We start from the raw sequence: 55813 nt of genomic DNA, 5'->3' as shown, positions 1-55813 counted from the left end.
CTGCGCGCCTGACGGAGGAAAGAAATAGGCTGGGCCTGAGCCAAGAGGCGTTTGGCGCTATCGCGGGAGTGTCAAAGATGTCCCAACTCAACTATGAGAAGGGCGTCAGAAAGCCTGATGCGGGTTACCTCATGGCTGTCGCCGAGCAGGGAGTGGACGTCGCCTACCTGCTGACAGGTCAACGTTTGTTTGACCCGAACGCCATCCAGCACGAGCGCCCCGAACCCACCCTCGCGGCCCGCCTGCAACAGGAGCGCCAGCGCCTGAACCTCAGCGAAGCCGAACTCGCCCGCAAGGCCGGCCAAGCCAAACAGGTCCTGCAGCAATTCGAGTCCGGCGCCCTCGTCCCCGACGCCACGGCGCTGCAGCAATTGCACCTTGCCGGCGTCGATATCGGCTACGTGCTGCTGTCCCTGCGCTCCCATGCGCCCGACGCCGATGTGCAGGCACTGCTGGCGCATTACGGCAAGGCGACGGACGCCGGGCGCGCGCTGGTGCGAGGGGTGGCGGAGCTGGCCGGGCGGGGGTGAGGCTCACCCTCCACAGGGTTCAGTGTCTTGTCGCCCGGCCCAGCGACGTGCGCGGCTTGCCGTGCAGAAGGCGCCGCAGGACATAGGGCAGGCGCCAGGCGGGCCGCAGCGATGGGCCTGTGCGCTCCACAAAGAGCAAAACGGCAGCAACAGCCATGGCCGGCAGGTGCCAGGCCGCGGGAAAGGCGAAGGGCGCCAGCATCCACGGCCAGCATGCCGTGGCGCATGCCACGCCGGTTCGCAGTCCGTGCTGCAGGCTGTCCCGGTTGGCCGTGGGGCCGCTGGCGGCCACGGGGTACAGCCTGTGGCAGGCATTGTGGGCGCGCGTTCCTGCGGGCGATGAACTCCACAGGACCGCCACGGCAATGCAGGCAAGAATGAGCGCGGGATGCGCGGCTGCGTGCAAGAGGGCGGCAAGCGGCACCATGACCAGGCCGGCCGCCACCCACACCAGCGCATAGCCCGCAAGCAGCAGGCCCGCCGCCAGCAGGCGCCGGCGGGCCACGCTCGATCGCATGGCGTGGCGCACCTGCCGCAGTGCCAGCAGCGGCATCATGGCCAGAACCATGGCCAGCCATGCCACACCGAGGATGCCGAGCGTGTGCCCGTCCAGCACCAGCGGCGACAGGTCGGCCAGCGTGACCGAGGACAGCGAGCCGCACAGCGACAGGCCGGGCGTGGCAGGCGGGCTGATGGCCAGGCTGATGAAGCCTGCCCCCGACACGGCCATCAGTGCTGGCGCGGGAGCGGTCCGCAGGTCTCTCAGCAGCGCGTCCATACGCGGGCCTTAGCGGGTGGCGTCCTGTGCGACCACGCTCACGCGGTCCACGGTGATTTCGCGCCCGGGGTCGGCTTCGGGCTGTTCGATGGCCACGTTCAACTGGTCCAGACTGCCGCCTGCGTCCAGGATGGCCTGCGTGGCATCGGTGATGTCGATGGTGGCGCCCAGTCCGTTGCCTCCATGCGGTCCGTCGCTGGCCGAGGCCTTGGCCAATCCGAACAGGGCGACGGTGTCTGCATGCCGCGCTGCCGCCCCGGGCGAGCCGATGGAGACCGTCAGCACGCCGCTGGGCGCATTGCCGCGAATGCCTTCCAGGTGAAGAAAGTAGCGCTGTGGCCGCGGCAGCGCGGCGCCTGCCTGCAGCAACTCGACCTTTGCGGCACCGGGGTCCGCGATCGATACGGTGGTCAGCCGCGGCGTGCGGCCCACGATGACCCGCTCCGCATTGGAGCCCAGTACACGCGGCGCGGGCGGCGGAACCGTCGAGAATTCTGCGGGCATGTCGATCTCCTGCGGTGTGAGGCCTGCCGTGCTGGCCGTGAGCGTGGCGGCGCCCGTGCCGCTGGTCAGATTGTCATAGTCAGGGGCCAGCGCACCGCCCGGCAGGGTTTCACCCGGATCATAGGAGGCCAGCTTTCCTTCGGTGTCCGGCATGACGAAGCCGCGGCCGGCAGGGCCGTTGCTCCAGGCGGCGCTGTTGTCCTGGATGTTGCCGGGCTGGGTCAGCCAGGCGGCCCAAAGCCGGTCCACATTGCAATGGTGCACCCAGAAAATCGGGTCCAGGGCGGCATAGTCGGGGTCTGACATGAATCCATAGGGCTCCTGCAGTCCGCCGACCATGATGTGAACCAGATTGTGCGGATTGGATTCAATGGCGCCAGTGTCGCTGCCGTCATGGGAAAAGGCGGTGATGCCACCGCCGTATTCCAAGGTGCCGGGAGCGCTGGTGAAGCGGTGGTAGTCCTGGCAACCCAGCGTGATATCACGGGGAATGTCAGGCGTTGGTCCCAGGCGCTTTGACCCATTGCGCCTGGCCTTGGCCAGGAAATTGGGAGAACCATCCGGCAATTTCTCTTCCAGGAAAGCCTGGGGTATGTTGCGTGCGGCCTGATTGCTGGAATTCAGGTAGTTCCAATAGGGAAGCGCCCAGTCCGCAGGGCCGCCAAGCTCCTTGACGGTCTTCGCCACAATGGCTTCGAATGCGGCGAGATAGCCGCGATGCCAGGGAAGAAAGTACCAGGTGCCATGCTGGCATTGGTCCCACATCTCCTCGGTTTCGGATGTGGGTGGCAAAGGGTCCTTGGCCGAAAGCACGCCGGCACTGATCCAGCCGCTCTTGTTGATGCCATGAATGGCGGCAAGATATCTCCAGCTGGTCCTGTCCGTAATGGGAAGAGAGTAAAGGTGCCCCACGGCTTTGGAATACCAGATCAGCGTTTCATTCCAGACAGTTCCACCTTGATTGACATCACGACGAATTCCAGTCATTGCGTTCTCCTCCATGAAAGTTGGAGACTGGAGTGTATGAAGGCGGATTTTATTTTGCAAGGAATTGTTTTGTTTTATTGTGTCGGGTAGGGCATTTCAATTGATATTGAGATCGCATTCACATTGCGATCATCTCAATGGGATTGAATTGAGGATTTCCAGTATTGACCCATGGTAGGCATTGAGTCAGCTGACGGTGACGATTTTTTGTGTTGGAGCCGGGTTCTGGGTTCTTGCCATGGAGCTATCAAGGAAATGCATTGAGGGACGGCAGAGAGCGGTAAGCCCGGTTGCTCGTTTCGCGGCCGGTGAAATGAAAAAAGCCACCCGAAGGTGGCTTTTGTTTTCAGCCCTGGCGGCGGCGCATTCTTGCGATGCCGAACATGGCCAGAAGGGACGACAGCGCAATGATGCCCCATTCAGACAGGGTGGGAATCGCCGCAGTGCTGGCGGGTGCTGCCAGCAGTGCAAAGCCTCCCGGATCCTGGATGGATTGGTTGGCTATGCCGTCGTTGTCGCCGAGTCCGCCGTCGGTCAGCGTCAACGTGGCGCTCAGCCGGTCCGATGCCAGCACAGCACGGTTGGCAGGCAGTTGGTACCAGTGTGGTTGAGCACATGCTGCGCCTTGGCAGTTGAAACCATCAGGGCTGGGGCCGTACTTCATGTATACCGCGCCTGCAGGCACCGGTGTGCTGAAGTTCAGGGTGACGGTTGCATCGCTGCCCAGGTTGCCGCTGCTGAGATTCAGCGAGAGCAGTCCGGAGGGGAAAGTCACGCCTTGCGGAGCGGTCGCGGGTGGCGTGGTGCTGAAGCTGGCGTTGCTCACCTGCCAACCGTTGGCTGTCTGCAGTGCGACCATTGCCTTGCTGCCTCCAGCGGTGGACCAGGGGGCTTCGCAGCTGTTGGCGCTGCCGCCGTTCAAGCCCTGGCACTGCCAGGTGTATTTGCCACTGGCGCTGGAGATCGCCGTAGCCGTGCCCGCGCTGCACAGGCCCGCTGCAGGGGCCAATGCCGTGGCTTGGCCCGCCGCCGTGCCACAAGCGCCAGCGACTGGCACCTGTACATCAACGTTGTGCACGGTTCCTGTCGCGAAGCCCCCTGCAATGGGCTTGGCTGCTGCGGTGCTCTCGATGCCGGTGCCGCTGCTGTTGAGGTCCAGGCGCAGGCTGCCCGTGCCGCTGATGGCAGTGACGGGTACAGTCCATGTGATGCCGTTGTCGGCACTGGATGGCGTGCCCATCGTGCCGGTGGCGGTGCCTGTAGTGGTCAGCGCGAAATCGGTGCCATCCACTCCGTTGACCGCTTCGCTGAAGGTCACTGCGAAATTGATGCTTGTGGCGCTGGCTGATGGTGTGCCCTGCGGGGCAATCGATGCCACCGAGGGTCCACCCGGCGTGGCACTGGCGACGACGTTGCCGAGGAAGTCACCCCAGATCCAGAAAGAAGAGGCGCCGGCTGCGGCAGATATCGTCTTGGTTTCCGTATCGGTGGCGACATCAATGACATGGACTGTGCCATTCGATGTAATGGCATACAACGCCGCATCGTTTGCCGAGATACCAAGCCCTGTAATGGTAGATGCTGGACCGTTCAGTGTGATCGAGGTTTGCGTTGAGGTGTTAGCAGTGTCAACGATGTGGAGTACATTATTTCCTCCTCCGACATACAGCTTGCTGCCATTTTTGCGTACTGCGACTTTACTAGCGGCACCTTGAAGTCCAGTTATTGGTATTTGAGTAACCGAATTATCCGATAAGTTAAGCAGATAAACAATTGGGGCTGAATTGTTGGAAGCGTAAAGCTTTCCGCTGCCTGTGGGGTCATAAGCTAACCCATAACCATTAGTGGTGGTATTTGGGAACGTGGACAACGTGTTAGTTGCTGTGTCCAGTTTTTGGATTACCCCAGAATCGCACCGTACGTAAAGCGATGCGCCATCAGCGCTTAGTGCAGAGGCGATGGTCTGGCATCCGGTGCTCAGGCTGTTCGTTATCTGTTTTGTGGTGGCGTCAATGACATGCAGCTTTTGACCGGAGTAGTCACTGACATAAGCTATTGCGCCATTTAAAGAAAAAGTTATGGCTACAGAGCCTCCAGTACCATTGATTACTGTCTTCAGTGTGTTGTTTGTCGTGTCAATGACGCCTAGTTTGTTGTTTGACAGATATTGCCCGAACCACGACTCATTGTTGGCGCCTGGTCGCAATGCAAGAGTGTAGATGTTATTATTTAACGTTGCGTCCATGCTTGCTGGACTTAATGTGGTGGAAAGTTCGCCAGTCGCGGTATTGATGACCGAAATTGTTCTGCTGCCTGAATTGGGAATGTAGGCGTAATCGGCGGCGCTTACGGCACAGGCAATGAGTGAGAGCGAAGCGGCGGCGAGGACGTGCTGCAAAGAACGGCGCTGAATCATGTGTGGACACCTTTGAGGAAAACCCCTGAAAGCTTGCAATGCACGCCTTGAGGATTGGGGAGGCTGGAAAGAAGACCTGCTTAGACCGGAGGTTTGGGCCTTGGTCTCATAGTGAGACTTTTGCTACAAATTAGAACAAAAAGAAACATTCTGAATCTGAGCAAGTCTGAGCAGATCGCGTTACCAGGCGCGTCATCAGGGGGTGCTGGGGTAGGAGAGAGTCCCCCCCAGTTGTTGTGTTTTTGCTGCAGGTGCAGGGTCCTGCGGCCATTGAGTCTCCATGCTGCGGCAGTCGGGCAAAGGCTCCATCCAATTCATGCCAAACCGCAAGCGACTCAGTCCGCGTGCTTGATGGGTGCGCCGAGGCTGCAGCAGCTCGTCAGCCTGTGCTATCGGTTCCGTACATAGACTGGCTCTGGACGATCGCCCCGAACGGGAGCGGGGCGAATCGCGATCTATGACGGTGTGCGATGCAAAAAAGCCCCTCAACACCCTATCCGGTGTCGAGGGGCTCTTGTCGTTTCTGCACTGTTCATGTCCCCGGTATGTCACCAGACCATTTACAGTGCGCGCAAATGATTAATGCAAAAACCATCTGATGGTCCCTCCGACAGGAATCGAACCTGTATCTGGCGCTTAGGAGGCGCCCGTTCTATCCATTGAACTACGGAGAGGAGCAAACGGCGATTGTAAACCCATGGCAGGCCCGCCCCGCGCAGCGCCGGCAGGGCGGCTGCGCAGGGGGGGCGTCAGTCCTTGCGCACGGTGTAGATCAGGTCCAGCGCGCTGGTTTCCCCGGTCTGGCCGCGCAGGGTGAGGCGGCGCGAGAGGTCGTAGAAGATGTACAGCGTGCCCATGGCGCCCGAGAGGCTTTGCTCGTAGGTGACATAGAGGTCGCTGGACAGGCGCTTGCCCAGGGTGAGGGCCGCGCCGGTGGAGCCCTCGCCGCCCGGGCCCTTGAAGCCGATCTCGTCCAGGCCCAGGTTGCTGGCGATCTTGCCGCTGTTGTTGCGCCCGCCGCTGAGCAGGGACAGCGCGGCCTGCTGGAGCAGGGCGCTTTCGGCGCCGCCCGTGGCGGGGTCGCGGCCCATGACCACCCAGGAGAGCTTTTCGGCATCGGGCATTTCGGGGTCGGAGTACAGGCGCACGCGCGGGGCGTTGGCCGTGCCCTGCACCTGCACGCCTGCGCGCACGGCGATGTTCGGGCGCAGCGCCAGGATGTCCAGCGAGGGGTTGGCGTAGGGGCCGTTGAAGCGGATGAGGCCGGTCTCCACGTCCAGCGACTGGCCCCAGGCGCGGTAGCGGCCCTGCACGGTGCGGATCTCGCCGGTAATGCGCGGCGGGCCGCCCGCCACGGTGGGGCCCTGCACTTCCAGCGCGCCTTCCAGGCGGGTGGTGATGCCGTAGCCCTGCAGCGCGAAGTCGCGGCCCAGGTCGAGCTTGACGAGGATGTCGGGCAGCTTGATGGTTTCGGCGCGGGCCTGGGCCTTGCGGTCGGCCTGCTGCTGCTTGCGCGCCGCTTCCTGCTCGGCCTTGCGCGAGGCGGCCGAGTGCACGACCACGTCAGAGTCCAGCGAGGGCGCGGATTCCTCGGGCAGGATGATGGTGGCGCGGTCGGTGGTGAGGTCGCCGCGCAGCGTGAACTGGCCTTGCTCCAGCCTGGCCTGCAGGCCGCCGGAGATGCTGACCTGGCGGTCCGCGCGCACCAGCACCTGCAGCCTGGTGGCCTGGGCGCGCAGGTCCATGCTCAGGCCGGAGTTGCTGCCATCGGCATTGGGCGGGTCCCAGCGCACGAAGCCCGAGCCCGTGAGTTCGCCGCCTTCGCGCGGCGCCGTGGTGAGGTTGCCGCTGTAGCCCAGGATGCGCGCATTGCTGCCGCGCCCGCCCTGCATGCGCAGCTCGGTCAGGTCCAGGCGGTTGCCTTGCAGGCGCGCGCGCAGCACGCCGTTTTGCAGGTCGATGCCGTCCAGCGCGGACAGGATGCTCAGGCCGTCGGCCGAGAGATTGCCCTGCCACTGCGGGTTCTGGCGGTCGCCGCTGATCTCGGCCTTGGCCTGCAGCGATCCGGTGACGCGCCAGCCGGGCGGGGCGAACAGCGCCCAGATGCCGATGTCGGGCATGCGGGCGTCTATCTGGCCGGACAGAGGGGCCTTCTCGGGCCAGGTCCAGGTGCCGTCCTGCTGGGCCAGGCGCGTGCCCAACTGCGCGGTCAGGGTGCCGGCGCGTTCGCTGTCCCAGTCGAGCTTGGCCTGCACGTCGTCGCCCTGGGCGCGCACGCTCAGGCGGGCCTGCTTGATGTGGGCGCGCATGCCGGCGCCGCGCACGGTACGGGTGCGCACTTCGCCGGGCTTGCTGGAGCGCGGCCCCGTGGTGTGGATGACGGTGGTGCCCGAGCCGTCTTCCACGGCCAGGCGCAGGTCGCCGGCTGCACGCTCGACCAGCAGTTCGGCCTTGAGCGCGGGTCCCGTCGTGTCGATGTCCCAGCGGGCGTTGAAGCTCAGGTCGCCGCTCAGGCCCATGGCGGCCAGCGGGGGCTCCTCGGCCATGGACAGGGCATCGACCCAGGCCAGCGGCAATGCCTGGGCGCGGCCGGTGCTGCGCAGGGCCCAGCGGCCGTCGCTGCCCTGGGTGGCGCGGGTGTCATCCCAGGCCAGCAGCACGGGCTGGGGCGCTTGGGCATTGGTGCGGCGCTGGGGCAGGGTGGGCGGCGTGACCTGCAGGCTGCCGGCCGATGCCGTGAAGGCGGTGGACAGCACGGTGCGGCCCGCGGTGCGCTGGGCGATCCGTACGGGCTGGTTGCCTGCCAGTTGCAGCTGCCATGGGCCGGGCAGGTCCTGGCCCGGACTCAGCCGGGCCTGCAGCTTGTCGATGCTGGCCTGCCAGTCCAGGGGCGCGGCACCGCGCGCCGTGGCAAGGCCTGCCTGCAGGGCCGTGTCGATCTGCGCGGTCTGCGTGCCGCGCTTCGCCTGGCCGGCCAGGGTGAGGCTGGCCTGCTCGGGCGAGCCCTTGAGGGCCAGGCGCAGCTCGGGCAGCTCCAGCGCCTGCTCGGGCGGCGTGTTGGCGGGCAGGTAGCGCAGCTTGGCGGCCTGCAGGTCGGCCTGCAGCTGCAGGCCGCTGGCGGGCAGGGGGTCGCCCACGGCGGCCTTCATGCGCTTTTGCAGTGCGCCCCATCCGCCGCGCCAGCTGGCGTCCAGCTGGGCCTGGCCTTCGATCAGGGCGCCGGCCAGCGGGTCCTTCATGCCGGGCAGCTTGCGCAGCCACTGTGTGAGGGCGGTGAGTGACGACAGCTTGAGCTGGCTGCTGCCCTGGCCTGCGGCAGGGCTGATGTGGCCGTCCAGCGAGAGTTCGGCGCCGGGCAGCTCGGCCTTCAGCACGGTCTGCAGCTTTTGCTGTTCGGTGTCGAACTGCAGGCTGCGGCTGCGCACCGACGCCTGCAGCGCATCAAGCTGCAGGTTCTCCAGCGACAGCACGGGCTGGGCCCAGCGGCCTTTGGTGGCGAGTTTTTCTATGCGCAGGGGCTGGCGCTTGGCGCCTGCGGGCGCTGCTGCGGCCTGGATGTCCACGCTGAAGTCCACCTGCTGCTCGGCCGTGGTGCTGGCGTGCAGCTCGCCCTGCAGCGGCGCTGCTTCCAGGAGGCTGTAGAGCGCGGCGGGGTCCAGGCGCTGGACCTTGGCCTGGCCTTCGAAGACCTTGGTGCCGGGCTCGAAGCGGCCCTGGGCGTCGATGCTGCCCGAGCCGATGGCGATCTGCGCCTGCTCCAGCAGCCACTGCTGGCCGTCATAGCGCACTGCGGCCTCGATCTGGTCCAGCGGCAGGCGCTGGCGGTCCCAGGGGCCGGGCATGGCGTTGTTCAGACGTGTCGTCAGCTGCCAGGCGGTGGTGGCGATGGCCGAGCCTGGTGCCTGGTCCGATGGCTGTTCCGTGGCGGGTGCCTGGGCTGTATCAGCTGCCTTGCCATCCGGCCCGGCCTGCAATTCGCCGCTGATGCGGGTGCGCGGTCCCTGGGGCCAGAAGGCGGCGATGTCGATCTGGCTGAGCTGGGCGCGCGCGGTCTGCAGCGGCTGGGGCTGCCAGGGCCGGATGCTGGCCTCGATGTCCGCATGCATGGGTTCGGACACAGGGGCGGCTTCCTTGCGCTCCCTGGCCTTGCCGTTCTTGCCATCGGCCTTGGCGGATTTCTGTACGGCGGGAGGGGTAGATGCTTCCTCGGACACCGTCCCGGGCTTGGCATCAACCTGGAGCTTGATGCCCAGTTGCGCAGCGGCGGTAGCCAGGGTGCCGTCGATCCGTGCCTTGGCCTGCACGGCCAGCGGTGCAGGTTTGGGGGCCTTGGCTGCGGAGGCCTCGTCGTCCGAAGCCAGGGCAGGCGCCTGCAGGTCGCCCTGCAGCTCGGCCTGGATGGCCATGGGCGCGCGGGCCTGCAGGCGCAGCCTGGCCTGGTAGCTGCCATCGGCCCATTGCAGGTCGCGCACGTCCAGCTGGTGCTCGCTGCCGTCGTAGACGTAGTGGCCTTGCAGGCCCAGTACCTCGGCCTGGGGCGGGCCTTGCCAGACGATGCGTTCCACATGGAAGGGCACGTCGATCTTCACGGGCAGCACGAGCTGCTGCAGCGGTTCGACGGGTTTCTTGTCCTCGGGGTCGGGCGTGCTGGCAATGTTCAGCTCGGCGATGCGGACTTCGCCCAGGCGCACGGTGCGCGACAGCAGGGGACGCAATTGCCAGCCGATGGTGGCGTCGCGCAGCTCCACCTTCATGGTGGGGCTTTGCCATTGCAGCCAGCCGATGCGCCCGCCCTGGCGCACGGTGCCGGTGACTTCCTTGGCCTGCAGGCTCTGGCCTGCGGGCAGCCAGCCGGCCACGCGCTGCAGGGTGTAGGCCAGCGAATCGGCACGGCCGCTCCACCACCAGGCGGAACCCAGCAGGGCGGCCAGCAGCAGGACCAGGACCAGGAAGAACCAGAGCAGGTAGTGCAGCCAGCGGCGGCGGGGCGCAGGCGACGGAGGGGACGCCTGGGGGCTTTGGTCTGGCGCGGCGGAGGAGGCAGGGGTATTCAAGCGGGAATCCACCATGGTCAGAAGTTGAAGCCCAGGCGCAGGTGCAGGCGCAGCTGCTTTTCCTGGGCGCCCCAGGCGATGTCGGCCTGCACGGGGCCCACGGGGCTGCGCCAGCGCAGGCCGGTGCCCACGCCCACGCGCATGTACATGGAGTCGGGCGCATCGCCCACGGTGCCGGCGTCCAGGAAGACGGCGTGCTCCCAGTCCTGTGTGTTGCCCTTGATGACGATGGGCCGCTGCCACTCGATGCTGCCCACGGCCATGTAGCGCCCGCCGATGACCTTGCCGCTGTCGGTGCGCGCACCGATGCTCTGGTACCCGTAGCCGCGCACGGTGTTGTCGCCGCCGGTGATGAACAGCTGGGTGACGGGCAGGTCGGCATCCTTGCGGGCCAGCAAGGCACCGCCGGAGGCGCGCAGCGCCAGGCGGCTGCGGCGCTTGGTCTCGGGATCGACCTCGCCGATGGGAATCAGGCTGAGCCAGCGGCCCGAGACGCGGCCGAACGGCGTGCGCTGGGGCGTGAGCGTGGTGCCCGCGCCGACTTCCCAGGCAAAGCCGAAGCCCGAGGAGGGCGCCAGCGTGCTGTCGAAGTAGCGGCCCGTCCAGCCGTAGTTGGCCGTGACCGACGAGCTGGACGGGGGCGCGCCCTCGCCCTGGGTCTTGGCGTAGTCGTACTGCAGGTAGTAGTTGCGGTCGATGTGGTCTTCGGACTTGGTGCGGCCGGCGCGCAGCTGCAGGCTGTTGACATCGAAGTCGCCCGAGGGCGCGCGCTCGGCCTTGGCCGTGGTGAACCAGCGCCACAGGGTTTCGTCGGGCAGGGCGGTCCACTGCGTGGAGATCAGCGGGTTCTTGCGGTCGAAGCGCATGCGCGTGACAGCACGCCAGCCCAGCCAGGGCAGGCGGTTGTGGATATGGTCCACGCTCAGGCGCGGGCCGGTGTCGGTGCTCATGCCCACGCCGAAGACCCATTTCTGCATCTGGGCCTCGCGCACCTGGGCGATGACGGGCGTGGTGACCTGGGCGCCCTTGCGCTTGAGGGCCTCCTCATCCTCGGCGGCGCTTTCTCCCTGCTGGGGCACGTTGGCCAGCGTGAGGAAGACGGAGTCGTAGTAGCCGCTGCTGGCCAGGCGCAGCTGGGCATCGACCAGGGCGGTCTGGTCGTATTCCTCGCCCTCGGGCAGGCGTGCGATGCGGGCCGTGCCCACGGGGTCGTAGCGCTGTGCGCCTTCGATGCGCAGCGGGCCGAAGGTGTAGGCCGGGCCGGGCGCATAGGCCACGCTGACATCGGCCTCATGCGTGTCGGCGTCGATGTCGGCCAGGCTGGAGTCGATGCGCGCCAGCGGGTAGCGGCGCGACTGCAGCGTGCGCAGTCCCTGGCTCTTGGCCTGGCTCCAGTTGGCCTGGCTGAAGCGCTGGCCGGGCTGCAGCGGCCAGTCCTCTTCGATGGTGGCGCGCTGGGAGGCGCCGTCGGGATCATCGGCATTGACGCCCGCAAAGCGCACCTGGCTGCGCGCAATGGTGGCGGGCTCGCCCGGGTCCACCTTGACGGTGACCTGCAGCGGGGCCTCTTCGGATTCGGGCGTTTCCTTGATCTCCACCGTGACCGTGGGGCTGAAGTAGCCCAACGTGCCGATCAGGTCGCGCACGTTGGCGTCGGTGGCGCCCAGCAGCCGCGTCAGCTCGCGCCGCTGCAGGTCGCTCTGGTAGCGGTAGCGGCGCAGTTCGAGGTGCTTTTCCAGCAGCTCGCGCACTTCCTTGGGCGCATCGACGACAAGGGAGAAGGCCGGGTCGCCGGTCGCTGCAATCAGCGACGGGTCCGTGTCCTTGTCATCATTCTTGGACGGCAGGAGGCTGCAGCCGCCGAGCATCAGGGCTGCACTCAACAGAAACAAAAACGCCGGCCCTCGGGCCGGCGCTGTCGCGGGGGGGAGCTTGGGCATCGGCCTATTTTGACAGCAGGCGCATGGCGTCTTCCAGACCTTTGAGTGTCAAAGGGTACATGCGGTTGCCCGTGAGCTGCTGGATGATGCTGATGCTCTGGCGGTACTGCCAGACGCCGGGCGGCTCGGGGTTGATCCAGGCAAAGCGCGGGAAGGCATGCGTCAGGCGCTGCAGCCATTCGGCGCCGGGCTCCTCGTTCATGTACTCCACGCTGCCGCCGGGCTGCAGGATCTCGTAGGGGCTCATGGTGGCGTCGCCCACGAAGATCAGCTTGTAGTCCTTGTTGTACTTGCGGATGATGTCCCAGGTCGGAAACTTCTCGGCGAAGCGGCGGCGGTTGTTCTTCCACATGAAGTCGTAGACGCAGTTGTGGAAGTAGTAGAACTCCAGGTGCTTGAACTCGCTCTTGACGGCGGAGAACAGCTCCTCCACGCGCTGCACGTGCTCGTCCATGGTGCCGCCCACGTCCATGAGCAGCAGCACCTTCACGTTGTTGTGGCGCTCCGGGATCATCTTGATGTCCAGGTAGCCCGCGTTGGCGGCCGTGCTGCGGATGGTGTCGGGCAGGTCCAGCTCCAGGTCGCTGCCTTCGCGTGCGAACTTGCGCAGCCGGCGCAGCGCCACCTTGATGTTGCGCGTGCCCAGCTCCTGCGTGTCGTCGTAGTCGCGGTAGGCACGCTGCTCCCAGACCTTGACGGCGCTCTTGTTGCGGCCCGGCCCGCCGATGCGCACGCCGGCCGGGTTGTAGCCGCCGTGGCCGAAGGGGCTGGTGCCGCCCGTACCTATCCACTTGTTGCCGCCTTCGTGGCGCTCCTTTTGCTCCTCCAGGCGCTTCTTGAGCGTGTCCATCAGCTCGTCCCAGCCCATGGCTTCGATGGCGGCCTTCTGCTCGGGCGAGAGTTCGCGCTCCAGCAGCTTCTTCAGCCAGTCCTGGGGAATCTCGCGCGTGAGGTCGGCCACCATCTCCACGCCCTTGAAGTAGGCGGCGAAGGCGCGGTCGTACTTGTCGTAGTGCTTCTCGTCCTTGACCAGCACGGTGCGGCCCAGGTGGTAGAAGTCGTCCAGGCTCCAGGCGTCCTCGCTCCTGGGGCCGACCACGCCGGCCTGCAGCGCCTCCAGCAGGGTCAGGAACTCCTTGACCGAGACGGGCAGCTTGGCCGCGCGCATGGTGTAGAAGAAGTCGATCAGCATCGCATCTCCCGGGGGCCTGGCGTACGCGCCCTCATGTGCGCGCCACGGCGGTGCTGCCGTCCGAATGGCGCTGCAGCTGGTCCAGCAGCTGGGCGCGCGACTCGGGCCATTCGCCGCTGCGCAGGCTGTACATCACGGTGTCGCGGATGGTGCCATCGCGGCGCAGCGCGTGGCCGCGGATCACGCCGTCCTTCTTGGCCCCCAAGCGCTCGATGGCGCGCTGGCTGGCAAAGTTGAAGCAGTCCGTGCGCCAGCCCACCACATGGCAGGACAGCGTGTCGAACGCATGGCCCATGAGCATGAGCTTGGCCGAGGTGTTGACATGGGTGCGCTGCACGCTGCGCGCGTACCAGGTGTAGCCGATCTCCACGCGGCGCACCTCGGGCAGGATGTCGTGGTAGCTGCTGGTGCCCAGCACCTTGCCGCTGTCGTCGTCCAGCACGGCAAAGGCGAAGCGCTTGCCCTGGCTGCGCTGCTCCAGCGCGGCTTCGATATAGGCACGCACATCCCCGGGCTCGGGCGCCGAGGTCACGCGGATGCGCCACAGCTGGCCGTCCTGCACGGCCTCGCGCAGCCCGGCTTCATGGGCGAGGGCCAGGGGCTCCAGCCGCACGCCGTTGAAGCGCATGACCACGGGTCGCACAAAGCCCTGGTGCGCCACCGCGCCGGCCACGGGAATGGTCGTCACCTGGCCGGTGAGGGCCGGCACGCCCGTGTCGTTGGTGTGTTCTGGATGGGGCATGGGCGCAGGCCTCAGCGGTTGCGCTGGTTCATGAAGACCAGCTTCTCGAACAGGCTCACATCCTGCTCGTTCTTGAGCAGTGCGCCCACCAGCGGCGGCACGGCGACCTTGCCCTCGGCGGTCTGCAGCGACTCCACGGGAATGTCCTCGGCCACCAGCAGCTTGAGCCAGTCGATCAACTCGCTGGTGGAGGGCTTCTTCTTGAGGCCGGGCAGATTGCGCACGTCGTAGAACACCTTCATCGCGGCGGTCAGCAGCTCGCCCTGCAGCTTGGGGAAGTGCACGGCCACAATCTGGCGCATGGTGTCGGCGTCGGGGAACTTGATGTAGTGGAAGAAGCAGCGGCGCAGGAAGGCGTCGGGCAGCTCCTTTTCGTTGTTGGAGGTGATGAACACCAGCGGCCGGTGCTTGGCGCGGATCATCTCGCGCGTCTCGTAGCAGTAGAACTCCATGCGGTCGATCTCGCGCAGCAGGTCGTTCGGGAATTCGATGTCGGCCTTGTCGATCTCGTCGATCAGCAGGGCCACGGGCCGGTCTGCCGTGAAGGCCTGCCACAGCACGCCCTTGATGATGTAGTTGTGGATGTCCTTGACGCGCTCGCCGCCGTCGATGTCGGACAGTTGCGAGTCGCGCAGGCGGCTGACGGCGTCGTATTCATACAGCCCCTGCTGGGCCTTGGTGGTGGACTTGATGTGCCACTGCAGCAGCGGCATGTCCAGCGCGGCGGCCACTTCCTCGGCCAGCATGGTCTTGCCCGTGCCGGGCTCTCCCTTGACCAGCAGCGGGCGCTGCAAGGTGGCTGCGGCATTCACCGCGAGCATCAAATCCTGGGTGGCGACGTAGTTCTCGGAACCTTGAAATTTCATGGGCGGTATCAGCGTAAGTATTGATGGGGACGCTTGACGGTGACTGCCATAATCGTTCGCGCTACCCGCTCAGCAGTAGGCATCCGTCAGAACTCTTGAAGGATTGTGCGCGCAAAATGATAAAAACTTTGACCACGGTATTGGCGCTGGCTGTCGCATCTGTGACCTCTGTGGCACAGGCCCAGCAAAGCAAAGGTGACGCAAAGGCAGGGGAGGGGAAGATCGCCATGTGCATTGGCTGCCATGGCATCCAGGGCTACCAGGCCAGCTTCCCCGAGGTGTACAAGGTCCCCAAGATTTCCGGCCAGGGCGCACCCTACATCGTGGCCGCGCTGCAGGCCTACCAGAAGGGCGAACGCAAGCATCCCACCATGCGCGGCATTGCCGATCCGCTGACCGAGCAGGACATGGCCGACGTGGCGGCCTACTACGCCGAGCATGGCGTGGCCAAGGCCGCCGACGCCAAGGTCCGCGAGCCCAGCACCCAGGTCGCCGCGCTGCTGCAAAAGGGCGCCTGCGTATCCTGCCACGGCCAGGGCTTTTCCAAACCCATCGATCCCAGCTACCCCAAGGTGGCCGGCCAGTACGCGGACTATCTGTACTCCGCCCTCAAGTCCTACAAGACCGAAGGCAACCCCCATATCGGCCGCAGCAACGGCGTGATGGCCGGCATTGCCAAGCAGTTCACCAACAGCGAACTCAAGGCGCTGGCCAACTACATCGGCAGCCTCGATGGCGAGCTGCAGACCCTGCCGCAGCCCCATTTCCGCCTGGGCCACAAATCGCAGTGAATCGCGCGCAGCCCCATACCCCATAGCAAAAGCCCGCAATCGCGGGCTTTGTCTTGAGGGTGATGCACAGAGGCGCTATGCGCCGCCCGTGGCCTTGGCGCCGTCACTCGTGGCGCGGCGCTGGACTGCGGCGATATAGGCTTCGCCATCGGGCGGGCGGCCCGAACGCTGGCTTTCCCAGAGCATCTGCCCCAGGCATTCCATGGTGGCGTGGTGGGCGTCGTGCAGCGAGTCCAGGCGGCGGCTGAGCAGCTCCACGGCCTGGCGTATGCCGCGCGGCTGGTCGATGCTGCACTGCTCGCTGATGGACAGATGCATGGACAGATGCAAAAACGGATTGGTCACGCCGGGCGTGGCGTCGTAGTCGCGCAGCAGGGCGGCGTCCACGTCGGCGAGGTCATCGAAATACTCGGGATGCTCGGCAATCCAGAGGCTGGCCAGTGTCTCTATGGCCTCCATTGGCGCGCCGTTCAGCATCTTGGTGCGCACGCCGCAGAAAAAGCGCCGCACATCGGCTTGGGTGGGGTTGAACATGGTGGCGCGCAGCGTAGCACGCGGCCCTTTTGGGCGGGCACGCAAGGACTTTGCCGAGAGCCCGCCGCAAGAGGAGGTCAGAGCACCTCGAAGACCCTGCCGGTCTGGGCGCCTTCCACGCTGCGCTGGTAGGCCAGGGCCACGCGCGCGGCGGGCACGGTCTCGAAGCCGGGGAAGACCGAGCCATAGGCCTGGGCCGATTCGGTCAGCAGGGTGGGGCTCACGGCATTGATGCGCAGGCCGCGCTGCAGTTCGACCGCAGCGCCGGTGACGAAGCCGTGGAGGGCGGCATTCACTGTCGATGCATTGGCGCCGTGGCGGATGGGCTCGGTGGCGGCGACGCCGCTGGTCAGCGTGATGGAGCCGCCGTCGCGCAGCCAGCGCTGGCCCAGCAGGGCGAGCCGCACCTGGCCCAGCAGCTTGTCCTGCAGGCCGGAGTTGAATTGCTCGGCCGTCATCTCGGACAGCGGGCCGAAGTGCAGCTTTCCGGCCGTGCTGACGATGGCGTCCACCTGACCGGCGGCTTCGAACATTTTCTGCAGCGTCTCGGGCTGGGTGAAGTCGGCGCGCAGATCGCCGCTGTTGCGGCCCACTGTGACGATGTCATGGCGCGGGGCCAGCAGGGCGTGTACGGCGCGGCCGATGGTGCCGGAGGCACCGATGAGAAGGATCTTCATGCGGTTTTCTTTCTGAGGGGGTGAACAGGCCTCCAGTGTTTTGCAAATCATGGATGGCATAAAGTAGCCGGATCTTTTTGTACTCCTAAGCATTGGTTGGCAATCCATGGACAAGCTGCGCAATATGGAGGTCTTCATGGCCGTGGTCGAGGACGGCAGCTTTGCCCAGGCCGCGCGGCGCCTGGACATCTCGGCCGTGATGGTGGGCAAGCATGTGCAGCAGCTGGAAGCCCATCTGGGCGCGCGCCTGCTGCAGCGCACCACGCGGCGCCACAGCCTGACCGAGGTGGGGCGCAGCTTTTACGAGGACAGCCGCCAGGTCTTCGAGCAGTTGCGCTGGGCCGAGTCGGCCGTGGAGCGCAGCCGCAGCGCGCCCCAGGGCCTGCTGCGCATCAGCGCGCCGACCACGCTGGGCAACCATGTGATCGCACCGCTGGTTGCCGACTACCAGCTGGCCCATCCGCTGGTGCGCGTGGACCTGCAGTTGAGCGACAGCATGGTCGACCTGGTGGGCGAGAACATCGACGTGGCCGTGCGCATCGGCCCCGTGGGCGGCGAAGGCCTGGTGGCGCGGCCGCTGCAGCCCTATCGCATGGTGATCGCGGCGGCGCCTTCGTATCTGCGGCGGCGCGGTCATCCGCGTGGCGTGGGCGATCTGGCGCGCCATGACTGCCTGAGCTACGCGGTCTGGCAGCGCCGCTCGGAATGGATTCTGCGCGGCGACGGCTCGGCGCCGGTGCAGTGGCCCGACGATGCCCGCCTGCGCTGCAACAGCGGCGACGGGCTGCGCCATGCAGCGCTGCGCGGCCTGGGCCTGATCCTGCAGCCCGAGGTGCTGCTGGCCGCCGACATGGCCGCGGGCCGGCTGGTGCCCGTGCTGCAGGACTGCGTGCCACTGCCGCGCCCGGTGCACCTGGTCTATCTGCCGGACCGCCGCCAACTGCCCAAGCTGGCGCAGTTCGTGGACCACATGGTGCAGGCGCTGGGCGCGTACTGAGGCCCGGTTTTCAGGGGGCGGGCGGGGGCGGGGTTTCCTGCGGCGCCTGGTCCTTCTCCTGCTGCGCCTGGGCCTCCTGCCGCTCCTTGGCCATCTGCTCGACCAGCTGCTGGCGGCCCTGCTTGGCCACGGCAATGAGCTGGGCCTGGTCCTTGTGGTGGGGGTACATGCGCTCGATCAGCTGCAGGTTGTGCTCCCGAAAGCGCGCGGTGGTGCGCCGGGCCTCGGCAGGGCTGTGGCCAGCGAGCTCCAGCACGGTGCGCGCCGAGACGAGGCTGGACTCGAAGACTTCGCGCTCGACATGGTGCACGCCCAGGTCGCGCAACTGGTACCAGTGGGCCATGTCGCGCGCGCGGGCCACGATCTCCAGGTGCGGAAAGCGCTTGCGCACGCGGGCGGCGATCTTCAGCGATTGCTCGGAAGAGTCCACCGCGATGACCAGCACCCGCGCCTTGTCCGCGCCGGCAATGCGCAGCAGGTCCATGCGCGTGGCATCGCCGAAGAACACGCGGTAGCCAAAGGTGTGGGCCACTTCCAGCATCTCCACGCTGTGGTCGAGGATGGTGGCCGGCACGCCCTGGGTCAGCAGCACGCGTGCCACGATCTGGCCGTAGCGGCCAAAGCCCGCAATGATGACCTGCGCGTCCTGCGGCTCCGATATTTCATGGGGCCTGGCAGGCTGGCCCGGGCCGTCGACCTGGCAATCCTTCATGTCGGCAAAGCGCTTGAGCAGCAGCTTGTCCATCAGCACCAGCACCAGCGGGCCGATCAGCATGGACAGGGCCACGGCGGCCACCAGCATGGACGAGATGCTGTGGTGGAACACCTTGTACTGCGCCGCCGTCTGGAACACCACGAAGGCGAACTCCCCGCCCTGGGCCAGCAGCAGGGCGAACACCGGGCGCTCGCGCCAGGGCAGCTTCAGCACGCGGGCCAGGGTGTAGAGCACGGCGCCCTTGAGCGCCAGAAAGCCCAGCACCATGGCGGCCATGGCCCAGGGCGCGCGCAGCAGCACGCCGAAGTCGATGCTCATGCCCACGGCCATGAAGAACAGGCCCAGCAGCAGGCCCTTGAAGGGCTCGATGTTGGTCTCCAGCTCGCTGCGGTACTCGCTGTCGGCCAGCAGCACGCCAGCCAGGAAGGCTCCCAGCGCCATGGACAGGCCCACCTGCACCATCAGCATGGCAATGCCCACCACCAGCAGCAGCGAGGTGGCCGTGAAGATCTCGGGCGTGCGGCTGCGCGCGATCCAGCGCAGCAGGGGGCGCAGCAGCAGGCGGCCGCCCACCACCACGGCGGCGATGGTGCCCACGGTCTTGAGCACCTGCAGCCACAGGTGGCTGTCGGTGTGCGTGGCATTGGCGGCCTTGACCGCGCCCAGGATGGGGATCAGCGCCAGGATGGGAATGGCGGCCACGTCCTGGAACAGCAGGATGGAGAAGCCGGCCTGGCCGCTGGGCGTGCGCATGAGGTTGCGCTCGGCCATGACCTGCAGGCAGATGGCCGTGGACGACAGGGCCAGGCCCATGCCCGCGATCAGGCTCACGCGCCAGGAAAAGCCGAAGGCCCAGGCCGCCAGGAACAGCACGCCCGTGCAGGCCAGCATCTGCGCGAGCCCCCATCCCAGGATGGGCCGGCGCAGCTCCCACAGGCGGCTGGGCTGCAGCTCCAGCCCGATCACGAAGAGCATCAGCACCACGCCGAACTCGGCAAAGTGAAGAATGTCATCCACATTGCTGACAAGCGACAGTCCCCAGGGGCCCATGGCAATGCCGGCACCCAGGTAGCCAATGATGGCGCCCAGGCCCAGGGCACGCGCAATGGGCACGGCCAGCACGGCGGCGGTGAGATAGAGAAAGCCGTAGGTCAGCCAGATGGGGGCGCTGTGTTCCATGGAAGCTCGGGATCTTGGAGTTGGTGTTTACCCTGGGGTGATTGATTGTGTCACTCTCACAGCCGGGTCAGCTTTTTGACAGGGTTGAAAATGCCCCCCACGCTCCCTTTGCTGCGCTAGGTCCGCTGCCCCTGGCCGGGCGCCCCCCGAGGGGGCCGTTTTCATCTTGGGGCGGCCCGGCGATGAAAAACGCCACCGAATGCTTCACCGCCCCATCCGGCTTTGCCGCGGCAGTGCGCCAGATCGGCTGCACGGTTTTAAGATGCCGGCCTGCTCCGTATTTTTAAGGTGTTTGGCATGGATTGGCACACTTGGATCGCCTACTTTGTGGCCTGCTGGATCATTGCGGTCTCCCCGGGCTCGGGCGCCGTGCTGTCCATGAGCCATGGCCTGTCGTATGGCGTGCGCAAGAGCAGCGCCACCATCTTCGGGCTGCAGCTGGGGCTGCTGACCATCTTGCTGATCGCCGGCGCGGGCGTGGGCTCGCTGCTGCTGGCCTCCGAATGGGCGTTCAACGCCGTGAAGATCGTCGGCGCCTGCTACCTGATCTACCTGGGCATCAGCCAATGGCGCTCGGGTGCCGCACCCCTGGCCACCCAGGAATCCATGCCCGAGCTCAGCGTGCGCCGCCGCGTGCTCACGGGCTTCCTGACCAACGCCACCAACCCCAAGGGCATCATCTTCATGGTGGCCGTGCTGCCCCAGTTCATGACCACCAGCCGCCCGCTGTGGCTGCAGTTGCTGATCCTGGCCGCCACCATGCTGGCCGTGGACACCATGGTCATGCACGGCTATGCGGCCAGCGCCAGCGCGCTGCGCGGCTTCATGCGCAGCGCGCGTGCCGTGCGCAGCCAGAACCGGGTCTTCGGCGCGCTGCTGATGGCCGTGGGCACGGGGCTGTTCTTCGTGCAGCGCGCCTCGCGCTGAGCCCCTCCCTGGGCTAACCCAAGGGTCTGTTGACGTTAATTTGCGGTCGCGAAGCAGCCTGCCAGCGTGCCAATCAAGGCGCGCGACGCCGTGCGTGTGCCTACACGCACAAGGAGTGCAACGCCGAGTGGCGCGCTGGCAGGCTGCTTCCCTTCGGGTTGCGCGGTTGCGGGGCCGTCTGCCGCGTTGCTCACACTCGCAAGGCATGGGCCTTGCTGCGCATGAGCGCCTTGCATACAACCCCGCAACCGCGCAACGCGATCCACAAATTAACGTCAACAGACCCTAGCTGTCGCGCGCCCGACATGGAGCGCGCGGCACCGGCCCCTACCATTTGGGGCATGAAAACCTTCCATTCCTATTCCGAAGTGCGTGCCTGCGTGGGGCAGGAAGTCGCCGTCAGCGACTGGATCACCATCACCCAGCAGCAGGTGCAGCTGTTCGCCGATGCCACGGGCGACCAGCAATGGATCCATGTGGACCCCGAGCGCGCGTCCAAGGGCCCCTTCGGCGCGCCGATCGCGCATGGCTTTCTGACGCTGTCGCTGATTCCCCAGTTTTTCCAGAACTGCTTTCACATCGAAGGCGCGCAAATGGGCGTGAACTACGGCCTCAACCGCGTGCGCTTCACCTCGCCCGTGCCCGTGGGCAGCCGCCTGCGCGCGCGCCTGACGCTGCAGGCCGCTGAGCCCATCGAGCCCGGCGGCCTGCAGATGACCTGGCTGGTGACCGTGGAGCGCGAAGGCGCGGACAAGCCCGCCTGCGTGGCCGAGTCCGTGGCCCGCAACTACGGTGCCAAGGCCTGAATGAAAACTGACCCCCACGCTACCCTTGCTGCGCAAGGCCCGCTGCCCCCCCAAGGGGGCGCTTTTCATCTTGGGGCTGCCCGGCGATGAAAAAAGCCCGCAGGCGGCACCTGCGGGCTGGCTGCGTGGTGGCAGCGGTTGCGGGGTCTGGGACTCAGGCGCCGAAGTTCAGCTGGCCCGAACGCTCGGCAGCGGCGGCCTCGCGGCGCACTTCCTCGCGGCTCACGCCAGCGGTGGCAGTGTTCTGGATGGGCAGGTAGCCTTCGGCGACGGAGGGCATGGTGCCATTGGCCTGGGCGGCCTTCAGGTCGGCCATGACCTGGGCACGTGTCAGCGTGCTCTGGGTCTTCACTTCGGGCGGGTAGCTGCTGTTGTCGGCGTAGTCGAAGCCGGCGGCCTGGGCGGCGAAGGCGGAAACGGTGAGGGCGGCCAGGACGGCAAAACGGCGGGTGTTCTTCATGATTCAAGTCCTTTGTTTTGTTTCTGGGACAGGGCGTTCCTTGCGGAAATCGCTTGGTAACGTAGAGCCCATGACTCAAATGTAGGACGGTGTGGAATCGGGATAAACCCTTGGATTGGCAATGCGCTTTTTCAGCGGTTGAAACAATCGGCGGGGAACTTTCCGCCGACCCAGGCCGGTCGCTCAGGCCGCGCCGGGCGCGCCCTCGGCCAGTGCGGCGCCGGCAAACTGCTGCTGGCGCCAGGCTTCAAACACCGTCACGGCCACGGCGTTGGACAGGTTCAGGCTGCGCTGCTGCGGCAGCATGGGCAGGCGCAGGCGCTGCTGCGGCGGGAACTGCTCGCGCACCTCGGCGGGCAGGCCCTTGCTTTCGGAGCCGAACACCAGCCAGTCGCCGGGCTGGAAGCCGAGGGCGTGGGCGGGGCTGCTGCTGTGCGTGGTCATGGCGAACATGCGCTGGCGGTCCGGCCGGCAGTCCTGCAGGAAGGCCTGCCAGTCGGCATGGCGGCGCACGGGCGCGTACTCGTGGTAGTCGAGGCCGGCGCGGCGCATCAGGCGGTCTTCCATGGAAAAGCCCAGCGGCTCGATCAGGTGCAGGCTGCAGCCGGTGTTGGCGGCCAGACGGATCACATTGCCGGTATTGGGCGGGATCTCCGGCGCGACGAGAACGATATGGAACATGGCCCGTATTGTCTCGCGGCGGCGGATGCCCCCGGGCCCCGGTCCCCTGCGGTCAGGGCGTGCGCGCCAGCACCAGGGCGCTGACCTCGGCCGCGCCTGCGCGGCGCAGGCAGGTGGCCAGCGCATGCAGGCTGGCGCCCGTGGTCATCACATCGTCGATCAACAGGATCTTGCGGCCGCGCACATGGGGCAGTTGCGCAGGTGGCACGGCAAAGACCGTGCGCAGCTGGCGCAGGCGCAGGGCGCGCGGCAGGTCATGCTGGGCCTGTGCCGTGTGGGCGCGCTGCACGGCCTGGTGCCGCAGCTTGCCCCGGGTGGATGCGCTGCAGAGCGCGCGGGCCAGCACCAGGGTCTGGTGAAAGCCGCGCTCTCGCAGGCGCTGCGGCGACAGCGGCATGGGCAGCAGCAGGTCGCATTGCTGCAGTTGCTCGCGCGCCTGAGGCAACTCCAGCAGCAGATCGGCCAGGCTGCGTGCCAGGCCGGTGTCTCCCCGGAACTTGAAGTCGCCGATCACCGTGTGCCACGGGTAGGCATAGTCCAGCGCGGCCAGGCAGTGCGTCAGCGGCGGCGGCTTGAGCAGGCAGGCGCCGCAGGTGCGGGGACCATCGGCGCCGGTGCGGGCCGGCAGCGGCATGGCGCAGCGCCCGCATCGCGCCATGGGTCCGGCCCAGCGTGCGCGGCAGTCCTGGCACAGGCGCCGCGCAGGCCAGCGGTGGCAGACGGCGCATTGGCTGGGCAGCAGGCCGGGCAGGCCGGCATGCCAGCGCGAAAGCCATGACGCAGGCAGGTTGGGCATGGAGTCAATATACTCGCGCCGCGTCCGCCACCCCTTTGCTCCGGGGCCGGGCGCCTGTCTTTTGAGGAGCACGGATTCCCCGCCCAGCCATGTCCCACGAATTGCCTCCCACCATCGATCCGGCCGCCGCATTGCGCTGGCAGCAGGGCGCGCCTGCGGCCTCGCCGTGGCTGCATGAGGAGGTGGCGCGCCGCATGCAGGAGCGGCTGGACTGGATCGTCAAGCCGCCCCAGCGCTGGTGCCACTGGCAGCCCGTGCGCGGCGGCCTGCAGGCCCATGCGCTGCTGCGCCAGCGCTATGCGCAGTCCGAATGCCTGGTCTATGAAGCCTCGCCGCTGCATGAGGCCGCCGCCCGCGAGCAGCTGGGCGCGCGCTGGTGGCAGCCCGCGCGCTGGACCGGGGGCGCCACGCGCTTCGGCGAGCCCGAGCCCGCCGGCGTGGACATGCTGTGGGCCAACATGGCCCTGCACCAGCAGGCCGACCCGCAGGCGCTGATCGCGCGCTGGCACCAGGCGCTGTCCGTGGACGGCTATGTGATGTTCTCCTGCCTGGGGCCCGATACGCTGCGCGAACTGCATGCCCTCTACGCCCAGCTCGGCTGGCCGCCCGCCGGGCAGGCCTTCACCGACATGCACGACTGGGGCGACATGCTGGTGCACGCAGGCTTCAGCGAGCCGGTGATGGACATGGAGCACATCACGCTGACCTTTGCCACGCCCGAGCGGCTGCTGCAGGAGCTGCGCGAGCTGGGCCGCAACTTCCATCCGCAACGCTTTGCCGCGCTGCGCGGCCGCCGCTGGCAGCAGCGCCTGCACGACGCCTTGCGCGAACGGCTGGCCGGCCCCGACGGGCAGCTGGCGCTGACCTTCGAGATCGTCTACGGCCATGCCTACAAGCCGCAGCCGCGCGTGCGCCTGGAGTCCAGCAGCGCCGTGTCGCTGGAGGACATGCGCAGCATGCTGCGCCAGCCGCGCAACACGGGTTTGCGATAGCCTGAATGTCGCTTTCCGGTCATTGATCGAAAACAAAAACGTCTACACTTTTCCCGAGCTGACAGAGACAACAGCTTTTCCCTGGGCTCGCTCTCCCGGGCCGGGAAAAGACCAGCGGTCCGCAGGCCGAAAGGGGAGACGATTTGGTGTTTCGCTTTGCCACGGGAACGAGAACGGGCCGGCGCATTCAAGAGTGGCCCGCCCGCAAGTTTGATCATCACCGGCTGCAGCAGTGCCTGCTCCTCTGGGAGCGGGCACTGGTCTTTCTGTCCCTGTGTTCCCTGCTGCCCGCACTGCTGGGCCGCATGCGCTGCCTCTTTCCATCCGCTCCCGGCCCGCACGGCACACACGGCACACACGGCACACACGGCACACATGCCCTGAAGGGCCGGCGCGCGCGCATCCTCCCATCCACTTTGCTGCTGTCCCCCGAGTTCATGCGCCTGCAGGCGCAGGCGGGGATGGCGGCCCGCCCCCATCCTGGTCCCATGTCCGAGCTGCCGTTGATGCCGGCTGGCACGCTATTGGTGATTGCGCGCAGGCACATCTGCGGCGCTTTCATGCATGCTCGGACAGTTGAGGCCGGGAGTTGCCCTTTGGGCAGGCGTTGAACGGTCTGGCTGCGCGGCCCCCACGCCGGCGCAGCGGAGCGAGTGGATAACCCGAGGCTTAGATGTAAGTGAAAACTATGAAAAGCATTTCCACCAGGCTGGTTCTCTGGGGCTTGATGAGTGTGGCAGGGGCAGGCTCCCTTGCACATGCGGCGACAGATCTGCCAGGCGGCCCGGCCGTCAATCAGCTCAACCTTCATCCGGCGGTCACGCGCATCGCGCATGAGCAGCATTACCTGCACTGGATGATGCTGATCATCTGCACGGTGATCTTCATCGGCGTGTTCGCCGTGATGTTCTATTCGATCTGGAAGCACCGCAAATCGCGCGGCGCCAAGGCCGCGAACTTCCACGAATCGGCCACGGTCGAGGTGGTCTGGACCGTCGTGCCCTTCATCATCGTCGTGCTCATGGCGCTGCCGGCCACCAAGGTGCTGGTGGCGCAGAAGGACACCACCAACGCCGATGTCACGATCAAGGCCACGGGCTACCAGTGGAAATGGGGCTACGACTACATCAACGGCGAAGGCGAGGGCCTGAGCTTCATCTCCACGCTGGACAGCAGCCACCGCGTGCTGTCCGACAGCGGCGATGTGTCCAAGGCACCCAACGACTACCTGCTCAAGGTGGACAACCCGCTGGTCGTGCCCGTGGACCGCAAGGTGCGCATCATCACCACGGCCAACGACGTGATCCACTCCTTCATGGTGCCGTCCTTCGGCATCAAGCAGGATGCGATTCCGGGCTTCGTGCGCGACACCTGGTTCCGCGCCGAGAAGACCGGCGACTACTACGGCCAGTGCGCCGAGCTGTGCGGCAAGGAGCATGCCTACATGCCCATCCACGTGAAGGTGCTGTCCAATGACGGCTACAAGGCCTGGGTGGACGAGCAAAAGAAGATCGCCGCCGCCAAGAAGGACGACCCCAGCAAGGTCTGGTCCCTGCAAGACCTGATCGCACGCGGCGAGAAGGTCTATGCGGCCAACTGCGCGGCCTGCCACCAGGCCAACGGCAAGGGCGCCGGTCCCATCAAGGCGCTGGACGGCAGCCCCGTGGTCCTGGGTCCCACGGCCGAGATGATGCATGTGGTGCTGGAAGGCCGTGCCAACGGCGCCATGCCCGCCTGGAAGCAGCTGAGCGATACCGAGCTGGCCGCCGTGGTCACCTTTGCCAAGAACCACTGGTCCAACAAGACCGGCCAGCTGGTGCAGCCGGCCGAGTTCGTGGCCGCCCGCACCGGCAAGTTCCCTGCGCAGTGAGCACGCAAGACAGATGAGCGATTGGAGATAACAGCATGAGCGCCGTACTTCCCCCCATCCACAGCCCTGCGGGCGAGGGCCACGAACATGCGCATGAGCACGAGCATGGACACGGGCATGACGACCATCACCACCACGCCACGCCCACGGGCTGGCGGCGCTGGATGTTCGCCACCAACCACAAGGACATCGGCACGCTGTACCTGCTGTTCTCGTTCACCATGCTGATGGTGGGCGGGGTGCTGGCGCTGCTGATCCGCGCCGAGCTGTTCCAGCCCGGGCTGCAGATCGTCAACCCCGAGCTGTTCAACCAGCTGACCACCATGCACGGCCTGATCATGGTGTTCGGCGCCATCATGCCGGCCTTCGTGGGCTTTGCGAACTGGATGCTGCCGCTGCAGATCGGCGCCTCCGACATGGCCTTCGCGCGCATGAACAACTTCAGCTTCTGGCTGCTGATCCCGGCCGGCCTGATGCTGGTGGGCTCGTTCTTCATGCCCGGCGGCGCACCCGCCGCAGGCTGGACGCTGTATGCGCCGCTGACGCTGCAGATGGGGCCGTCCATGGACACCTCCATCCTGGCCATGCACATCATGGGCGCAAGCTCCATCATGGGCGCCATCAACATCATCGTCACCGTGCTCAACATGCGCGCGCCCGGCATGACGCTGATGAAGATGCCCATGTTCGCCTGGACCTGGCTGATCACGGCCTACCTGCTGATCGCCGTCATGCCCGTGCTGGCCGGCGCCATCACCATGACGCTGACGGACCGCCATTTCGGCACCAGCTTCTTCAACCCCGCAGGCGGCGGCGATCCGGTGATGTACCAGCACATCTTCTGGTTCTTCGGCCACCCCGAGGTCTACATCATGATCCTGCCGGCCTTCGGCATCATCAGCCAGATCGTGCCGGCCTTCAGCCGCAAGAAGCTGTTCGGCTATGCGTCCATGGTGTATGCGACCTCGTCCATCGCCATCCTGTCCTTCATCGTGTGGGCGCACCACATGTTCACGACCGGCATGCCCGTCACGGGCCAGCTGTTCTTCATGTACGCCACCATGCTGATCTCGGTGCCCACGGCCGTGAAGATCTTCAACTGGGTGGCCACCATGTGGCGTGGCTCCATGACCTTCGAGACGCCCATGCTGTTCTCGGTGGGCTTCATCTTCGTGTTCACCATGGGCGGCTTCACGGGCCTGATCCTGTCGATGGCGCCCATCGACATCCAGCTGCAGGACACCTACTACGTGGTGGCCCACTTCCACTACGTGCTGGTGGCCGGATCGCTGTTCTCCATGTTCGCGGCCTACTACTACTGGGCGCCCAAGTGGACGGGCGTGATGTATTCGGAGACGCGCGGCCAGATCCACTTCTGGGGCTCGCTGATCTTCTTCAACATCACCTTCTTCCCCATGCACTTCCTGGGCCTGGCGGGCATGCCGCGCCGCTATGCCGACTACCCCATGCAGTTCGCCGACTTCAACATGGTGGCCTCGCTGGGCGCGCTGGGCTTCGGCCTGATGCAGGTGTATTTCTTCCTCTTCGTCGTCGTGCCCGCCATGCGCGGCAAGGGCGAGAAGGCGCCGCAAAAGCCCTGGGAGGCTGCCGAAGGCCTGGAGTGGGAAGTGCCCTCGCCGGCGCCGTTCCATACCTTCGAGACGCCGCCCAAGCTGGATGCGACGGCGACCCGCGTCATAGGCTGAAACGAACCACCGCCTGGGTCGCTTCGCGCCTTCCCCCTTCCTTGGTGTCCCTGGGGTGGGGCGCGACAGTCTCAGAGATTGCCAGTAGTCATGGAGATCAGAAAAATGGATGCACAGCAACGAAAAGCCAACGTGCGGCTGGCGCTGATCCTGGTATCGGTGGCGCTGGTCTTTCTGGCCGGCTTCGTGATCAAGATCACCGTGCTCCATTGAGCGCTTGAAGGCAACAGGAGGGCAATCCGTGAGCGTGCGCAGTGAAAACGCGAAGATGGTGGGCAAGCTGGCCGTGGTGGCGCTGGGCATGTTTGCCTTCGGCTACGTGCTGATTCCCATCTACAAGCACATCTGCGAGCTCACGGGCATCAACATCCTGTCGCTGTCCGAGCGGCAGGTGCCGGGCAACGGCACGGCCGGGCGCGATGTGAAGCTGCCTGCCAACTCGCAGGTGGACAAGAGCCGCACCATCACCGTGGAGTTCGACGCCAATGCGCGCGGGCCCTGGGACTTCAAGCCGGCGCAGCGCTCCATGCAGGTCCATCCGGGCGAGCTGGCCACGGTCATGTACGAATTCCAGAATGTGCAGAACCGCCGCATGGCGGCCCAGGCGATACCGAGCTATGCGCCACGCCAGGCGGCTGCGCATTTCAACAAGCTCGAGTGCTTCTGCTTTTCGCAGTACACGCTGGAGCCAGGGGAAAAGCGCGAGTGGCCGGTGGCCTTCGTGATCGATCCGCGCATCTCCAAGGACGTGACCACGATCACGCTGTCCTATACCTTCTTCGAGGTGGGCGGCAGCACGCCGGCCGCGCCCACGGGCGATGCGCCGGTGGCCGCAGGGCCGAAGCAGGAGCCGGCCTCATGAATGCGCCGCAACCCGGGGACAAGCGCCGCCCGCCCAGCGTGTGGCGCACGGTGCGCGCCGTGGCCTGGTCCCTGTTCGGCGTGCGCAGGGCAAGCGAGTACCAGCAGGACGGGGAGCGCATCACGCCGCTGCATGTGATTGCAGTGGGGCTGGCGGCCATCTTCCTGCTGGTGCTGGGATTGATCGCGCTGGTCAAGCTCGTGGTCTGAGCGGCGCGGCCATCGGGGACAGAGAGTGATCGACGGGAAACACAGAACCAAGAATGTCAGGAGCTGAGCAATGAGTGCAACCACCCACGGCAAAACGCCTTACTACTACGTGCCGGCAGAGTCCAGCCATCCCGTCATGGCGGCGGCGGGGCTGTTCTTCGTGATCCTGGGCGCGGGCAACTGGATCAACGGCCATGAATGGGGCATGTACAGCCTGGGCCTGGGCCTGGTCTGGTGGCTGGCCGTGCTCTTTTTCTGGTTCCGGGAGGCCGCGCATGAAAGCGAGTCCGGCAAGTACGGTCGCAAGATCGACCTGTCCTTCCGCTGGAGCATGAGCTGGTTCATCTTCTCCGAGGTGATGTTCTTCGGCGCCTTCTTCACCGCCCTGTGGTGGGCGCGCTCGCACTCGGTGCCCGCGCTGGGCAGCCTGGACAACGCCTTGCTGTGGCCCGACTTCAAGGCCGTCTGGCCCAGCATGGCAGCCGGCGCCACGGCCTCGCCGGCCAACAGTGTCGAGCCCTTCCAGACCGTGGGCCCGTTCTGGCTGCCCACCATCAACACGGCGCTGCTGCTGACTTCGGGCGTGACGCTGACCATTGCCCACCATGCGCTGCAGGCCGGCCACCGCGCCCGCACCATCGCCTTCATGTGGATGACGGTGATCCTGGGCTTCGTCTTCCTGTGCGTGCAGGGCTACGAGTACTACCACCTGTACACGGATCTGAACCTCAAGCTGTCCTCGGGCGTGTTCGGCTCGACCTTCTTCCTGCTCACGGGATTCCACGGCTTCCACGTCTTCGTGGGCATGCTGATGCTGTTCTTCATCACCATGCGCCTGCATGCCGGGCACTTCACGGCCGAGCGGCATTTCGGCTTCGAGGGCGCGGCATGGTACTGGCACTTCGTGGACGTGGTGTGGCTGTTCCTCTACGTGCTGGTCTACTGGATGTAGTCTGTATCCGGCCCCATGCAAAAAGAAGCGCCAGGGCGCTTCTTTTTGTTTGTGGGGGCAGGGGGCTTGTCTATTGCCCGGCGGTCCAGCCGGTGGGATGGATGTAGCCCAGCTTGGCCGCCAGCAGCACGCACAGGAACAGCGCGATGGACAGGCCCACGCGCAGCGCCAGTGCACGGAACATGGCGCGGCTGCGGCGCCTGTCGTCGCCCGCACCCTGCTGGTCTTCGGGATTGCGGCGCATCATGAAGAACAGGGCGCTGCCCAGACTGGCGACAATGGCCAGCAGGGCAAGAACGATCACGAATTTCATGGGTGGATTATCCGGTGCGTGTTTCCAGAATGCCAGAGCGCTGGCGGTTTGTACTGATCACCTTGGCCGCGCTGATCGGCGTGGCCGTCACGCTGTCCCTGGGCCGCTGGCAGCTGCAGCGCGCGGCCTACAAGCAGGAACTGTTCGACGCCGTGCAGCGCCAGCAGGGCCTGCCGCCGTGGAGCAACGCCCAGCTGGCAGCCGTGCAGCCCGATGCGGTGCCGAACCCCGAAGCCGCGCCCTGGCTGCACCGTCCCGTGCAATTGCAGGGCCACTGGATTGCGGGGCAGACGCTGTACCTGGACAACCGCCAGATGCAGGGCCAGCCGGGCTTCTTCGTGCTCACGCCGCTGCGGCTGGCTGCGCCGCATGAGGACGTGGTGATTGCCGTGCAGCGCGGCTGGGTGCCGCGCAACTTCCTGGACCGCACGGCCCTGCCCGAGGTGCAGACGCCCGAAGGGCTGGTGACCGTCCAGGGGCGCATGGAGGCCGCGCCGTCCCGGCTCTACGAATTCGGCCGTGCAGGGGCAGACCCTGATGGGCAAAAGTCGCGCATCCGACAGAATGTGGACATTGCCGAATGGGCCGTGGCCTCCGGGCTGCCGCTGCGCGAATGGAGCCTGCTGCAGACCGGCGAAGCCAGCGAAGGCCTGCGGCGCGACTGGCCCGTTGTGACGGCCGGTGTCGAGAAACACCATGGCTATGCGTTCCAATGGTTTGGACTTGCGGCCCTGATCACGCTTTTGTATGTCTGGTTCCAAATCGTCCGACGCTTTGTCCGCCCGCGCCATGCCCGCTCCTGAGACTCCCCTGGAGATGACTGTCCATGGCCTGCCACCCTTGCAGCCGGGCCTTGCCGGCGCGCAACGCACGCGCAGCGGCCGCTGGAAGATGCTGGCCGTGTTCGCGGTCTGCGCCGCGCCCGTGGTGGCCTCCTATTTCACCTACTACGTGCTGCGGCCTGGCCAGCAGCGCAGCTTTGGCGAGCTGATCGCGGACCAGCCAGCCTTGCCACCGGCCACGGCCACCACGCTGGACGGCGCCCCTGTACCGCTGCAGTCGCTCAAGGGCCAATGGCTGCTGCTGAGCGTGGCGGGCGGGGCTTGCGGCAGCGCCTGCGAAAGCCATCTCTATCTGCAGCGCCAGCTGCGCGAAACCCTGGGCCGCGAAAAGGACCGGCTGGACCGGGTCTGGCTCATCTCCGACGACGCTCCCGTGCCTGCCCACCTGCGCCCCGCGCTGGCCCAGGCCACGGTGCTGCGCGTGCCCGAGGCCGTGCTGCGCGGCTGGCTGCAGCCCGCGCCCGGTCATGCGCTGCAGGACCACCTGTACGTGGTGGACCCGCAGGGCCACTGGATGATGCGCATGCCCGCCGGGCTGGGCATGGCCGACGCCGGCAAGGCCAAGCGCGACCTGGACCGGCTGCTGCGAGCATCGGCCTCGTGGGACACGGCGGGACGCCCCGGCGACGGCGACTGAGGCCTGCGCCAAGGAACCGAGCCGGCAGCCAGGCCGTCTCATGGAGGCAGGCAGGCCCCGCAGCGCCGGGGTCTTGCGGTTATGGGTTATGGTTTGCGGCTGTGCGAAAGCGCCTTCAGCAGACGCTTTCGCCTTTTCCCTTTCCAGCCCGGGCGGCGCGCAGGCTTTGCGGCCACGCAGCCTGCGGCAACTACCTTGTTGAGGAAGCATGAACAAACGGACAGCGCTGCGCTTTCTGGGCGTGACCGCCATGGCATGGGGCGCCCTGGCGCTGAGCGGATGCTCGCGCGAGGCCAAGACCAGTTTCCAGGGCGTCGATGTCACGGGCGCCGAATACGCCAAGGACATTCCCCTGCGCGATGTGGACGGCAAGCAGCGCAGCATCAAGGACTTTGCGGGCAAGGTCGTCGTGGTCTTCTTCGGCTACACGCAATGCCCCGACGTATGCCCCACCACGTTGCAGGAGCTGGTCGAGGTCAAGCAGCAGCTGGGCGCCGATGGCGACAGGCTGCAGGGCGTCTTCGTCACCCTGGACCCCGAGCGCGACACGCCCGAGGTGCTCAAGGCCTACCTGGGCAACTTCGATCCCGGCTTCGTCGGCCTGCACGGCACGCCCGAGGAGACGGCGGCCGTGGCCAAGGATTTCAAGCTCTTCTACAAGAAGGTGCCCGGCAAGACCGAAGGCACCTACACGCTGGACCATTCGGCCGGCAGCTATGTCTACGACACGGCCGGCCGCCTGCGCGTGTACGAGCGCTACGGCGGCGGCCCGCAGGTGCTGGGCGCCGACGTCAAGGCCCTGCTGCAGGAAAAGCGTTCCTGATCCTGCGCGCGCCGCAGCCAGTGTGACCGCCGTCACATTGGCTGCGTTTAGGCGCGATGCGGCACACCATCCCTGATGTGCATCGCCGCAGGACTGCTTAGAGTGGGCCCCGCCTGGAGCGTCATGCCGACGCCCCGCCCATCTCCAAGAGACCTGATCCATGCGGCGAAACGTGTACGTCACCCAGCGTGAGTACCCTTTGAACGAAGGAGAGACGCTTCTTTCCGTCACCGACCTGAAGGGGCGCATCGTCTATGCCAACGATGCCTTCATCCGCGTCAGCGGCTTCGAGGCCGCCGAGCTCTACGGCAAGGCCCACAGCATCGTGCGCCATCCGGACATGCCGGCCGCCGCCTTCGCCGACATGTGGTCCACCATCCAGCGAGGGCTGCCCTGGAGCGCCCTGGTCAAGAACCGGCGCAAGAACGGCGACCACTACTGGGTGCGCGCCAACGCCAGTCCCATACGGCATGCGGGCACCGTGGTCGGCTACCTGTCCGTGCGCACCCGGCCGCAGCCGTGCGAAGTGCAGCAGCATGCGGCGCTCTATGAACAGATCAATGCCGGCGTGCGCTCGCTGGGCCTGCACCGGGGCTTCCCAGTGGGGCGTGGCGCCGCGGGCGCGCTGCAGCGCTGGTGGCGCTTCAGGCCGCTGGCCTGGCGGGCGCAGGCCATGGTGGCGGGACTGTGGCTGCTGGGATCGGCCGGGCTGTGGTTGCCGTCGCTGCAGGCCTGGGCCTCGGCTTTGCCCCTGTCCCTGACGCTGGCCGAGATCTGGCCCGCCTGGCTGATCTGGAGCCTGGCTTGCGTGGCGGCCGGGCAGTGGCTGCGCACCAGGCTGCTCATGCCCCTGGCTGCCCTGCGCGGACAGGCCCAGGCCGTGGCCAGCGGGCAGCAGACGGGGGAACTGTTCACGCAGCGCACGGACGAGATCGGCGCCATCGGCGGCGCCGTGCGGCAGACCGGACTCAACCTGGTCTCCCTGGTGGACGACATCCAGGGCAAGAGCGACCAGGTGCGCCGCTGCGCGCTGGCCGTGCAGCAGGGCAGCACCGAACTGAGCGACCGCACCGAGGCTGCCGCCGCCAGCCTGGAGCAATCGGCCCAGGCCATGCAGGCCCTGGCCTGCGCCATAGAGCGCAGCAGCGCCCAGGCCGGCGAGGCCGCCCGCCGCGCGCGGCATGGCGTGGACATGGCCGGGCAGAGCAGCCGCATGGTCGCACAACTGGACCAGGGCATGCGCGGCGTGGCCCGGACCAGCGACCAGGTCGGGGAGATCAGCTCGCTCATCGACGGCATTGCCTTTCAGACCAATCTGCTGGCGCTCAACGCCGCCGTGGAGGCCGCGCGCGCCGGCGAGCACGGCAAGGGCTTTGCCGTGGTGGCCGACGAGGTGCGCGGCCTGTCCCAGCGCAGCGCCCACGCTGCGCGCCAGATCAAGGCATTGATCGAGGCATCGCAGCAGCAGGTGGCGCAAAGCTGCGCCATGGCGCGCGAAATGGGCGAGGCCATGCTCGCCGTGCAGGCCGACATGCGCGAGCAGCTGCTGCTGGCCGAAGGCATGCAGGCCGCCAGCCAGGCCCAGGCCGGTGGCGTGCAACAGGTACAGGCCGCCGTGCAGCAGCTCGAACAGATGACCCAGCACAACGCCACGCTGGCGCGCGACACCATCGCGCACGCGCAGCAGCTGGCCGGGCAGGCTCAGGCGCTGGAGGCTGCGGCATCGGTCTTCCACGGCAAGGGGCCGTCCGCATGATGGCGTCGGCCTGGAGCGCGCAAGCCGGCCATCTGATCGGGCCGTGCGAGGCGCTGGATGAGGAGCTCAAGCGCGTGGCCATGGAGGCCGCGCCCGACGGCATCGTGCTCGTGGATCGCAAGGGCCGCATCCTGCTGGCCAATCCCGCCATGCAGGCCATGAGCGGCTATGGCGCCTCCGAGCTGCTGGGCCGTCCGCTGCAGATGCTGCTGCCGCCCGAGGCGCATGCGGCCCATGGGCCGCAGCTGCAGTCCTACTTCGCCCAGCCCGCGCGCCGGCCCATGGGGCAGGGGCGGGACCTGTGGCTGCTGCGCAAGGACGGCAAGCGCCTGTCCGTGGACATCGCCCTGGGCCATTCCCCGCACGGCGGGGGCGTGGCCGTGGCCTTTGTGCGCGACCTGTCGCAGCTGCGCCAGATGGAGGCCTGCATGCACTACCACGCCACGCACGACACGCTCACCGGCCTGCTCAACCGCTGGCAGTTCGGGTTGCAGCTGGAGCAGGCGATCTCGCAGGCGCAGGCGCAAGTGGGTTCGGGCTCGGGCTCGGGCACCGGGCCCGCGTCCTTTGCGCTGCTGCTGCTCGACCTCGACAACTTCAAGGCCATCAACGACGGCTATGGCCACGACGTGGGCGACCAGGTGCTCAAGGAAGTGGCGCGCCGCCTGCAGGCCGCGCTGGGCACTTCGGCCACGCTGGCGCGCATGGGCGGTGACGAGTTCACCGCCGTGCTGCATCCCTGCAACGGGCCGGACCTGCGCCGGCGCGTCGACGCGCTGCTGGGCGAGCTGTGCCGGCCCTGCGCCATCGGCCACTACGCGCTGAACTTCGGCGCCAGCGTGGGCGTGGCCTTCTACCCGCAGGACGCGGGCGATGCGGCCACCCTCATGCGCTATGCCGACATGGCCATGTACGACGCCAAGCAGCGCGGCCGTGCCTCCTACGCCTGCTATGCCAGCGCCATGGGCGAGGCCATGGCCGAGAAAGTGCTGCTGCACGAACGCCTCAAGCGCGCCCTGGACCGGGGTCTGCTGAGCCTGCATTTCCAGCCCCAGGTGCAGGTGCTGGGCGGCCAGGTCCAGGGCGTGGAGGCCCTGCTGCGCTGGAACGACGAGCAGATGGGCTGGGTCTCGCCGGAGCGCTTCGTGCCCGTGGCCGAGTCCACGGGCCTGATCCTCGCGCTGGGCGAATGGGTGATCGATGCGGCCTGCCGCCAGGCCGGCGACTGGCTGCGCGCAGGCATGCCGCTGCGCGTGGCGGTCAACCTCTCGGCCCAGCAACTGCGCCAGGCCGACCTGCAGCAGCGCCTCATGGGCAGCCTGGCCCGGCATGGCGTGCCGCCGCACCTGCTGGAGCTGGAAGTCACCGAGTCCGCCGCCATGACCGACCCGCAGCAGGCGCGCGAACTGCTGGGCAGCCTGCTTGCCGCAGGTGTCTGCGTGGTGCTGGATGATTTCGGCACCGGCTACTCCTCGCTGGCCCACCTGCGCGATCTGCCCGTCTCGCGCGTGAAGATAGACCGCACCTTCATCGGCCCCATGCTCGACAGCCCGGCCGACGCCAAGATCGTCAAGGCCGTGATCGCGCTGGCCCGCACCCTGGGCCTGCAGGTGGTGGCCGAAGGCGTGGAAACCGCCGAGCAGCTGCGCCTGCTGCGCATCCTGGACTGCGACGCCTACCAGGGCTGGCTCTTCGCCCGCGCCATGCCGGCGGAGCAGATTCCCGCGCTGATTCACAAGCCCGTGGCGACCTTGCTGGCGCAGCAGGAGGAAGAGGCGCTTGAGCATCAAACTGCGGACTGTTGCGATGGGAAGGGAGCGATGGTGAGCAGGGACGGCGGTTCTGCCAAACCTGGCGCTTGATGTTGCAACAGGTCGACAAGCCTACCGGTCCGCCCGATCAACCGCCACGCCTCTCGCACCCCACCTCCTTCACCCCACCTCCTTCACCCCACCCCCACTGATCCTCGACAACACCGCAGGCTGCAGCACGCAATGCCATCGATCCGGCCGCTCCAGCGCGCCCAGTTGCACCAGGCGCACAAGGCTGCGTGCGATGGTTTCGCGCGTGGTGGCCAGCAGGGCGGCCAGTGCGCCCTGGCTGGGCAGGCGCACGAGCAGGCTTGACTGCAGCGCGGCCAGTTGCATCAGGGTGGCGGCCAGCTGGCGCAGCACGCCGGGGATGCGGACGATGTGGGCCCATTCCGCCAGCAGGGCGTTGTTGCAGGTGTAGCTGGTGGCCAGCGCGCGCACGAAGGCGGCATCGACCAGGCCGCGGCGCGTGATGGTGGCGATGTCCACGCAGCAGATGCGCCCCGGGCCCAGGGCCTCGAAGTGCATGGCCGAGGGCTGCTGCAGCCAGCCCGGGCTGCCCAGCGCGTGGCCGTTGCCGAACAGTGCCACGGGCCGCTGCACGCCGTCGCCGCCACGGCGGATAGCCAGGACGAAACCGAGCTTGATCACCTGGAATTCATGGGCAACGCAGCCTTGCGCCTGGAGCTTCTGGCCCTTGGCCAGGCCGCGTTCGCGGATGTGCGGCAGCCATTGCAGGAAGGCGGGTTCGGGCAGTTGCCCCAGCAGGCAGTGCGACGAACGCATGCATTCGCTGCAGCGTACGGCTGAAGGCGCAAAGGACGACGATGGCATGGCACGGACGGTTCGAAGGCGCCGCAAGCCAGGGCAGGAGGCGCCCTGGCGCTGGCAGGGACCCGGGCGTGCGGCCAGGGCGAAGCCGTGCAGGCTAGCGGGCCCTGCGGCTGAATGCAACGTGATGTAACCGTTTTCGCGCCAGATGGCGTCAATCCACCGCTGTTCCTTGACCTGGGTCAGACGGCTGCCGTGCTGCTGGCGCTGCTGGCATGGTCGGCACCGCTGGCCGTTTCGCTGCCGTGGGCGCGGGCGGCTTCGCGCATGCGTGCCAGCTCGCGTGCGGGCAGGGGGATGTCGCCGCTGGCGACCTTCATCAGCAGGCAGTGCAGCATTTCGGTGGACAGTCCGTGCAGCACCAGGCGGTGGCCGGCGCGCAGGGTGGACAGGGGCACCAGCGGGTGCTTGTTGTTGAGCATGACCAGGTGCTCGGGCGAGGCGAGGATCTTGGCCGCATAGATGGCCACGGTCTCGTCCAGCTGCAGCGAGTTGCTGGCGCGCCAGAAGTCGTTGTCGGTCAGCAGCAGCTGGTAGACGGGCGTGTAGACCTCGATGGCGCTTTGCAGGTCCAGCAGGTTCAGGCGCCCGCGCGGCATGTCCTCCAGGCGCAGGGGCGGGTTGCGCAGCATGGAGAAGTCGGGCTCGACCACGGGCTGCAGTTCCTGGCCTGCGGCGCGCAGCGCGTTGTTCAGGCGGATGACGAAGTTGAACAGGTTCAGGTCGTGCCTGAGGAACAGGTCGTCCCTGATGTCGTCGATGCTGCCTGGCTCCAGCGGTGTGGTGGACACGGGCGTGGGCGCGTTGGCCGCGACAAAGGCCAGGATCTGCGAGCCCAGGTGGAAGTGGCGCAGGATGAGCCAGTTGGCCTCGGGCGAGACGAAGCGGTTCATGCTGAAGGCCAGCAGCCGGTGCAGCAGCCTGGAGTGGGCCCAGTTGCGCGGCAGCAGCACCTTGAGGATCTGGATGAGGACGATGCTGGTGCGCGCCAGCGGCCGCAGGAAGGGCAGCAGGTACTGGCGCGAGCCGCTGCTGCAGTCGCGCAGCCAGGCGGCCTTGACGTCGTCGGGCAGCGGCGTGCTCTGGTCCAGGTACAGGGCACGCCAGGGGCTGGGGTCGCGCTCGTCGTGGGGCTGGTCGATGAAGTCTGGCGGTTGCATCAGTTCTCCTCGGTCAGGACATGCTCGAACTGCATCAGGTACAGCGCCGCCGTGTGGCGCGCGGTGCGCACGATGGCCTGCGCCGCCGTGCCCCCGGCACCGTCTGTGCCGTCCAGCGCCATCACCATCTGCACGGCCATGAGCCAGCGTTCCAGGTGGTGTTCGTCGTTGGCGCCGTGGTATTCCAGGAAGCGGAAGGCATCGGGCGGCAGCGGCAGGCTGGCGCGCAGCAGCGGCAGCAGGCTGGGCACGATGCGCTGGCCCGTGCCTTCGATGATGTAGATGGCGCCCAGCAGGCCCACGGGATTGGGCGTGGCGGCCAGGCCGTGCAGATAGGCGTTGAGCGCCTCGCCGCCGGGGTTGCGGCGCAGGCGGGTGAGGTCGGTCTCGGTGCCGCCGGCCTTCAGGTAGTCCTCGTGCAGGATGCGGAAGTCGTTCTGCTCCTCGCCCGCATGCACGTCGATCAGCGCAGCCAGCGCCCCATGTTCGCCGGTCAGCGAGGCCGCGCCCTCGCGCATCCACAGGCTGCCCTCGCGCACCTGGGGAACCCAGTGGCTCATCCAGCGCACGTAGTCCGCCGTCTGCAGCCTGCCTGTGCGTATGCGCTGCAGCAGCGGCGTGCGCCACACGCGCGAGCGGTAGTCCTGCCAGAGGCTGGCCAGTTCGGTCAGCAGCGGCGCGAGCGTGGCCGGGGCCTGGTTCGGGTCGTGGGGCGGGGCGATGGTGGAGACATCGGGCAGCAGGTCCGGGGCAGCGGGAGCTTCGGCGGTGGCACTGCGCGCTGTGGCCTTGGCCGGGGTGGCGGTGGGAGCCTGGGCCGCATCCTCCACTTCCAGCAGCATGTAGCCGGCCGTGAAGCGGCCCGATTCGGGAATGAAGCACAGCACGGTATCGCCGTGCTTCAGGCGCGCCGATTGCGTGCGCAGGAATTCGGCCAGCATCACGAAGATGGAAGCCGCGCCCGTGTTGCCGCGCCAGGCCAGGTTGCTCCACCAGCGTTCGCGCGGGATGCCGAGCTGGGCCTTTCCCAGCAACTCGTCCACCACGGGGATGAAGCGCTCCGACGAGTAGTGGCACAGGAAGTGGTCTATGCCGCGCCCGGGCACCCAGCCCGTGTGCGCCAGGTGGGCGTATTCGTGGATGCAGACATCGAACAGGTGCGGCAGCAGACGGATGTCCTGGCGCAGCGACAGCGCGCCTGCGGCCTCGGCATCGCCCCAGGCGGCAAAGTCCAGGTGGCTGGTGGCGCGGTCGGGCGTCAGGCCCAGCTGCATGCAGACCGGGTAGTCGCCCGCAAAGCTGCGCAGGTGCGTCCAGCGCAGCTTCAGGCGCAGGCCGGGCGCGTCGGGCAGGGCCTGAGGGCCGCCCAGCAGCACGGCGCCTGCGCCATCGGACAGCATCCAGCGCAGGAAGTGGGCGTCGAAATCCGTGTTGTATCCCTGGGCCGCGAAGCGCGAGCGCTTGAACAGGCGCGAGGGCATTTCGCTGGCCACGGCCAGGGCCAGCGAGTCGGGCGCGCGGTCCACGGCCTGGGCCGCCGCCTGCAGCGCGCCCACGCTGGCGGCGCAGACGCCGTGCACGGACAGGGTCTCCATGGGCGGCGCGGCCATCTCGCCCTGGATCATGCTGGCAAAGCCGGGCATGAGTGCATCGCCGCCCGAGGAACCGCTGGCCAGGAAGCCCACATCGCCCAGCGCGCGCCCGGCCTGCGCCAGGCAGTCCTGGATGGCCTGGGCGGCCATGGCCGTGTTGCTGTGCACGGTGCGGCCTTCGGCGTCGATGGCGTAGTGGCGCTGGACAATGCCGTTCTCGGCCAGGATGCGGCGCTTGAGGCGCTCGGACAGGCGGTTGAGCGGCGCCACGTAGGCATCCATGCCTGCGTTGTCCACGGGTTCACCGGGCAGGAACATGCCTGCGGCATGCAGATAGACGTTGGAATAGGCGACGGGCATGGGTTCAGGGTCGTATCAGTCGTATGTTCCGGGAGGCATTTGCGCACGCGTGCGCGCCGGCGGCCAGACCGTGCCCAGCACGAAGACGCGGGCCATGTAGGGTAGCAGTCCGCCCTCGTTGAGCGCAGGGGCCACGCGCTGGCGGTAGTGTTCGCTGTGCAGGCGCGTGAGCTCGGACCAGTGGGCCTGGGGCCGCTCGTGGTGGGCCGTGTGCAGGCCGATGTTGAACAGCAGCGGATTGACCCAGCCCTCGAAATTGCGCGCGTAGTTCAGTGGCGTGGCGCTGTCCATCCGCTGGCCGCGCGTCAGCGGCCGGCCATCGGCATGGGCGTGCTGCAGGTAGTTGGTGGCCAGCAGCCAGTGCAGGCCATGCAACTGGGGAACGATCACCAGCAGCAAGGCCTTTTGCCAATCCAGCGACAGCAGCAGTGCCCAGCTGCCCAGCCACAACAGGTACTGGCCCATGCAGTAGCGAAAGGCGCCGGGCCAATGCCGCCGCAGCTGGCCCAGCCAGCGCAGGAACAGCGGGTACAGCACCCAGCCGGCCTGCAGCGGGTGGAGCAGGTAGCCCAGCAGATGGTTGTGGTCGCCGCCGAAGCGGTAGGTGCGTGCCATGTCGCGCGGGCCGTGGCGGAAGCGGTGGTGGTTGGCCACATGGGCGGGCCAGAACACGAAGGTCGGGTGGCCTTGCAGCAGGGTCAGCCAGTAGTCGGTGAAGCGGTTGGCCCAGCGCCCGCGCCACATGCGCAAATGCGTGTGGTTGTGGTGGATGACGCCCACGCCCAGCGTGAGGAACAGCTCGATCCCGTAGAGCCACAGGTTCCAGCCGTGCTGCCACTGCCACCACACGATCAGCGGCAGCGCCACCAGATAGGCCAGCGACTGCAGGTCGCGCCCGTGGCGCAGCCGGGGCAGCCGGGGCTGGACGTGGCGAGCAGGCGGCCGGCTCATTCCGTCCTGGGCCGGGCCGTGGCGGGCAGTGCCACGCGCGTGCGCATCAACCGGTCCATGAAGGCCAGCGCAAAGCCATAGTTGCCGTTGGGCCGGGCATGGTGCAGGTGGTGGCGCCGGCTGGCGGCCAGCGCATGCGTGTCGGACACCCCGGGAAAGAAGTCGTAGTTGGAGTGGCCTATGACGTTCAGCAGCAGGCTGAGCACGGGCACCGAGGCCAGCGACCAGAAACTGAAGTCGTGCACCACCATGGGCAGCAGGATGACGTTGCCCAGCATCAGCGCCTCGATGGGATGGAAGCTGTAGGTGGACCACGGCGTGGTGACGATGGAGCGGTGGTGGTCGCCATGAAAGCGCCCCAGCAGCCGCGTGTGCAGCAGGCGGTGGTTGATCCAGAAATGCACATCGTTCCAGATCAGCAGCACCACGACTTCGATGGCAATGCGCCAGGGGCCTGCATCGGGCTCCAGCCGCGCCCACCCCAATTGCAGAAGGCCCCAGGGCACGATCATGCCGATGCCGAAGATCAGCACCGAATGCAGCGACTGGCGCCATTCGCGCTGCAACTGGTCGGGCTTGAGCGGGCGCGTGTCCAGCACGCGGCCCACGCCGCGCCGCTGCAGCCAGCGCGTGAGCGCCGACATGCCCCAGCCGCCGGCCAGGTAGAGCACGCCAAAGAAGGCCAGGCCCCAGGCCATGACCTGCCAGGCATTGAGTTCGGTAAAGGCTTGGGCTGCGGTCATGGGGGGGTCAAAGAGGGCACGTCACTGGGCGCATCATTGTGCGCGTATGCCCTGTTCGCGGATGATGCGGCCCAGCGTCGCCACGTCCTGGCGCATGCGCAGGGCCAGGCCTTCGGGCGAGCTGCCCACGGCCTGCCAGCCCTGGGCGGCCAGGCGCGCGCGCATCTCGGGCGAGCGCACGATCTCGCTCACGGCCTCGGCCAGCTTGTGCACATGGGCGGCGGGCATGGCCTTGGGCGCGGCCACGGCGTTCCAGATCTCCAGGTCGAAATCGCCCACGCCCAGCTCCTTGAGGCTGGGCAGGCCCGGCGCCAGCGGGCTGCGCGCGGCCGAGGTCACGGCCACGCCGCGCAGCTTGCCGGCCTGGACCTGGGCCATGGCCAGCGCGGGCGGCAGCATGGACAGCTGCAGGTCGCCGCCCTGGATGGCGTTGAACACCTGCGGGTAGCCGGGATAGGGAATGTGCTCGGGCCTGAGCGCGGAGCGGCTCTTGAGCAGCTCCATGCCCAGGTGGCCCACGGTGCCCACGCCGGGCGAGCCGTAGCTCCAGCGGCTGCCGGCCTGGGCAGCGGCCTCCAGGAAGGCCCGACCCTCGGGCGCGCCGGCCGGCGCCACCAGCACCAGGGGCGCCACGCCGATCAGGCTGACGGGCTGCAGGTCCTTGACGGGGTCGTAGCGCACGGCGGGGTTGAGCAGGCGGGCAATCGTCAGGTTGCCGTTGATCATCACGCTGAAGGTATGGCCATCGCGCGCACGGGCCACCTGCTCGCCTGCGATGTTGCCGCCTGCTCCCACCTTGTTCTCGACGATGACGGGCTGGCCCAGGCGCTTTTCCAGCGGCTCGGCCAGGGCGCGCGCCGTGAGGTCGGGCGAGGAGCCCGCGGGAAAGCCCACGATCAGATGCAGGGGCCTGCTGGGCCACTGGTCGCCCGCCACGGCGGCGCAAGGCAGCATGGCCGAAGCCAGGGCGGTGGCCAAGGTATTGGCGAAGAGGCGGCGTAGTGGCGAGATGGCGCGGGCGGGCATGGGTGCGTGGGGGCCGCAAAGGCTGCGGGCAATAAAAAACCCGGAGATTATCCGGGTTTGTCTTGAAGCGGCCTGTCAGCCCAGGCCGTCAGGCCATCAGGCGAACTCGGCCAGGGCCTTCTTCATCTTCTTCATGGCAGCCACCTCGATCTGGCGAATGCGCTCGGCGCTCACGCCATACACGGCGGCCAGTTCATGCAGCGTCATGCCGCCCGAGCCGTCATCGTTGACCTTGAGCCAGCGCTCCTCGACGATGCGGCGGCTGCGGTCGTCCAGCGAATCCAGCGCCATGGCAATGCCGTCGGTGGCCAGATGGTCACGCTGGCGCGACTCGATCATGGCCGTGGGCTCATGTGCGCCGTCGGCCAGATAGGCGATGGGACCGAAGGCCTGCTCGCCATCATCGCTGGGCGAGGGGTCCAGCAGCACGTCGCCACCGGCCAGGCGCGTTTCCATCTCCATGACTTCTTCGCGCTTGACGTTGAGCTTCTCGGCCATGGCGTCGATCTCGCCGGAGGTCAGCGTGTCGCGCAGCATGGCGCCGTCCTCGGCCATGGCGGCGTCGGACTTCAGGCCCTGCTTCATGGAGCGCAGGTTGAAGAACAGCTTGCGCTGGGCCTTGGTCGTGGCGACCTTGACCATGCGCCAGTTCTTGAGGATGTACTCGTGGATCTCGGCCTTGATCCAGTGCATGGCGTAGCTCACCAGGCGCACGTTCTGATCGGGATCGAAGCGCTTGACGGCCTTCATCAGGCCGACATTGCCTTCCTGGATCAGGTCGCCGTGGGGCAGGCCGTAACCCAGGTACTGGCGCGAGATGGACACCACCAGGCGCAGGTGGGACATCACCAGACGCCCTGCGGCGTCCAGGTCACTGTGTTCCTTGAGCTTGCGGGCGTAGTCCTGCTCTTCCTCGAGGGTGAGCATGGGCAGGCGGTTGACCGCGGAAATGTAGGCATCCAGATTGCCCAGAGGCGGCACCAGGGCCCAGGGGTTAGCGGGCGCCAAGGTGGTCGCAATGGAGCCGGAGGCGTTTGTCATTGCAGAGTTCCTTTCTTCCATTCCTTCATATTAGCACTCGTTAGGATTGAGTGCTAAAGCCGAAGTTCCGCGGGTTTTTCAGTCGGTTGCAGAAATCTTCGGCACTGCAAAAGTCGCTTCTGGCTAGTCTGAGCGATTTTTGGAAACCCTGCTTGCCGGCGGGAGGCATGTGTCGGCCCCCGCCGGGTTTTGACCCCTTTGCGCCCGGCTCCGCCGGCGACCGGGCGAACGGCACGAAAGATGCAGGTTCGTGCAGTCGCGGTGCCCAGCGGCTATTTGAACCGTGGCTGCACGATGATCTTCACCGCCGACTCGTTGTTGTGGATCAGCGTGTCAAAGCCCTGGGCCACCAGGTCATCGAGCTGGATGCGCTGGGTGATGAAGGGCTCGAGGTTGATCTTGCCCTCCTCGACCAGCTTGATGGTTTCCTGGTGGTCGTTGCAGTAGGCGATGGTGCCGCGCACGTCCAGCTCCTTCATGACCACGCTGTGCACGTTGATGGTGGCCGGATGGCTCCAGATGGACACGATCACCACCACGCCCGTGGCCTTCGTCGCGGCCACCAGCGTGTCCAGCACCTTGTTCACGCTGGTGCATTCGAACGACACATCCACGCCCTTGCCGCCGGTGAGCTTCATCACCTCGGCCACCACGTCCACCTCGGAGGGGTCCAGGATGTGATCGGCCACGCCCGATTCACGCGCCTTTTGCTTGCGCTTGGCACTGAGCTCGGTGATGACGACGGTCAGGCCCTTGGCCTTGAGGATGGCCGACAGCAGCAGACCGATGGGGCCGGCGCCGCCCACCAGTGCCACATCGCCGGCCTTCGCTCCGCTGCGGGTGTAGGCATGGTGGCCCACGGACAGCGGCTCGATCAGCGCGGCCTGGTCCAGTGGAATGGCATCGGAGATGGGATGCACCCAGCGGCGCTTGACGGCAATCCGCTCGGACAGCCCGCCACCGCGCCCGCCCAGGCCGATGAAGTTCATGTCCTTGGACAGGTGGTAGTTGTCGCCCGGCCCCGTGGGCACATCGTCGGCCACGATGTAGGGCTCCACCACCACATGCTGGCCGACCTGGATATCGTCCACCCCTGCGCCCACGGCGTACACCACGCCCGAGAACTCATGCCCCATGGTGATGGGTGCGGACTCGCCCGAGATGGGATGCGGGTGGCCGCAGGGCGGGATGAAGATCGGCCCTTCCATGAACTCATGCAGATCCGTGCCGCAGATGCCGCACCAGGCCACTTCGATGCCCACGGTGCCGGGCTCCACCACGGGTTCGGGGATGTCCTCGATGCGGATGTCGCCCCGGTCGTGGAAACGTGCTGCTTTCATGATTGAACTTTCTGTTTTGCAAGGCTGGGTTGGCGGGCGGCACAGCCGCCCCATGGCGATTATTCGGCCTTACCGCAGGTGATGAACTTGCTGCAGGTCATAGACACGCACTGGCAGGCCTTCCTGCCGCGCCTTGAGCTGCAGCGCCAGGTACAGCGAGTAGTGGCGCGACTGGTGCAGGTTGCCGCCGTGGAACCACAGCGCCTCTTGCTGCGTGGGCTTCCACATGTTGCGCTGCTCGCCCTCCCACGGTCCCGGGTCCTTGGTGGTGTCCGAGCCCAGGCCCCAGACCTTGCCCACCTTGTCTGCCACCTCCTGGCTGATCAGGTCGGCCACCCAGCCGTTCATGGAGCCATAGCCGGTCGCGTAGACCACCAGGTCCGCCGGCAGCTCGGTGCCATCGGCCAGCACCACCGCGTTTTCCGACAGGTGGCTGATCTGCTTGCCCGCCTGCAGCTTGATGCTGCCGTCGATCACCAGATCGCAGGCCCCCACGTCGATGTAGTAGCCCGAGGCGCGGCGCAGGTACTTCATGAAAAGGCCCGAGTCGTCATCCCCGAAGTCCAGCATGAAGCCGGTCGCCTCCAGCTGGCGGTAGAACTGAGCGTCGCGCTCGCGGATGCGGTTGTACACCGGCACCTGGAAGTCGGCCATGATGCGGTAGGGCAGCGAGGCAAAGATCAGGTCCGCCTTCCTGGTCGTCACGCCGCTGGCCACGGCGCGCTCCGAGTACAGGTCGCCCAGGCCGATGTCCATCAGCGAATCGGAGCGCACGATGTGCGTGGACGAGCGCTGCACCATGGTCACATCGGCGCCGTGCTCCCACAGGGCCGCGCAGATGTCGTGGGCGGAATTGTTGGCGCCGATCACCACCACCTTCTTGCCCGCGTAGGCGTCCGGGCCATGGTGCTGGGACGAGTGCTGCTGCTCGCCCTTGAAGATGTCCTGGCCCTTGATCTTGGGCACATTCGCCTTGCCCGACATGCCGGTGGCGAACACCACATGCTTGGGGCGCAGCACCTGCGTCTCGCCATTGCGCTCCAAGGTGACTTCCCATTCCTGCCGGTCCTCATCGAAGCGGGCGTTCAGGCAGTTGGTGGACGGCCAGTAGTTGACCTCCATCACCTTGGTGTACATCTCCAGCCAGTCGCCGATCTTGTCCTTGGGCGCGAACACGGGCCAGTTGTCCGGGAAAGGCATGTACGGCAGGTGGTCGTACCAGACCGGGTCGTGCAGGCACAGCGATTTATAGCGGTTGCGCCACTGGTCGCCGGGGCGCGCCTGGCGGTCGATGACGATGTGCGATACCCCCAGCTGGCGCAGCCGCGCGCCCAGCGCAATGCCGCCCTGGCCGCCGCCGATGACGAGCACGAAAGGCTGCCTGTCGCGGCCCAGTTCCTGGGCCTCCTGCTGGCGGCGCTCCAGCCAGGTCTGGCGGCCACGCCGGATGCCGTGCTCGGCCCCCATCGGGCGGCGCGTGCCCATGGGTTCCTCATGGCCCTTGAGCTCCTGGGCGGCCGTCAGCAGCGTCCAGATGCGTCCGTCCCTGATGCGGGCATGGCCGCCGCCGCGCGCATGGCGCGTATCGATCACGATCCAGGCGGACACCACGCCATCGGCCTCCTCCACCGCCTCGCGCTCGTCCAGCGAAAAGCGCACGGGCGCAGCGGCGTCCAGCTGCGCAGCCAGCATGTCGGCGATCTGGCTGCGCCCTTCCATGGTCTTGATGTTCCAGGTCAGCAGCACCAGGTCGCGCCAATAGCATTCATCGGCGAACAGGCGGCTGGCGGCCACGAAGTCGCGGTCTCCCAGGGCATGGTTGAGTTGGTCAAGCAGCGCCTTGGCGCGGGCGTTGGGCGTCGTATCGGTCATGGTTGTCTCCTTGATGCGGTCATGCCCGCTGGTTTTTCTTCGGGCAGGCGCTCTTACGCAATCACCATGCCAGGCAGGCCCGGCGGCAGGATGCGCCAGGCAAATCAAGGGGTTGCCTGCGCGCCTCCAGTACAAACCCTGGGCCTTGCACCCCGCTGCCCGGCGTTGCCTCCCGCGACAGGTGGGGCAGCCCTGCGACACCTGTCGCACCAGGCGTGCTGCAGCGCAGCAGGGGCAGTGGGTAAGTCTTGATTGGCGCTGCACCGTGCAGGGCACAGAATCGTCTGCGGCACGTTCAAAGCCCGCATCGACTCCACGCCATGCCCCTGCAGTCCTACGCCTCGCACATCCAGGAAATCGAAGCCTTCGGCCTGGGCTACTCCCACCGCGGGCAGGAGCGCGACCGCGCCGTGCTGCGCAGCTGGCGCCGCTGCATCGACTCCCACCGGCTCGACCCGGCGCATACCAGCGAAGCCCACATCGTCACCGAAGGCCAGCTGCGCGCGCACCGCGAGGAGTCCGAGCCGCTGATCCACATCGCCCGCCATGCGCTGGAGCGGCTGTACCAGCAGCTCAAGGGCCTGGACTACGTGCTGCTGCTGGCGGACCGGCATGGCGTGGCCGTGGACTTTCTGGGGCATGAGGCCGACAAGGGCGACCTGCGCCGCGCGGGCCTGTATCTGGGCGCGCAATGGCGCGAGGACCACTCGGGCACCTCGGCCGTGGGTGCCTGCCTTGAGACGGGCGAGGCGCTGACGGTGCACCAGAGCGACCATTTCGACTTCACCCACACCGGCCTGTCCTGCACGGCCGCGCCCATCTACGACATGCGCGGCGAACTCGCGGCGGTGCTGGACCTGTCGCTGCTGCGCTCACCTGCCGAGCGGGCCAGCCAGAACCTGGCGCTCAACCTCGTCATGGCCGCGGCGCGGCGCGTGGAGCAGGCCAACCTGATGGCGCAGTCCGGCCAGGACTGGGTGGTGCGCCTGGCCCAGTCGCCCGATTTCCTCGACGTCGATCCCGACGCCTCCATCAGCGTCGATGCACGTGGCCGCATCCGCGCCATGACCCACGCGGGCGCGCGGTTGTTGGCAGCGGCCGCGCAACTGGACTGGCGCCAGCGCAAGAGCCTCATCGGCCAGCCGCTGGAGCGTTTCTTCGACGTGGACCTGCGCCACCTGTCCGAGCTGCGCCGCAATCGCCCGGCGCAGGAGCGCATCATCCGCGCCCGCGACGGCAGCATCCTCTTCGCCCATGCCATGGAGCCGCAGCGCCGGACACGCCGCCTGCAAGCGCAGGCAAGGCCGGCGCAGCCCCCGCTGCCTGCTGCGCTGCAGGCGCTGGACACGGGTGATGCCGCACTGCAGACGCTGCTGCGCAAGGCCGCGCGGCTCGCACCGCAAGAGCTGCCCGTGCTGGTGCAGGGAGAGACCGGCGCAGGCAAGGAATACCTGGCCCGCGCGCTGCATGCATCCAGCGGCCGCAGCGGCGCCTTCATTGCCATCAACTGCGCAGCCATTCCCGAGGCACTGCTGGAGAGCGAGCTGTTCGGCTACCTGCCCGGCACCTGGACCGGCGGCGCCAGCAAGGGCCGCGAAGGGCTGATTGCTGCGGCACACGAGGGCACGCTGTTCCTTGACGAGATCGGCGACATGCCCCTGGCCCTGCAGGCCAAGCTGCTGCGGGTGCTGTCCGAATCCGAAATCACTCCCTTGGGGGCGCGCGCGCCACGGGCGGTGGCGGTGCGCTTCATCTCGGCCTCGCACCAGCCGCTGGCCGAGCTGGTGCGGCGTGGCAGCTTCCGGGAAGACCTGCTGTACCGCCTCAACGCGGCCGAGCTTCGCCTGCCTGCGCTGCGCCAGCGCAGCGACCTGCAGACCATTGCCGACCAGATGCTGGCCACCCTGGGCAGCCACCTGCACCTGGGCGACGCAGCCCGCGCCGTGCTGGCCGCGCACGCCTGGCCCGGCAACCTGCGCGAGCTGCACAACGCGCTGCGCTACGCCGCAGCCCTGTGCGGCCACGATGGCGACGGCACCATCGAGCCCGACCACCTGCCTGACCACCTGCACGATGCGCTGCACCGCGCACCAGCGCGCACCGCCTTGGCTGGCAATGCCGGCGAGCCCGCCGCACAGGCGCTGGAACAGCTGCTTGCGCAATGCCAGGGCAATGTCTCCGAGGCGGCGCGCCAGCTCGGCGTCAGCCGCTCCACCATCCACCGGCGCATCCAGCAGCTGCAGCTTGGCGTGCGGCATGCCCATTGGCGCGGGACATAGCACGGCCTTCGCCCCAGGGCCCATGCGATGTCCATGGCGGCTGGCCGCGGCGATCGGCCCGTCGGTCGCAGCGCCAGGTCAGTCGCAGTGCAAGTCCAGTCGCAGTGCAATTTCAGTCGCAGCGTGCGGTCATGCCGCCGTCCACGACAAGCTCGGTTCCCGTCACGAAGCGGGCCTCGTCGCTGGCCAGATACAAGGCGGCACTGGCGGTATCGCGGCCATCGCCCATGAAGCCCAGCGGGATGCGCCTGACCCGCGAGGCCAGCAGCGTCTCCACATCGCCGCCTGTGCGCTGCCTGGCCAGCCGCGCTTCCACCATGGGGGTGTGCAGCTGGCCCGGCACCACCGTGTTCACGCGAATGCCGTCAGGCGCATGCTGCACGGCCACCACGCGGGACAGGTGGATCACGCCGGCCTTGCTGGCCGCATAGGCGACCTGCGCGCTGCCGGTCCAGCGCAGGCCCGAGGTGGACGCCACGTTGACGATGGCGCCGCTGCCGCGTTCGACCATGTGCGGGAGCACATGCTTGCAGGTCAGAAAGACGCTCTTGAGGTTGATGTCGATCTGGCTGTCCCAGTCCTGCTCGCTCAGCTGAATGGGGCCGCCGGCTGCGGAGCCGCCCACGTTGTTGATCAGGATGTCCGGGACGCCCCAGGCCTGCAGGCAGGCCTGGACCATGGCCTTGACGCTGGACGAGTCGGTGACATCGCAGATGCAGGTCGTGATGGACGCTGCCGCCTCGCCGGCCAGGGACAGCGTTTCGTCAAGCCGCGCCTGGTCACGGTCCACCGCCAGCACCTTCGCGCCTTCCTCCGCCAGGCGCACGGCCATGGCCCTGCCGTTGCCCCAGCCTGCTGCCACGCATCCGGCCCCCGTAACGATGGCTATCTTGGACTTGAACCTGCTCATTGGCTTTCCTCATGTGACACGGTGGAGCCGCTGTGGCAAGCGGCGATGCAGGCCAGTTTGCGATCGATGCCGGCAAAGTTAAACTGGATGGCGCCTATACCAGCTATGTTGAATACCTATGGATCTGCGCCAACTGGAGTACTTCGTCGCCGTGGTGGAGCACGGCAGCATCAGCCGCGCGGCCGTGGCGCTGAATTTGGCGCAGCCGAGCGTGAGCCGCCAGATCGCACTGCTGGAAGAGGAGCTGGGGCAGCGGCTGCTGGACAGGACAGGGCGCGGCGTGGCAGCAACCGCGGCCGGGGAGACACTGCTGTCGCATGCCCGCACGATGCTCAACTCGGCCAGCCAGGCGCTGTCCGATCTCAAGGAAATGCATGCCGAGCCCGTCGGCAGCGTGGTCGTGGGCCTGCCCCACCGGGTGGCGGCAAGCCTGGCCGTGCCGCTGATACGGGAGTTCCGGCGCCGGCTGCCGCATGCACTGCTTTCGGTGGTGGAGGGGCTGAGCCTGTCCTTGCGTGAGGGAATGATTGCGGGCCGCATCGACCTGGGTCTGATGTTCGACCCTGCTCCGACGCCCCTGCTGTCCTACGAACCCCTGATGCGCGAGTCCATGCTGCTGGTGGCTCCCAAGGGCTACCGGTTGCCGTCGCGCATCGGCCTTTCGGCCCTGGCGGACTTTCCGCTGGTGCTGCCGGGCACCCATAACCCGATACGCAGCCTCGTGGACGCCGTCCTGCTGCCGCGCAAGATCCGGCTGAACGTGGTGGCCGAGGTGGGGGCCGTGCACACGGCGCTGTCCGTGGTGGAGGAGGGACTGGCTTGCTCCATTCTTCCGGACAGTGCGTTGAATCTGGCCGGTGCCCGCACTGGCATACAGTCTGCGCCCATCGGCCCGCCGGCCATACGCAACCAGCTCGTGCTGGCCATGCCCAGGGCGCGTCCCGCGAACCGGCTGATCGCGGAAACCGCCAAGTTGCTGCGCGAGCTTGACTTTCGCAAGGGCGCCCGCGCCGTGTAGGGCATGCCTCCCGGATCGGAAGCGGCAGGTCAGTCGATGCGGATGCCCGCTTCCCTGACGGCCTTGCCGATCTTGTTCAGGTCGTCAGCGATCAATTTCCGGAACTGCGCAGGACTGGACTTCGCGGGGACAAAGGACAGTTCGGCGAACCTGGATTTCAGCGACGGCGCCTCCACGGCCTTTGAAATTTCGGTGTTCAACCTGTGGGTGATGTCTGCGGGCAGGCCGGCCGGGCCCCAGATTCCGTACCAGGACAGGAGCTCGAACCCGGCAATGGTGCCCTCCGCCAGCGTCGGCACATCGGGCAGCGACGGGACGCGGGTCTTGCTGGTGACGGCAAGGGGCCGCAGACGGCCGGCCTGCACGAAGGGCATGACACCCGGCATGGGCGAGATGGCCGCGGAGACATGGCCGCCGATCACGTCCGTCAATTGGGGAACGGCGCCCTTGTAGGCGACGATGTCCATCTGCAGGCCAAGGGCCCGGTTCAGCATCTCTTCGCTCAGGTGGCTGGTGGTACCCAGGCCGGAAGTCGCCCAGGTGTACTTGCCTGGATGGGCCCTGGCCAGTTGCACGAACTCTGCCACGGTCCTGACGGGCAACTCGTTGGTGACCGCCACGATCAGCGGCACGTACCCGATTTGCCCCACGGGCGTGAAGTCACGCTCGGCGTCATAGGTTTTCTTGGAACTGACCAGCGGCAGGTAGGCATGGCTGGAGGCATTGAAGATGAGCGTGTATCCGTCAGGCTTGGCCTTCTTGACCTGCAGGGTTCCCAACAGGCCGGAAGCCCCCGGAACGTTCTCGATCACGATGGCCTGGCCCAGCTGCCTTTGCAGTTGGTCGGCCACCAGGCGGCCCACGGTGTCGATCGAGCCACCCGGCGTGTACGGAATCACCATGCGGATCGGCTTGCCCGGATAGTCTTGCGCGCACACCAGGGTGCAGGTGGCCCAGGCCGCACAGGTCATGGCGAACTTCCAGGCTTTCCTGATGGCGGCTGCGGGCGTGTGGATGGTCATCTTTGTCTCCTGAGCACTGTTTCTGTCCGGCGCATCCCCGAAGGGGCCGGGTGTCTTGCGGGCAAGGGCTGGCCTAGGCGGCGTACACGCGGCGCGTGAATGCCGCAATGGCGTCTGCCATGGCAAGGGGCTGCTCGGGCGCCAGGGCGTGGCCCGCGTCGGCAATCACCTGTTCCGTCACCCGCTCGCCCAGGCAGGACTTCATCACATGGGGGATCACGACCGCGTCATGCTCGGCCCGAAGGTCCAGTATGGGAACGGTCGTTCCTGCGCTGAAGTAGTCATCGACGGGCGTGACGCGCCGTACATGGCCTTGCGCTTCATGGGCCTGGGCGTTCCACCCGTCCAGCCAGGCGCTGGGGTCATGTCCCGGGGCAAAGAAGGCGCGGCGCAGGCAGTCCAGGCGCTGCTCCCTGGACAGCCGTGCATCGCCCGCGCCGTCGATTGCGTCCCGCAGGCGGCCATACGGCATTTCGTCCGATCCCGGCGGCAGCTTGCCTGCCGAGGCGGCGGCCATGACGACGCCGCGCACCAGGTCCGGCCTGTCGGCCGCCAGCATGCGCGCCGGCTGGCTGCCCCAGGCATGACCCACGACCACGACAGGGCCGGTGGCTTCGTGGTCGATGACGGCCGCGACGTCGGCTGCGAAGTCATGCAGCGTCAGCCCCTGCATGGGGCCACGGCTTTGGCCTATGCCCCGAGGCTCGGGGCGCAGTACCCGCAGCCCTTGCGCCTGCAGATGGCGGGCAACGACGTCGTAGTCCCGGCCGGAACGGGCCAGCGATGGCAGCATGCAGACGACCGGCCCTGCGCCCTGGTCCGCATACTCGATTTGAATCTCGTCCTTCGCAGCCTGCGGGCGGTAGCGCACGAGCCGGCGAGTGACGCCGGTTGTCTCCAGATGGGTGTTTGTCATGCCGCCAGTCTGGGTTTCGGGCGCCATTGCGATAAGGCAATGCAGCCTATATCAGCTATGTTTTTTCCCTATGCAAAGCGGGCCGCCCGCAGGTGCGCGGAACGGCGGCCAAACCTCACCGTTTCTCCAGCAGGCTCTGAATCTGGCGGCCCAGCTGCAGCAACGCCGGGTGCAGCTCCTGCACGATGGCTGGCACAGGCTCCGTCGTGGACACGCTGCAGTTCAGGACATAGATGGCATCGGGTGTCACCAGCGGCGTGGCCAGTGCAACCACTTCCGGCTGCCACGATGCAGCGCAGAAGCCTTGGCTTTTCACGGACCTGATGGCCGCCTGGATCTGTTTTTCCAGGTCGCGCCATTGGGCGCCTCTCTTGAGCCTGAAGCTGTCGAACAGTGCCTTGCGCCTGGCAGGCGGCGCCACGGCAAGGTAGGCACGGCCCAGCGACGTCAGCTCCATGGGCACACGCTGACCCGACACCACATGCCTGAGCACAATCCGGCGGTTGTAGCGGATCGATTCCAGATAGACCATCTCGTCCCTGTCGGGACAGGCCAGGCCCACGTTGATCCTGCGTGTCTCGGCGAGGGTGCGCATCAGGGGGGCCGCCATCGACAGCACCGTCGATCCGGTACGCATGGCGTGCGCCAGGCTCAGGACAGCGGGAGCCAGGCGAAAGGCGCGGCTTTGGTGATCGGCCTGCAGCATGCCGCAGCCCACCAGGGTCTGCGTCAGCCGGCTCACGGTGGCCTTGGACAGTCCGGTGCGTTCCACCAGGTCGCCGTTGCCCAGCAGTTCCGACCCGGGCCTGAACGCACGGAGTATTTCGATGCCTCTTTCCAGGGAGCGGTTGCTCGGGGACTGACCGGGCTTGTCATGGAGTATGGGGGATCGCCTGTGGGTCATGTTGCTGCCGCCTGCGGGAGGACCGGTTCATCCTCGGTTGAAAGCCTGGTTCTTGCTGCACAGGCGCGGGCGCCTGATGGCGTGGAGTATTCCACCGAAAGGATGGCAGATGAAAACGCAAGTCCTGGCGCGCTCGCTGTGCGGTTTCACTGGTTGGAACATGGGGGATCACAACTGCGGTGCGTTTCCCTAAGCTTTCACCAATCCGTCGCCAGCGTCATCGCAACGCTTGCGCATGGAACGGACCTCTGCCCATAGAACCAGGAGACACACCATGCTTCGTTTCGCCGCCCGCCGTTGCGCCAGGGCCATTGCGCTCATTGCCGTGCTCGCGACTGCCTGCAACGCAGTCTTTGCAGCCTTCCCCGAAAAGCCCGTGCGCCTCGTCGTGCCCTTCGCGCCCGGTGGCGGAACCGACCTGATCGCACGCACGCTGGGGGCCGAGATGGCCAAGGACCTGGGCCAGCCCGTCATCGTGGACAACAAGCCCGGTGCCGGCACGATCATCGGCACCGACAACGTTGCCAAGAGCGCGCCGGACGGCTACTCCGTGGTCGTGGCTTCCTTCGCGCACGCCGTCAATCCGGCGCTGCAGGCCAAGCTGCCGTACGGGAGCAACAAGGCCTTCGCGCCGGTGATCCTGATCGGCCGCGGCCCCAACGTGCTGGTGGTGCCCGCCGCCAGCCCGTACAAGACGGTGGCGGACGTGATGGCCGCCGCCAAGGCCAGTCCCGACAAGCTGACCTATGCCTCGCAGGGCGCAGGAACGTCGGCGCATCTGGCGGGTGAGCTGTTTGCCAACCTGGCCAAGGTCAGGATCACCCATGTGCCCTACCGTGGCGCAGGCCCGGCACTCACCGATCTGATGGGTGGCCAGGTGGACATGATGTTTGCCACCGCGGCGGCGGTATCCACCTTCATCGACAACGGCAAGCTGCGCGTGCTGGGTGTGACCACGGCCGAGCCGTCTGCGGCCTTCAAGGATGCGCCGCCCATCGCCGTCACCGTCCCGGGCTACCGCGTCGAGAGCTGGTACGGCCTGTACGTGCCGGCCGCCACGCCCGCTGCCGTGATCGAGCGCCTGAACACTGCGGCCCGCAAGGCGGCCCGTTCGCCGGACTTTGTTCGCAAGCTGGAACACGAAGGCCTGGTGGTCAATGCCGGGCCGGCGGCGGAACTGGACACCTATGTGCAGGCCGAGGAAAAGCGCTGGGCCCAGATCGTCAGGCAAAACAACATCCATCCCGATTGATCGCATTGCCCGCGATCGCCTTGAGAGCACGCCATGAACTACGAACTGATCCAACTGAATGTCGCCGATGCGGTGGCGACCGTGACCCTGAACCGCCCCGACAAGCGCAACGCCATGAGCGATGACATGCGCACCGAGTTCATCGATGCCCTGGAGCGCGTGGCGGCAGACAAGGCCATCAAGGCCCTGGTGCTGACAGGCGCGGGCAAGGGCTTTTGCGCCGGCGGGGACATTGCCGGAATGCAAAGGCG

General features: G+C 67.0%; 49 protein-coding genes and 1 tRNA gene (1 of these 50 cut by a window edge). 21 read left to right on the top strand and 29 right to left on the bottom strand.

The features are described from left to right. The first annotated feature begins 77 nt into the window (after positions 1–77). A complete protein-coding gene (locus tag ACF8LI_RS09235; RefSeq protein ID WP_223275114.1) occupies positions 78–530 on the top strand; it encodes a helix-turn-helix domain-containing protein in 453 nt (150 codons plus the stop codon). A 19-nt stretch (positions 531–549) separates the two neighbouring features. Here ACF8LI_RS09235 and ACF8LI_RS09230 read toward each other — a convergent pair whose 3' ends face one another. The 9 genes from ACF8LI_RS09230 to ACF8LI_RS09190 form a co-directional block, all read right to left on the bottom strand. Continuing rightward, entirely contained in the window at positions 550–1308 is a 759-nt protein-coding gene (locus ACF8LI_RS09230; RefSeq protein ID WP_046987306.1) for a DUF2182 domain-containing protein, read from the bottom strand. A gap of 9 nt (positions 1309–1317) precedes the next feature. Next, positions 1318–2814: a tyrosinase family protein gene (locus tag ACF8LI_RS09225; RefSeq protein WP_392412423.1), complete on the bottom strand. Its 1497-nt coding sequence runs from the start codon at positions 2812–2814 to the stop codon at positions 1318–1320. A gap of 331 nt (positions 2815–3145) precedes the next feature. Next, a complete protein-coding gene (locus tag ACF8LI_RS09220) occupies positions 3146–5215 on the bottom strand; it encodes an IPTL-CTERM sorting domain-containing protein (RefSeq protein ID WP_236884701.1) in 2070 nt (689 codons plus the stop codon). A 599-nt stretch (positions 5216–5814) separates the two neighbouring features. Then, a tRNA-Arg gene (locus tag ACF8LI_RS09215) sits at positions 5815–5889 on the bottom strand. Between the two features lie 75 nt (positions 5890–5964). Continuing rightward, a complete protein-coding gene (locus ACF8LI_RS09210) occupies positions 5965–10284 on the bottom strand; it encodes a translocation/assembly module TamB domain-containing protein (protein WP_392412422.1) in 4320 nt (1439 codons plus the stop codon). A 2-nt stretch (positions 10285–10286) separates the two neighbouring features. Beyond that, positions 10287–12209, bottom strand: a complete 1923-nt coding sequence (locus tag ACF8LI_RS09205) for an autotransporter assembly complex family protein (RefSeq protein ID WP_170962082.1) — start codon at positions 12207–12209, stop codon at positions 10287–10289. A gap of 4 nt (positions 12210–12213) precedes the next feature. After that, complete coding sequence (locus tag ACF8LI_RS09200) at positions 12214–13401, bottom strand: VWA domain-containing protein (RefSeq protein WP_016453729.1); 1188 nt, start codon at positions 13399–13401, stop codon at positions 12214–12216. Positions 13402–13432: 31 nt separating this feature from the next. Further along, positions 13433–14143 (bottom strand): GNAT family N-acetyltransferase, encoded by a 711-nt coding sequence (locus ACF8LI_RS09195; RefSeq protein WP_012203588.1) that lies wholly within the window; start codon positions 14141–14143, stop codon positions 13433–13435. A gap of 11 nt (positions 14144–14154) precedes the next feature. Then, on the bottom strand, positions 14155–15009 hold the full coding sequence (locus tag ACF8LI_RS09190; protein ID WP_012203589.1) for a MoxR family ATPase: 855 nt from the start codon (positions 15007–15009) through the stop codon (positions 14155–14157). 116 nt (positions 15010–15125) lie between these two features. Between ACF8LI_RS09190 and ACF8LI_RS09185 the strand changes: the two genes are divergently transcribed. Next, entirely contained in the window at positions 15126–15800 is a 675-nt protein-coding gene (locus ACF8LI_RS09185) for a cytochrome c (protein ID WP_016450129.1), read from the top strand. Positions 15801–15875: 75 nt separating this feature from the next. On the opposite strand, the gene ACF8LI_RS09180 is transcribed toward ACF8LI_RS09185, so the two are convergent. Together ACF8LI_RS09180 and ACF8LI_RS09175 are read right to left on the bottom strand one after the other, a co-directional pair. Continuing rightward, entirely contained in the window at positions 15876–16334 is a 459-nt protein-coding gene (locus tag ACF8LI_RS09180; protein WP_012203591.1) for a DUF1841 family protein, read from the bottom strand. A 77-nt stretch (positions 16335–16411) separates the two neighbouring features. Further along, entirely contained in the window at positions 16412–17011 is a 600-nt protein-coding gene (locus tag ACF8LI_RS09175) for a short chain dehydrogenase (protein WP_034399968.1), read from the bottom strand. A 106-nt stretch (positions 17012–17117) separates the two neighbouring features. On the opposite strand from ACF8LI_RS09175, the gene ACF8LI_RS09170 reads away from it, so the two are divergent. Further along, a complete protein-coding gene (locus tag ACF8LI_RS09170; RefSeq protein WP_392412419.1) occupies positions 17118–18008 on the top strand; it encodes a LysR family transcriptional regulator in 891 nt (296 codons plus the stop codon). A 10-nt stretch (positions 18009–18018) separates the two neighbouring features. On the opposite strand, the gene kefC is transcribed toward ACF8LI_RS09170, so the two are convergent. After that, positions 18019–19902: a glutathione-regulated potassium-efflux system protein KefC gene (kefC, locus tag ACF8LI_RS09165; RefSeq protein WP_392412418.1), complete on the bottom strand. Its 1884-nt coding sequence runs from the start codon at positions 19900–19902 to the stop codon at positions 18019–18021. A gap of 297 nt (positions 19903–20199) precedes the next feature. On the opposite strand from kefC, the gene ACF8LI_RS09160 reads away from it, so the two are divergent. Then, complete coding sequence (locus ACF8LI_RS09160) at positions 20200–20829, top strand: LysE family transporter (RefSeq protein ID WP_012203595.1); 630 nt, start codon at positions 20200–20202, stop codon at positions 20827–20829. A 341-nt stretch (positions 20830–21170) separates the two neighbouring features. Next, complete coding sequence (locus ACF8LI_RS09155; protein ID WP_034390662.1) at positions 21171–21635, top strand: MaoC family dehydratase; 465 nt, start codon at positions 21171–21173, stop codon at positions 21633–21635. A 154-nt stretch (positions 21636–21789) separates the two neighbouring features. On the opposite strand, the gene ACF8LI_RS09150 is transcribed toward ACF8LI_RS09155, so the two are convergent. The 3 genes from ACF8LI_RS09150 to ACF8LI_RS09140 form a co-directional block, all read right to left on the bottom strand. Then, positions 21790–22095, bottom strand: a complete 306-nt coding sequence (locus ACF8LI_RS09150; protein ID WP_016453737.1) for a DUF4148 domain-containing protein — start codon at positions 22093–22095, stop codon at positions 21790–21792. 183 nt (positions 22096–22278) lie between these two features. After that, complete coding sequence (trmL, locus tag ACF8LI_RS09145; protein WP_392412417.1) at positions 22279–22776, bottom strand: tRNA (uridine(34)/cytosine(34)/5-carboxymethylaminomethyluridine(34)-2'-O)-methyltransferase TrmL; 498 nt, start codon at positions 22774–22776, stop codon at positions 22279–22281. A gap of 52 nt (positions 22777–22828) precedes the next feature. Beyond that, the gene (locus ACF8LI_RS09140) at positions 22829–23572 is read right to left on the bottom strand and encodes a ComF family protein (protein ID WP_034399973.1); all 744 of its coding nucleotides are present in this window, start codon (positions 23570–23572) and stop codon (positions 22829–22831) included. An 89-nt stretch (positions 23573–23661) separates the two neighbouring features. On the opposite strand from ACF8LI_RS09140, the gene ACF8LI_RS09135 reads away from it, so the two are divergent. From ACF8LI_RS09135 to ACF8LI_RS09105, 7 genes are all read left to right on the top strand, one after another. Continuing rightward, positions 23662–24564 (top strand): trans-aconitate 2-methyltransferase, encoded by a 903-nt coding sequence (locus tag ACF8LI_RS09135; protein ID WP_017406701.1) that lies wholly within the window; start codon positions 23662–23664, stop codon positions 24562–24564. Between the two features lie 688 nt (positions 24565–25252). Next, positions 25253–26434, top strand: a complete 1182-nt coding sequence (gene coxB / locus ACF8LI_RS09130) for a cytochrome c oxidase subunit II (protein ID WP_016450139.1) — start codon at positions 25253–25255, stop codon at positions 26432–26434. A gap of 35 nt (positions 26435–26469) precedes the next feature. Next, positions 26470–28140, top strand: a complete 1671-nt coding sequence (ctaD, locus tag ACF8LI_RS09125; RefSeq protein ID WP_016450140.1) for a cytochrome c oxidase subunit I — start codon at positions 26470–26472, stop codon at positions 28138–28140. Positions 28141–28245: 105 nt separating this feature from the next. Beyond that, the gene (locus ACF8LI_RS09120) at positions 28246–28353 is read left to right on the top strand and encodes a cytochrome oxidase small assembly protein (protein WP_016450141.1); all 108 of its coding nucleotides are present in this window, start codon (positions 28246–28248) and stop codon (positions 28351–28353) included. A gap of 28 nt (positions 28354–28381) precedes the next feature. Beyond that, positions 28382–29002 (top strand): cytochrome c oxidase assembly protein, encoded by a 621-nt coding sequence (locus tag ACF8LI_RS09115; protein WP_080945248.1) that lies wholly within the window; start codon positions 28382–28384, stop codon positions 29000–29002. After that, the gene (locus ACF8LI_RS09110) at positions 28999–29211 is read left to right on the top strand and encodes a DUF2970 domain-containing protein (protein ID WP_016450143.1); all 213 of its coding nucleotides are present in this window, start codon (positions 28999–29001) and stop codon (positions 29209–29211) included. Before ACF8LI_RS09115 ends, ACF8LI_RS09110 begins: the two co-directional genes overlap by 4 nt. Positions 29212–29281: 70 nt before the next feature. Then, on the top strand, positions 29282–30163 hold the full coding sequence (locus ACF8LI_RS09105; protein WP_016450144.1) for a cytochrome c oxidase subunit 3: 882 nt from the start codon (positions 29282–29284) through the stop codon (positions 30161–30163). A gap of 70 nt (positions 30164–30233) precedes the next feature. On the opposite strand, the gene ACF8LI_RS09100 is transcribed toward ACF8LI_RS09105, so the two are convergent. Then, positions 30234–30476, bottom strand: a complete 243-nt coding sequence (locus ACF8LI_RS09100; protein WP_016450145.1) for a twin transmembrane helix small protein — start codon at positions 30474–30476, stop codon at positions 30234–30236. Positions 30477–30505: 29 nt separating this feature from the next. On the opposite strand from ACF8LI_RS09100, the gene ACF8LI_RS09095 reads away from it, so the two are divergent. The 5 genes from ACF8LI_RS09095 to ACF8LI_RS09075 all read left to right on the top strand — a co-directional run bounded on the left by ACF8LI_RS09095 (position 30506) and on the right by ACF8LI_RS09075 (position 36396). Continuing rightward, positions 30506–31279 carry an SURF1 family protein gene (locus tag ACF8LI_RS09095; protein ID WP_047219387.1) on the top strand — a complete coding sequence of 258 codons (774 nt, stop codon included), beginning with the start codon at positions 30506–30508 and terminating at the stop codon, positions 31277–31279. Then, a complete protein-coding gene (locus ACF8LI_RS09090; RefSeq protein WP_047326130.1) occupies positions 31266–31955 on the top strand; it encodes a transmembrane protein in 690 nt (229 codons plus the stop codon). The genes ACF8LI_RS09095 and ACF8LI_RS09090 overlap by 14 nt, the downstream gene beginning before the upstream one ends. A gap of 208 nt (positions 31956–32163) precedes the next feature. Further along, the gene (locus ACF8LI_RS09085) at positions 32164–32778 is read left to right on the top strand and encodes an SCO family protein (protein WP_016453745.1); all 615 of its coding nucleotides are present in this window, start codon (positions 32164–32166) and stop codon (positions 32776–32778) included. A gap of 160 nt (positions 32779–32938) precedes the next feature. Continuing rightward, a complete protein-coding gene (locus tag ACF8LI_RS09080; protein WP_017404752.1) occupies positions 32939–34534 on the top strand; it encodes a PAS domain-containing methyl-accepting chemotaxis protein in 1596 nt (531 codons plus the stop codon). Then, positions 34531–36396 carry a bifunctional diguanylate cyclase/phosphodiesterase gene (locus ACF8LI_RS09075; RefSeq protein WP_047326055.1) on the top strand — a complete coding sequence of 622 codons (1866 nt, stop codon included), beginning with the start codon at positions 34531–34533 and terminating at the stop codon, positions 36394–36396. The genes ACF8LI_RS09080 and ACF8LI_RS09075 overlap by 4 nt, the downstream gene beginning before the upstream one ends. 69 nt (positions 36397–36465) lie before the next feature. Here the strand turns inward: ACF8LI_RS09075 and ACF8LI_RS09070 are convergent, their stop codons facing one another. The 9 genes from ACF8LI_RS09070 to ACF8LI_RS09030 all read right to left on the bottom strand — a co-directional run bounded on the left by ACF8LI_RS09070 (position 36466) and on the right by ACF8LI_RS09030 (position 47261). Further along, positions 36466–37131, bottom strand: coding sequence for a Crp/Fnr family transcriptional regulator (locus tag ACF8LI_RS09070; RefSeq protein WP_047326054.1), 666 nt, complete (start codon positions 37129–37131; stop codon positions 36466–36468). A gap of 227 nt (positions 37132–37358) precedes the next feature. Further along, the gene (locus tag ACF8LI_RS09065) at positions 37359–38336 is read right to left on the bottom strand and encodes a DUF6999 family protein (RefSeq protein ID WP_047326053.1); all 978 of its coding nucleotides are present in this window, start codon (positions 38334–38336) and stop codon (positions 37359–37361) included. Continuing rightward, the gene (locus ACF8LI_RS09060; RefSeq protein ID WP_047326052.1) at positions 38336–40288 is read right to left on the bottom strand and encodes a StlD/DarB family beta-ketosynthase; all 1953 of its coding nucleotides are present in this window, start codon (positions 40286–40288) and stop codon (positions 38336–38338) included. The genes ACF8LI_RS09065 and ACF8LI_RS09060 overlap by 1 nt, the downstream gene beginning before the upstream one ends. A 15-nt stretch (positions 40289–40303) precedes the next feature. After that, positions 40304–41239 (bottom strand): fatty acid desaturase, encoded by a 936-nt coding sequence (locus ACF8LI_RS09055; RefSeq protein ID WP_047326051.1) that lies wholly within the window; start codon positions 41237–41239, stop codon positions 40304–40306. Continuing rightward, positions 41236–41982 (bottom strand): sterol desaturase family protein, encoded by a 747-nt coding sequence (locus tag ACF8LI_RS09050; RefSeq protein ID WP_016453752.1) that lies wholly within the window; start codon positions 41980–41982, stop codon positions 41236–41238. The genes ACF8LI_RS09055 and ACF8LI_RS09050 overlap by 4 nt, the downstream gene beginning before the upstream one ends. A 33-nt stretch (positions 41983–42015) precedes the next feature. Further along, positions 42016–43008: a Bug family tripartite tricarboxylate transporter substrate binding protein gene (locus ACF8LI_RS09045; RefSeq protein ID WP_392412416.1), complete on the bottom strand. Its 993-nt coding sequence runs from the start codon at positions 43006–43008 to the stop codon at positions 42016–42018. A 96-nt stretch (positions 43009–43104) separates the two neighbouring features. After that, on the bottom strand, positions 43105–44049 hold the full coding sequence (gene rpoH / locus ACF8LI_RS09040; RefSeq protein ID WP_016450157.1) for an RNA polymerase sigma factor RpoH: 945 nt from the start codon (positions 44047–44049) through the stop codon (positions 43105–43107). 272 nt (positions 44050–44321) lie between these two features. Next, positions 44322–45389: a 2,3-butanediol dehydrogenase gene (locus ACF8LI_RS09035; RefSeq protein WP_016450158.1), complete on the bottom strand. Its 1068-nt coding sequence runs from the start codon at positions 45387–45389 to the stop codon at positions 44322–44324. A 69-nt stretch (positions 45390–45458) separates the two neighbouring features. After that, positions 45459–47261 carry an NAD(P)/FAD-dependent oxidoreductase gene (locus ACF8LI_RS09030; RefSeq protein WP_392412415.1) on the bottom strand — a complete coding sequence of 601 codons (1803 nt, stop codon included), beginning with the start codon at positions 47259–47261 and terminating at the stop codon, positions 45459–45461. Between the two features lie 320 nt (positions 47262–47581). Here ACF8LI_RS09030 and ACF8LI_RS09025 point away from each other — a divergent pair, with 320 nt between their 5' ends. Further along, on the top strand, positions 47582–49540 hold the full coding sequence (locus ACF8LI_RS09025) for a sigma-54-dependent Fis family transcriptional regulator (RefSeq protein ID WP_016450160.1): 1959 nt from the start codon (positions 47582–47584) through the stop codon (positions 49538–49540). 112 nt (positions 49541–49652) lie between these two features. On the opposite strand, the gene ACF8LI_RS09020 is transcribed toward ACF8LI_RS09025, so the two are convergent. Further along, complete coding sequence (locus ACF8LI_RS09020) at positions 49653–50450, bottom strand: SDR family NAD(P)-dependent oxidoreductase (protein ID WP_016453773.1); 798 nt, start codon at positions 50448–50450, stop codon at positions 49653–49655. A 118-nt stretch (positions 50451–50568) separates the two neighbouring features. On the opposite strand from ACF8LI_RS09020, the gene ACF8LI_RS09015 reads away from it, so the two are divergent. Beyond that, positions 50569–51468 (top strand): LysR family transcriptional regulator, encoded by a 900-nt coding sequence (locus ACF8LI_RS09015; protein ID WP_016450162.1) that lies wholly within the window; start codon positions 50569–50571, stop codon positions 51466–51468. A 29-nt stretch (positions 51469–51497) separates the two neighbouring features. On the opposite strand, the gene ACF8LI_RS09010 is transcribed toward ACF8LI_RS09015, so the two are convergent. The 3 genes from ACF8LI_RS09010 to ACF8LI_RS09000 form a co-directional block, all read right to left on the bottom strand. Beyond that, positions 51498–52490, bottom strand: coding sequence for a tripartite tricarboxylate transporter substrate binding protein (locus ACF8LI_RS09010; RefSeq protein ID WP_126312501.1), 993 nt, complete (start codon positions 52488–52490; stop codon positions 51498–51500). A gap of 73 nt (positions 52491–52563) precedes the next feature. Next, positions 52564–53406, bottom strand: coding sequence for an alpha/beta fold hydrolase (locus ACF8LI_RS09005; RefSeq protein ID WP_392412414.1), 843 nt, complete (start codon positions 53404–53406; stop codon positions 52564–52566). A 115-nt stretch (positions 53407–53521) separates the two neighbouring features. Then, positions 53522–54310, bottom strand: a complete 789-nt coding sequence (locus tag ACF8LI_RS09000; RefSeq protein WP_016453776.1) for an IclR family transcriptional regulator — start codon at positions 54308–54310, stop codon at positions 53522–53524. A gap of 274 nt (positions 54311–54584) precedes the next feature. Between ACF8LI_RS09000 and ACF8LI_RS08995 the strand changes: the two genes are divergently transcribed. Both ACF8LI_RS08995 and ACF8LI_RS08990 read left to right on the top strand, forming a co-directional pair. Continuing rightward, positions 54585–55562: a tripartite tricarboxylate transporter substrate binding protein gene (locus tag ACF8LI_RS08995; protein ID WP_016453777.1), complete on the top strand. Its 978-nt coding sequence runs from the start codon at positions 54585–54587 to the stop codon at positions 55560–55562. A gap of 33 nt (positions 55563–55595) precedes the next feature. Next, a protein-coding gene (locus ACF8LI_RS08990; protein WP_017406507.1) for an enoyl-CoA hydratase/isomerase family protein crosses the window boundary here: on the top strand, positions 55596–55813 show its 5' portion. Its footprint extends 574 nt past the window's final position; 218 of the gene's 792 nt are visible here — the first part of the coding sequence; its start codon is at positions 55596–55598; its stop codon lies off the right edge, out of view.

The sequence above is a fragment of the Delftia sp. WSY_12 genome, from assembly GCF_043104645.1.
Taxonomy (GTDB): Bacteria; Pseudomonadota; Gammaproteobacteria; order Burkholderiales; family Burkholderiaceae_C; genus Comamonas; species Comamonas tsuruhatensis.
The sequence above is the reverse complement of the archived record's forward strand: the minus strand, read 5'-3'. Positions and strand labels throughout refer to the sequence as shown.

Excerpts from the sequence above, each read along its gene's own strand:
- ACF8LI_RS09070 (WP_047326054.1), bottom strand. The coding sequence starts at position 37,131 with ATGCGTTCGTCGCACTGCCTGCTGGGGCAACTGCCCGAACCCGCCTTC.
- ACF8LI_RS09235 (WP_223275114.1), top strand. The coding sequence starts at position 78 with ATGTCCCAACTCAACTATGAGAAGGGCGTCAGAAAGCCTGATGCGGGT.
- ACF8LI_RS09225 (WP_392412423.1), bottom strand. The coding sequence starts at position 2,814 with ATGGAGGAGAACGCAATGACTGGAATTCGTCGTGATGTCAATCAAGGT.
- ACF8LI_RS09135 (WP_017406701.1), top strand. The coding sequence starts at position 23,662 with ATGTCCCACGAATTGCCTCCCACCATCGATCCGGCCGCCGCATTGCGC.
- ACF8LI_RS09155 (WP_034390662.1), top strand. The coding sequence starts at position 21,171 with ATGAAAACCTTCCATTCCTATTCCGAAGTGCGTGCCTGCGTGGGGCAG.
- ACF8LI_RS09175 (WP_034399968.1), bottom strand. The coding sequence starts at position 17,011 with ATGAAGATCCTTCTCATCGGTGCCTCCGGCACCATCGGCCGCGCCGTA.
- ACF8LI_RS09200 (WP_016453729.1), bottom strand. The coding sequence starts at position 13,401 with ATGCTGATCGACTTCTTCTACACCATGCGCGCGGCCAAGCTGCCCGTC.
- ACF8LI_RS09010 (WP_126312501.1), bottom strand. The coding sequence starts at position 52,490 with ATGACCATCCACACGCCCGCAGCCGCCATCAGGAAAGCCTGGAAGTTC.
- ACF8LI_RS09180 (WP_012203591.1), bottom strand. The coding sequence starts at position 16,334 with ATGTTCAACCCCACCCAAGCCGATGTGCGGCGCTTTTTCTGCGGCGTG.
- ACF8LI_RS09160 (WP_012203595.1), top strand. The coding sequence starts at position 20,200 with ATGGATTGGCACACTTGGATCGCCTACTTTGTGGCCTGCTGGATCATT.
- ACF8LI_RS09220 (WP_236884701.1), bottom strand. The coding sequence starts at position 5,215 with ATGATTCAGCGCCGTTCTTTGCAGCACGTCCTCGCCGCCGCTTCGCTC.
- ctaD (WP_016450140.1), top strand. The coding sequence starts at position 26,470 with ATGAGCGCCGTACTTCCCCCCATCCACAGCCCTGCGGGCGAGGGCCAC.
- ACF8LI_RS09060 (WP_047326052.1), bottom strand. The coding sequence starts at position 40,288 with ATGCCCGTCGCCTATTCCAACGTCTATCTGCATGCCGCAGGCATGTTC.
- ACF8LI_RS09100 (WP_016450145.1), bottom strand. The coding sequence starts at position 30,476 with ATGAAATTCGTGATCGTTCTTGCCCTGCTGGCCATTGTCGCCAGTCTG.
- ACF8LI_RS09150 (WP_016453737.1), bottom strand. The coding sequence starts at position 22,095 with ATGAAGAACACCCGCCGTTTTGCCGTCCTGGCCGCCCTCACCGTTTCC.
- ACF8LI_RS09120 (WP_016450141.1), top strand. The coding sequence starts at position 28,246 with ATGGATGCACAGCAACGAAAAGCCAACGTGCGGCTGGCGCTGATCCTG.
- ACF8LI_RS09085 (WP_016453745.1), top strand. The coding sequence starts at position 32,164 with ATGAACAAACGGACAGCGCTGCGCTTTCTGGGCGTGACCGCCATGGCA.
- ACF8LI_RS09110 (WP_016450143.1), top strand. The coding sequence starts at position 28,999 with ATGAATGCGCCGCAACCCGGGGACAAGCGCCGCCCGCCCAGCGTGTGG.
- ACF8LI_RS09080 (WP_017404752.1), top strand. The coding sequence starts at position 32,939 with ATGCGGCGAAACGTGTACGTCACCCAGCGTGAGTACCCTTTGAACGAA.
- ACF8LI_RS09025 (WP_016450160.1), top strand. The coding sequence starts at position 47,582 with ATGCCCCTGCAGTCCTACGCCTCGCACATCCAGGAAATCGAAGCCTTC.
- ACF8LI_RS09030 (WP_392412415.1), bottom strand. The coding sequence starts at position 47,261 with ATGACCGATACGACGCCCAACGCCCGCGCCAAGGCGCTGCTTGACCAA.
- ACF8LI_RS09185 (WP_016450129.1), top strand. The coding sequence starts at position 15,126 with ATGATAAAAACTTTGACCACGGTATTGGCGCTGGCTGTCGCATCTGTG.
- kefC (WP_392412418.1), bottom strand. The coding sequence starts at position 19,902 with ATGGAACACAGCGCCCCCATCTGGCTGACCTACGGCTTTCTCTATCTC.
- ACF8LI_RS09045 (WP_392412416.1), bottom strand. The coding sequence starts at position 43,008 with ATGCCCGCCCGCGCCATCTCGCCACTACGCCGCCTCTTCGCCAATACC.
- ACF8LI_RS09035 (WP_016450158.1), bottom strand. The coding sequence starts at position 45,389 with ATGAAAGCAGCACGTTTCCACGACCGGGGCGACATCCGCATCGAGGAC.
- rpoH (WP_016450157.1), bottom strand. The coding sequence starts at position 44,049 with ATGACAAACGCCTCCGGCTCCATTGCGACCACCTTGGCGCCCGCTAAC.
- ACF8LI_RS09140 (WP_034399973.1), bottom strand. The coding sequence starts at position 23,572 with ATGCCCAACCTGCCTGCGTCATGGCTTTCGCGCTGGCATGCCGGCCTG.
- ACF8LI_RS09105 (WP_016450144.1), top strand. The coding sequence starts at position 29,282 with ATGAGTGCAACCACCCACGGCAAAACGCCTTACTACTACGTGCCGGCA.
- ACF8LI_RS09065 (WP_047326053.1), bottom strand. The coding sequence starts at position 38,336 with ATGCAACCGCCAGACTTCATCGACCAGCCCCACGACGAGCGCGACCCC.
- coxB (WP_016450139.1), top strand. The coding sequence starts at position 25,253 with ATGAAAAGCATTTCCACCAGGCTGGTTCTCTGGGGCTTGATGAGTGTG.
- trmL (WP_392412417.1), bottom strand. The coding sequence starts at position 22,776 with ATGTTCCATATCGTTCTCGTCGCGCCGGAGATCCCGCCCAATACCGGC.
- ACF8LI_RS09205 (WP_170962082.1), bottom strand. The coding sequence starts at position 12,209 with ATGCCCAAGCTCCCCCCCGCGACAGCGCCGGCCCGAGGGCCGGCGTTT.
- ACF8LI_RS09190 (WP_012203589.1), bottom strand. The coding sequence starts at position 15,009 with ATGAAATTTCAAGGTTCCGAGAACTACGTCGCCACCCAGGATTTGATG.
- ACF8LI_RS09050 (WP_016453752.1), bottom strand. The coding sequence starts at position 41,982 with ATGACCGCAGCCCAAGCCTTTACCGAACTCAATGCCTGGCAGGTCATG.
- ACF8LI_RS09090 (WP_047326130.1), top strand. The coding sequence starts at position 31,266 with ATGCCCGCTCCTGAGACTCCCCTGGAGATGACTGTCCATGGCCTGCCA.
- ACF8LI_RS09005 (WP_392412414.1), bottom strand. The coding sequence starts at position 53,406 with ATGACAAACACCCATCTGGAGACAACCGGCGTCACTCGCCGGCTCGTG.
- ACF8LI_RS09195 (WP_012203588.1), bottom strand. The coding sequence starts at position 14,143 with ATGCCCCATCCAGAACACACCAACGACACGGGCGTGCCGGCCCTCACC.
- ACF8LI_RS09020 (WP_016453773.1), bottom strand. The coding sequence starts at position 50,450 with ATGAGCAGGTTCAAGTCCAAGATAGCCATCGTTACGGGGGCCGGATGC.
- ACF8LI_RS09055 (WP_047326051.1), bottom strand. The coding sequence starts at position 41,239 with ATGAGCCGGCCGCCTGCTCGCCACGTCCAGCCCCGGCTGCCCCGGCTG.
- ACF8LI_RS09075 (WP_047326055.1), top strand. The coding sequence starts at position 34,531 with ATGATGGCGTCGGCCTGGAGCGCGCAAGCCGGCCATCTGATCGGGCCG.
- ACF8LI_RS09230 (WP_046987306.1), bottom strand. The coding sequence starts at position 1,308 with ATGGACGCGCTGCTGAGAGACCTGCGGACCGCTCCCGCGCCAGCACTG.
- ACF8LI_RS08995 (WP_016453777.1), top strand. The coding sequence starts at position 54,585 with ATGCTTCGTTTCGCCGCCCGCCGTTGCGCCAGGGCCATTGCGCTCATT.
- ACF8LI_RS09015 (WP_016450162.1), top strand. The coding sequence starts at position 50,569 with ATGGATCTGCGCCAACTGGAGTACTTCGTCGCCGTGGTGGAGCACGGC.
- ACF8LI_RS09000 (WP_016453776.1), bottom strand. The coding sequence starts at position 54,310 with ATGACCCACAGGCGATCCCCCATACTCCATGACAAGCCCGGTCAGTCC.
- ACF8LI_RS09095 (WP_047219387.1), top strand. The coding sequence starts at position 30,506 with ATGCCAGAGCGCTGGCGGTTTGTACTGATCACCTTGGCCGCGCTGATC.
- ACF8LI_RS09170 (WP_392412419.1), top strand. The coding sequence starts at position 17,118 with ATGGACAAGCTGCGCAATATGGAGGTCTTCATGGCCGTGGTCGAGGAC.
- ACF8LI_RS09210 (WP_392412422.1), bottom strand. The coding sequence starts at position 10,284 with ATGGTGGATTCCCGCTTGAATACCCCTGCCTCCTCCGCCGCGCCAGAC.